Annotated in this window: 50 protein-coding genes and 1 pseudogene (1 of these 51 cut by a window edge); 24 read left to right on the top strand and 27 right to left on the bottom strand. The window is 70.7% G+C overall.

The annotated features are described in order from the left end of the window. The 5 genes from H4W80_RS30530 to H4W80_RS30550 form a co-directional block, all read left to right on the top strand. Positions 1-199 carry the 3' end of an outer membrane protein assembly factor BamB family protein gene (locus H4W80_RS30530; RefSeq protein WP_192788238.1) on the top strand. 2,276 nt of this gene lie to the left of the window's left edge, so only the last 199 of its 2,475 coding nucleotides appear in the window; its start codon lies beyond the left edge, outside the window; it ends in the stop codon at positions 197-199. A 71-nt stretch (positions 200-270) separates the two neighbouring features. Beyond that, entirely contained in the window at positions 271-1,464 is a 1,194-nt protein-coding gene (gene trpB, locus H4W80_RS30535; RefSeq protein WP_225963748.1) for a tryptophan synthase subunit beta, read from the top strand. Continuing rightward, positions 1,461-2,297 carry a tryptophan synthase subunit alpha gene (trpA, locus tag H4W80_RS30540; RefSeq protein WP_192788239.1) on the top strand — a complete coding sequence of 279 codons (837 nt, stop codon included), beginning with the start codon at positions 1,461-1,463 and terminating at the stop codon, positions 2,295-2,297. Before trpB ends, trpA begins: the two co-directional genes overlap by 4 nt. After that, complete coding sequence (locus H4W80_RS30545; RefSeq protein WP_185068861.1) at positions 2,255-3,010, top strand: GntR family transcriptional regulator; 756 nt, start codon at positions 2,255-2,257, stop codon at positions 3,008-3,010. Before trpA ends, H4W80_RS30545 begins: the two co-directional genes overlap by 43 nt. A gap of 124 nt (positions 3,011-3,134) precedes the next feature. Further along, positions 3,135-3,992: a hypothetical protein gene (locus H4W80_RS30550; protein ID WP_192788240.1), complete on the top strand. Its 858-nt coding sequence runs from the start codon at positions 3,135-3,137 to the stop codon at positions 3,990-3,992. A 10-nt stretch (positions 3,993-4,002) separates the two neighbouring features. Here H4W80_RS30550 and H4W80_RS30555 read toward each other — a convergent pair whose 3' ends face one another. From H4W80_RS30555 to H4W80_RS30570, 4 genes are all read right to left on the bottom strand, one after another. Further along, positions 4,003-5,382: a pyridoxal phosphate-dependent decarboxylase family protein gene (locus tag H4W80_RS30555; RefSeq protein ID WP_192788241.1), complete on the bottom strand. Its 1,380-nt coding sequence runs from the start codon at positions 5,380-5,382 to the stop codon at positions 4,003-4,005. Positions 5,383-5,424: 42 nt separating this feature from the next. Further along, positions 5,425-6,243: an AraC family transcriptional regulator gene (locus H4W80_RS30560; protein ID WP_192788242.1), complete on the bottom strand. Its 819-nt coding sequence runs from the start codon at positions 6,241-6,243 to the stop codon at positions 5,425-5,427. Between the two features lie 126 nt (positions 6,244-6,369). Then, the gene (locus H4W80_RS30565; protein ID WP_192788243.1) at positions 6,370-7,326 is read right to left on the bottom strand and encodes a slipin family protein; all 957 of its coding nucleotides are present in this window, start codon (positions 7,324-7,326) and stop codon (positions 6,370-6,372) included. Between the two features lie 16 nt (positions 7,327-7,342). Beyond that, the gene (locus H4W80_RS30570) at positions 7,343-8,344 is read right to left on the bottom strand and encodes a LacI family DNA-binding transcriptional regulator (protein ID WP_192788244.1); all 1,002 of its coding nucleotides are present in this window, start codon (positions 8,342-8,344) and stop codon (positions 7,343-7,345) included. A gap of 74 nt (positions 8,345-8,418) precedes the next feature. On the opposite strand from H4W80_RS30570, the gene H4W80_RS30575 reads away from it, so the two are divergent. From H4W80_RS30575 to H4W80_RS30595, 4 genes are all read left to right on the top strand, one after another. Further along, entirely contained in the window at positions 8,419-9,357 is a 939-nt protein-coding gene (locus H4W80_RS30575; protein ID WP_318787137.1) for a nucleoside hydrolase, read from the top strand. Beyond that, positions 9,354-10,271 carry an adenosine deaminase gene (add, locus tag H4W80_RS30580; RefSeq protein ID WP_192788246.1) on the top strand — a complete coding sequence of 306 codons (918 nt, stop codon included), beginning with the start codon at positions 9,354-9,356 and terminating at the stop codon, positions 10,269-10,271. Before H4W80_RS30575 ends, add begins: the two co-directional genes overlap by 4 nt. A gap of 120 nt (positions 10,272-10,391) precedes the next feature. Next, complete coding sequence (locus H4W80_RS30585; RefSeq protein WP_225963749.1) at positions 10,392-12,566, top strand: DUF6055 domain-containing protein; 2,175 nt, start codon at positions 10,392-10,394, stop codon at positions 12,564-12,566. A 22-nt stretch (positions 12,567-12,588) separates the two neighbouring features. Continuing rightward, positions 12,589-13,134, top strand: coding sequence for a GrpB family protein (locus H4W80_RS30595; protein ID WP_192788247.1), 546 nt, complete (start codon positions 12,589-12,591; stop codon positions 13,132-13,134). 1 nt (position 13,135) lies between these two features. Here the strand turns inward: H4W80_RS30595 and H4W80_RS30600 are convergent, their stop codons facing one another. The 3 genes from H4W80_RS30600 to H4W80_RS30610 form a co-directional block, all read right to left on the bottom strand. Then, entirely contained in the window at positions 13,136-14,479 is a 1,344-nt protein-coding gene (locus H4W80_RS30600) for an MFS transporter (protein WP_192788248.1), read from the bottom strand. Positions 14,480-14,552: 73 nt separating this feature from the next. Continuing rightward, positions 14,553-15,803 carry a serine hydrolase domain-containing protein gene (locus H4W80_RS30605; RefSeq protein WP_225963750.1) on the bottom strand — a complete coding sequence of 417 codons (1,251 nt, stop codon included), beginning with the start codon at positions 15,801-15,803 and terminating at the stop codon, positions 14,553-14,555. 179 nt (positions 15,804-15,982) lie between these two features. Next, complete coding sequence (locus H4W80_RS30610) at positions 15,983-16,156, bottom strand: hypothetical protein (RefSeq protein WP_192788250.1); 174 nt, start codon at positions 16,154-16,156, stop codon at positions 15,983-15,985. A 127-nt stretch (positions 16,157-16,283) separates the two neighbouring features. Here H4W80_RS30610 and H4W80_RS30615 point away from each other — a divergent pair, with 127 nt between their 5' ends. Then, on the top strand, positions 16,284-16,880 hold the full coding sequence (locus H4W80_RS30615; protein ID WP_192788251.1) for a restriction endonuclease: 597 nt from the start codon (positions 16,284-16,286) through the stop codon (positions 16,878-16,880). 60 nt (positions 16,881-16,940) lie between these two features. Here H4W80_RS30615 and H4W80_RS30620 read toward each other — a convergent pair whose 3' ends face one another. Then, complete coding sequence (locus tag H4W80_RS30620) at positions 16,941-18,773, bottom strand: ABC transporter ATP-binding protein (protein WP_192788252.1); 1,833 nt, start codon at positions 18,771-18,773, stop codon at positions 16,941-16,943. After that, positions 18,773-20,608 carry an ABC transporter ATP-binding protein gene (locus H4W80_RS30625; RefSeq protein ID WP_318787138.1) on the bottom strand — a complete coding sequence of 612 codons (1,836 nt, stop codon included), beginning with the start codon at positions 20,606-20,608 and terminating at the stop codon, positions 18,773-18,775. The genes H4W80_RS30620 and H4W80_RS30625 overlap by 1 nt, the downstream gene beginning before the upstream one ends. A gap of 174 nt (positions 20,609-20,782) precedes the next feature. Here H4W80_RS30625 and H4W80_RS30630 point away from each other — a divergent pair, with 174 nt between their 5' ends. After that, complete coding sequence (locus tag H4W80_RS30630; protein ID WP_225963751.1) at positions 20,783-21,670, top strand: alpha/beta fold hydrolase; 888 nt, start codon at positions 20,783-20,785, stop codon at positions 21,668-21,670. Positions 21,671-21,713: 43 nt separating this feature from the next. Next, positions 21,714-22,973: an MFS transporter gene (locus H4W80_RS30635; protein WP_192788253.1), complete on the top strand. Its 1,260-nt coding sequence runs from the start codon at positions 21,714-21,716 to the stop codon at positions 22,971-22,973. Positions 22,974-23,019: 46 nt separating this feature from the next. On the opposite strand, the gene H4W80_RS30640 is transcribed toward H4W80_RS30635, so the two are convergent. Beyond that, the gene (locus H4W80_RS30640) at positions 23,020-23,328 is read right to left on the bottom strand and encodes a hypothetical protein (RefSeq protein ID WP_192788254.1); all 309 of its coding nucleotides are present in this window, start codon (positions 23,326-23,328) and stop codon (positions 23,020-23,022) included. Positions 23,329-23,396: 68 nt separating this feature from the next. On the opposite strand from H4W80_RS30640, the gene H4W80_RS30645 reads away from it, so the two are divergent. After that, positions 23,397-23,960 carry a hypothetical protein gene (locus H4W80_RS30645; RefSeq protein ID WP_192788255.1) on the top strand — a complete coding sequence of 188 codons (564 nt, stop codon included), beginning with the start codon at positions 23,397-23,399 and terminating at the stop codon, positions 23,958-23,960. Here H4W80_RS30645 and H4W80_RS30650 read toward each other — a convergent pair. Next, positions 23,869-25,875 carry a hypothetical protein gene (locus H4W80_RS30650; protein WP_192788256.1) on the bottom strand — a complete coding sequence of 669 codons (2,007 nt, stop codon included), beginning with the start codon at positions 25,873-25,875 and terminating at the stop codon, positions 23,869-23,871. The two genes, H4W80_RS30645 and H4W80_RS30650, sit on opposite strands and share 92 nt — an antisense overlap. A gap of 307 nt (positions 25,876-26,182) precedes the next feature. Here H4W80_RS30650 and H4W80_RS30655 point away from each other — a divergent pair, with 307 nt between their 5' ends. Beyond that, complete coding sequence (locus H4W80_RS30655) at positions 26,183-27,745, top strand: ATP-binding protein (RefSeq protein ID WP_225963752.1); 1,563 nt, start codon at positions 26,183-26,185, stop codon at positions 27,743-27,745. A gap of 145 nt (positions 27,746-27,890) precedes the next feature. Here H4W80_RS30655 and H4W80_RS30660 read toward each other — a convergent pair whose 3' ends face one another. Continuing rightward, positions 27,891-29,132: an MFS transporter gene (locus tag H4W80_RS30660; RefSeq protein ID WP_192788257.1), complete on the bottom strand. Its 1,242-nt coding sequence runs from the start codon at positions 29,130-29,132 to the stop codon at positions 27,891-27,893. Between H4W80_RS30660 and H4W80_RS30665 the strand changes: the two genes are divergently transcribed. Beyond that, positions 29,131-29,562, top strand: coding sequence for an ASCH domain-containing protein (locus H4W80_RS30665; RefSeq protein ID WP_192788258.1), 432 nt, complete (start codon positions 29,131-29,133; stop codon positions 29,560-29,562). The two genes, H4W80_RS30660 and H4W80_RS30665, sit on opposite strands and share 2 nt — an antisense overlap. 229 nt (positions 29,563-29,791) lie before the next feature. Here H4W80_RS30665 and H4W80_RS63845 read toward each other — a convergent pair whose 3' ends face one another. Then, positions 29,792-30,703, bottom strand: a complete 912-nt coding sequence (locus H4W80_RS63845; protein ID WP_318787139.1) for an HNH endonuclease — start codon at positions 30,701-30,703, stop codon at positions 29,792-29,794. Between the two features lie 59 nt (positions 30,704-30,762). Then, positions 30,763-31,014: a GntR family transcriptional regulator gene (locus tag H4W80_RS30675; protein ID WP_192788259.1), complete on the bottom strand. Its 252-nt coding sequence runs from the start codon at positions 31,012-31,014 to the stop codon at positions 30,763-30,765. A gap of 164 nt (positions 31,015-31,178) precedes the next feature. Between H4W80_RS30675 and H4W80_RS30680 the strand changes: the two genes are divergently transcribed. From H4W80_RS30680 to H4W80_RS30690, 3 genes are all read left to right on the top strand, one after another. Then, positions 31,179-31,361, top strand: a complete 183-nt coding sequence (locus tag H4W80_RS30680; RefSeq protein WP_192788260.1) for a hypothetical protein — start codon at positions 31,179-31,181, stop codon at positions 31,359-31,361. Then, positions 31,358-31,648 carry a hypothetical protein gene (locus H4W80_RS30685; protein WP_192788261.1) on the top strand — a complete coding sequence of 97 codons (291 nt, stop codon included), beginning with the start codon at positions 31,358-31,360 and terminating at the stop codon, positions 31,646-31,648. Before H4W80_RS30680 ends, H4W80_RS30685 begins: the two co-directional genes overlap by 4 nt. Before the next feature lie 128 nt (positions 31,649-31,776). Then, positions 31,777-32,043, top strand: a complete 267-nt coding sequence (locus tag H4W80_RS30690) for a hypothetical protein (protein WP_192788262.1) — start codon at positions 31,777-31,779, stop codon at positions 32,041-32,043. Positions 32,044-32,151: 108 nt separating this feature from the next. Here the strand turns inward: H4W80_RS30690 and H4W80_RS30695 are convergent, their stop codons facing one another. Then, a complete protein-coding gene (locus H4W80_RS30695; protein WP_192788263.1) occupies positions 32,152-32,904 on the bottom strand; it encodes a DUF429 domain-containing protein in 753 nt (250 codons plus the stop codon). A gap of 13 nt (positions 32,905-32,917) precedes the next feature. After that, on the bottom strand, positions 32,918-33,565 hold the full coding sequence (locus tag H4W80_RS30700; RefSeq protein WP_192788264.1) for a TetR/AcrR family transcriptional regulator: 648 nt from the start codon (positions 33,563-33,565) through the stop codon (positions 32,918-32,920). Positions 33,566-33,681: 116 nt separating this feature from the next. On the opposite strand from H4W80_RS30700, the gene H4W80_RS30705 reads away from it, so the two are divergent. From H4W80_RS30705 to H4W80_RS30720, 4 genes and pseudogenes are all read left to right on the top strand, one after another. Beyond that, on the top strand, positions 33,682-34,185 hold the full coding sequence (locus H4W80_RS30705; protein ID WP_192793838.1) for a (2Fe-2S)-binding protein: 504 nt from the start codon (positions 33,682-33,684) through the stop codon (positions 34,183-34,185). Beyond that, positions 34,182-35,156, top strand: coding sequence for an FAD binding domain-containing protein (locus H4W80_RS30710; protein WP_192788265.1), 975 nt, complete (start codon positions 34,182-34,184; stop codon positions 35,154-35,156). Before H4W80_RS30705 ends, H4W80_RS30710 begins: the two co-directional genes overlap by 4 nt. A 25-nt stretch (positions 35,157-35,181) precedes the next feature. After that, the gene (locus H4W80_RS30715; RefSeq protein ID WP_192788266.1) at positions 35,182-37,416 is read left to right on the top strand and encodes a xanthine dehydrogenase family protein molybdopterin-binding subunit; all 2,235 of its coding nucleotides are present in this window, start codon (positions 35,182-35,184) and stop codon (positions 37,414-37,416) included. Positions 37,417-37,428: 12 nt separating this feature from the next. Then, a pseudogene (locus H4W80_RS30720) lies at positions 37,429-37,617 on the top strand (DUF1348 family protein); the annotation flags it as partial. Between the two features lie 43 nt (positions 37,618-37,660). Here H4W80_RS30720 and H4W80_RS30725 read toward each other — a convergent pair. From H4W80_RS30725 to H4W80_RS30770, 10 genes are all read right to left on the bottom strand, one after another. After that, positions 37,661-38,953 carry an ArsB/NhaD family transporter gene (locus H4W80_RS30725; RefSeq protein ID WP_192788268.1) on the bottom strand — a complete coding sequence of 431 codons (1,293 nt, stop codon included), beginning with the start codon at positions 38,951-38,953 and terminating at the stop codon, positions 37,661-37,663. 146 nt (positions 38,954-39,099) lie between these two features. Next, complete coding sequence (locus H4W80_RS30730) at positions 39,100-40,284, bottom strand: site-2 protease family protein (protein ID WP_192788269.1); 1,185 nt, start codon at positions 40,282-40,284, stop codon at positions 39,100-39,102. A gap of 70 nt (positions 40,285-40,354) precedes the next feature. Further along, entirely contained in the window at positions 40,355-41,230 is an 876-nt protein-coding gene (locus H4W80_RS30735) for a LysR family transcriptional regulator (RefSeq protein ID WP_192788270.1), read from the bottom strand. Continuing rightward, positions 41,227-41,934, bottom strand: coding sequence for a CTP synthase C-terminal region-related (seleno)protein (locus H4W80_RS30740; protein WP_192788271.1), 708 nt, complete (start codon positions 41,932-41,934; stop codon positions 41,227-41,229). The genes H4W80_RS30735 and H4W80_RS30740 overlap by 4 nt, the downstream gene beginning before the upstream one ends. Positions 41,935-41,988: 54 nt before the next feature. Next, complete coding sequence (locus tag H4W80_RS30745; protein ID WP_192788272.1) at positions 41,989-44,040, bottom strand: sensor histidine kinase; 2,052 nt, start codon at positions 44,038-44,040, stop codon at positions 41,989-41,991. 170 nt (positions 44,041-44,210) lie between these two features. Then, on the bottom strand, positions 44,211-48,122 hold the full coding sequence (locus H4W80_RS30750) for an Ig-like domain-containing protein (RefSeq protein ID WP_192788273.1): 3,912 nt from the start codon (positions 48,120-48,122) through the stop codon (positions 44,211-44,213). Between the two features lie 99 nt (positions 48,123-48,221). Then, positions 48,222-50,057, bottom strand: coding sequence for a glycoside hydrolase family 127 protein (locus tag H4W80_RS30755; RefSeq protein ID WP_192788274.1), 1,836 nt, complete (start codon positions 50,055-50,057; stop codon positions 48,222-48,224). Continuing rightward, on the bottom strand, positions 50,050-50,814 hold the full coding sequence (locus tag H4W80_RS30760) for a carbohydrate ABC transporter permease (protein ID WP_192788275.1): 765 nt from the start codon (positions 50,812-50,814) through the stop codon (positions 50,050-50,052). Before H4W80_RS30760 ends, H4W80_RS30755 begins: the two co-directional genes overlap by 8 nt. Continuing rightward, entirely contained in the window at positions 50,811-51,713 is a 903-nt protein-coding gene (locus tag H4W80_RS30765; RefSeq protein WP_225963754.1) for a carbohydrate ABC transporter permease, read from the bottom strand. Before H4W80_RS30765 ends, H4W80_RS30760 begins: the two co-directional genes overlap by 4 nt. Positions 51,714-51,721: 8 nt before the next feature. Continuing rightward, entirely contained in the window at positions 51,722-52,996 is a 1,275-nt protein-coding gene (locus H4W80_RS30770) for an ABC transporter substrate-binding protein (protein WP_192788277.1), read from the bottom strand. Between the two features lie 110 nt (positions 52,997-53,106). On the opposite strand from H4W80_RS30770, the gene H4W80_RS30775 reads away from it, so the two are divergent. Further along, positions 53,107-54,120 carry a LacI family DNA-binding transcriptional regulator gene (locus H4W80_RS30775; protein WP_192788278.1) on the top strand — a complete coding sequence of 338 codons (1,014 nt, stop codon included), beginning with the start codon at positions 53,107-53,109 and terminating at the stop codon, positions 54,118-54,120. 1 nt (position 54,121) lies between these two features. Here the strand turns inward: H4W80_RS30775 and H4W80_RS30780 are convergent, their stop codons facing one another. Then, positions 54,122-55,060: a beta-ketoacyl-ACP synthase III gene (locus H4W80_RS30780; protein WP_192788279.1), complete on the bottom strand. Its 939-nt coding sequence runs from the start codon at positions 55,058-55,060 to the stop codon at positions 54,122-54,124. A 45-nt stretch (positions 55,061-55,105) separates the two neighbouring features. Between H4W80_RS30780 and H4W80_RS30785 the strand changes: the two genes are divergently transcribed. Next, complete coding sequence (locus H4W80_RS30785; RefSeq protein ID WP_192788280.1) at positions 55,106-55,768, top strand: TetR/AcrR family transcriptional regulator; 663 nt, start codon at positions 55,106-55,108, stop codon at positions 55,766-55,768. The last annotated feature ends 10 nt before the right edge of the window (positions 55,769-55,778 follow it).

Below are 55,778 nucleotides of genomic sequence, written 5' to 3' on the forward strand. Positions count from 1 at the left end.
CGGCGCCAGGACCGCCCGGATCCCCGTCGAGCCGGATTCTCTCGTCTCCTGGTACGGCGAGAAGCGGCTCCTCGTCTGGCACGCTCTCACCTCCGAGGAACAGGCCCTCGCGGTCACCGACTTCTTCGGCCGGCCCCTCACCCACCTCGCCAGGGCCTACGGGCACGACGGGCTGACGCTCGCCGCCGGGGCGGCGTAGCGCTTCCACATAGTCTGTGCCACACTCAACTGTTATAGAACAGTCTCAAGAGTTATAGATGGGTGAGGCACATGGCGACAGGAGTCCTGGCGACGCGGCCAGGTGTGATGGAGGACCCCGGGGAGCGGGGCAGGTTCGGGGAGTACGGCGGGCTCTACGTGCCGGAGTCGCTGGTCGCGGCGTGCCGGGAGGTGGAGGCGGCCTTCCGGGAGGCCCGGACCGACCCGGCCTTCCGCGAGAGCCTGGCGGAGTCGCTGGCCCTGCACGTGGGGCGGCCCACGCCGCTGACCCCGGCGCGGCGGCTGTCGGCGGAGCTGGGCGTGACCCTGCTGCTCAAGCGGGAGGATCTCGCCCACACCGGCTCCCACAAGATCAATAACGTGCTGGGCCAGGCCCTGCTCGCGCTCCGGATGGGCCGCACCCGGCTGATCGCCGAGACCGGCGCGGGGCAGCACGGCGTGGCCGTCGCGACCGCCGCCGCGCTGCTGGGGCTGCCGGCGACCGTGTTCATGGGGGAACGGGACGTCGAGCGGCAGGGGCTGAACGTGTTCCGGATGCGCATGCTGGGCACCGAGGTCGTGCCGGTCGGCACCGGCAGCCGTACCCTCAAGGACGCCACCAGCGAGGCGATGCGCCACTGGGTGGCGGACACCGAGGAGGCGTACTACTGCGTCGGCTCGGTCATCGGGCCCAACCCGTACCCGTGGATGGTGCGCGAGTTCCAGCGGGTCATCGGCGACGAGGCGCGCGAGCAGTGCGCCGGGGCGCTCCCGGCCGCCGTGCCCGACTACGTCGTGGCCTGCGTGGGAGGCGGCTCCAACGCGGCGGGCACGTTCGCCGGGTTCGTCGGCACCTCCGCCCGGCTCATCGGGGTGGAGGCGGAGGGCGGCGCCGGGGCGGCCAGGGGCAGCCTCGGCGTGCTGCACGGCTTCCGCTCGCTGTTCCTCCAGGACGACCACGGGCAGATCACCGAGGCGCACTCCATCGCCGCCGGCCTGGACTACCCGGGGGTCGGGCCGGAGCACGCCCACCTGCGTGACCTCGGCCGGGCGCGTTATGTCACGGTCTCCGACGAGGAGGTGGTGGACGCGGCGGTGCGGCTGGCCCGCGCCGAGGGCATCGTGCCCGCGCTGGAGTCGGCGCACGCGGTCGCGTGGGTGATCCGCGCGGCGCGTACGGGCGAGCTGCCGCCCGGTGCGACGGTCCTGCTCACCCTGTCCGGCAGGGGCGACAAGGACATCTCCACCCTGAAGGAGCTGGTATGAGCACCGGCCTGCTCGAAAGCCCGCTGCGCGCCCGGCGCGACGGCGGCCACAAGCTGCTCATGCCGTACGTGACCGGCGGCATCACCCCCGGCTGGACCGGCTACCTGCGGGCGTTCGCCGCCGCCGGCGCGGACGCGATCGAGCTCGGCCTGCCGTTCTCCGACCCGACGCTCGACGGCGCCACCATCCAGGAGGCGTCGGACGCGGCGCTGGCCCGGGGCGCGACGGCCCACGGCATCCTGGCCGAGGTCGCCGAGCTGCGCCTGGACGTGCCGCTGGTCGCCAGCACCTACTACAACCTGGTGCTGCGCGACGGGCCCGCGGAGTTCTGCCGGGCGCTGCGCCGGGCGGGGGTCGCCGGGCTCATCGTGCCCGACCTGCCGCTGGACGAGGCCGGCGAGCTGGCGGACGCGGCCGCCGCCACCGGCGTCGACCTGGTGCTGCTCGCCTCCCCCGCGACGCCGCAGCGACGGCTGGACGAGATCGCGCGCCGCAGCCGGGGCTTCGTCTACGCCGTCTCGGTGATGGGCACCACCGGCGAGCGGGCCGCGCTCGCCGAGCCCGCCGCGGCCCTGACCGAACGGATCAAGCAGGGCAGCGACCGGCCGGTCTTGCTAGGATTTGGCATTTCCACGCCGGAACAGGCCGTGGAGGCCACCCGGCGCGCCGACGGCGTCGTCATCGGTACCGCGATCATGCGCCGGATCCTCGACGGGGCGGCGCCGGACGACGTCGGCGCCTACCTGACGGGCCTGCGGCGGGCCCTGGACCAGGAGTGTGACGAAACACGATGGCCCGCGACGCCGGACACGAGGCGAGGTACCGCGCCATAGCCGCCGACCTCGCCGCGAAGATCCGGTCGGGACATTACGCCCCCGGCGCGGCGCTGCCGCCCCAGCGCGAGCTGAGCGCCTCGTACGGGGTCACCCTGATGACGCTGCGCCAGGCGCTCCGGCAGCTCAGCGACGAAGGGCTGATCGTGCAGCAGGCCGGACGGGGCACGTTCGTGTCCCCGCCGCACCTGGCCTACCAGCTCGGCTCCCTGCAGAGCCTGGCCGACGACCTCAGGAAGCAGGGCCACGAGGTTCGCACGGTCGTGCTCGGGCGCTCCCTGCGCCGGGTCCCGGCCGGGGTCGCCACGCAGCTGCGCACCGCTCCCGGCGAGAGCGCGCTGCGGCTGGAACGGGTGCGCGAGTTCGCCGGCCGCCCCGCGATCCACCAGGTCTCCTGGATCCGGCGGCCGGCCGCCGAGCAGATCCGGGATCGGGACTTCACCGCCGTCTCCCTCTACGGCGCCCTCGCCGACTGCGGCGTGGCGGTGGCGCGCGCCTCGGAGAAGATCCGGCCCGGCCTGCTCGACCCGGCCGTCGCGGCGCACCTCGGGGAGCCGCCCGGCAGCCCGGTCTTCCTCAGCGAGCGGATCACGTACGCGCTCGACGCCACCGCGCTGGTGGCCGACCACGCCACCATCCTGGCCAGCATGATGGAGATCCGCACAGAACGGGCCGCCACCGGCCTGTCGCTCACCTGGGGCGCGAGCACCTGACCCCAGGTAGATCTTGGTCAATGTTTTCGATCTACGTCGGCGCAGGTCAGCGTGTCCGTCGCCGGGGAAGGCCGGTCGGCTGCGACGTTGGTGCTCCAGGTCTCACCCGGGTGTTGGAGCGCAAATGATCAATCTCGGCTTCGTCGGGCCCAGCCGTCCCGCCAACGACTACAAGCTCACCGACGTGATCGACGGTGACACCCCGAAGATCGAAATGTCGGTCCGCATGGTGTCCATCGACACCCCGGAGACCCACTTCGGGGGCACCCCGGTCACGGCCCAGGCCGCGCTCGAGCGCACCAAGACCCGCCTGCAGGACGGCACGTACGACGCCATCCCCGAGCACCTGCGCGAATATCTCATCTCGCGCATCACCCCGAACGCCGCCGATCACCACATGACCGCCGGCCAGCTGGCGGCCGAGGCGCACAAGACCATGGTGAAGACCCGCCTGACCCGCCCGGACGGCACCCAGCGCAAGCTGGCCGTCATCGCCACCGGCGAGCTCGTCGAGAACCACGGCCGCCTGCTGGCCTACACCGCGCCCTGGTTCGCCGGCGGGACGTCGGACCCGCTGCCGCCCCGCGACGACCCGCAGCGCCGCACCTTCAACCTCGACCTGCTGTCCCTCGGGTGGGCCGCCAGCTTCCTCATCTACCCCTCCATCCCGTCCACCTTCGACCTGAACCTGATGCTCGACGAGGCCGAGGTGGCCTGGGAGCAGAAGCGCGGCGCGTGGGCGCAGTTCGGCCCCGAGCTGCTGCTGGGTTACGAGTACCGGGCCTGCGTCAAGCTCGGCACCGAGGACCTGAAGAGTCCCGCGGAGGCCATCGCGAACGCCTACGAGCGCGTGTGCGTGGACCTGCGCACCCTGACCGAGGTCGGCCTGTACGGCTACCACCAGGTCCCGCCGCCGAACCGGCTGTGGATCTGGAAGACGGACCTGGAGCAGGCCCGCAAGGACCTGCCCATCAAGCACTAGTTCCTGACGCTCACGCCGCCGTGCGGATGATGCCCAGGGCCTCCTCGACGCGGTCGGCGTGGGTGCGGAAGCTGAGCACGCACAGGCGCAGGAAGAACTTCCCGGCGACGGTGGTGCTGCTCAGGAAGACGCGCTGGGTGTCGTTGACGTCCGCCAGGAGCCGCCGGTTGCGCTCGTCCGTGCCACGCAGCCGGAAGAGCACGACCGTCAGGTCCGGCCGCCACGGCACCTCGAAGCGCGGGTCCTGGGCGAGCCGGCGGTGGACGTGGCCGGCGAGGTCGAGCTTCTCGTCCAGCTCCCGCTCGAAGGCGCGCACGCCGTGCAGGTGCAGCGGCAGCCACAGCCGCAGGCCGCGGAACTCCCTGGTCAGCTCCACCCCGAGATGTCCGTAGTCGGGCAGGCCGTCCAGCTCCCGCAGGTCCTGCAGGTACCGGCCGTCGGCCGCGTGGGCGGCGTGGAGCACGGCCGGGTCGCGCACCAGCAGCAGGCCGGTGCCGTACGGGAGGAAGAGGCTCTTGTGCGGGTCCAACACGATCGAGTCGGCGGCCTCGATCCCGGCGAGCCGGGTCCGGCCGCGTTCGGTGAGCTGGAAGCCGCCGCCGTAGGCCGCGTCCACGTGGAACCAGAGCCCTTCACGGCGAGCCAGCTCGCCCAGCTCGGGCAGGGGGTCGACGGTGCCGGAGCTGGTGGTCCCGGCGGTGCCGGCCAGCAGGAACGGGTGCAGTCCCGCCGCACGGTCGTCGGCGATCATCCTGGCCGCCGCCGCGACGTCCATGCGCAGGTCCGCGGTGGCGGGCACGACGCGGATCCGCTCCGGGGGCAGGCCCGCGATGCGGGCGGCCTTGGCGACGCAGTAGTGCGTGTGCTCGCTCACGTACAACGTGCCGTCGCCCGGCCGGCCGTGCCGGGCCGCGAGCAGCGCCGACAACGTGGCCGGCGAGCCACCCGTCGTGACCAGCCCGCCCGCGCCCGCCGGCAGTCCGAAGCGGTCGCAGAACCAGGTCACCACCCCGTGCTCCATGGCGACCAGGGCGGGTGACATCTGGGCCACTCCGGTGAAGCGGTTGGCGGCCTGGGCGAGCAGCTCCGCCAGCGCCGCGGTGACCAGACCACCCGCCGGGAAGTAGGCCAGGTAGCCGGGCCCCGCCGTGTTCACGCCTTGCCCGGCCGCCTGGCGGAACGTCTCCAGGAGCGCGCCGAAGTCGCCGGGGCCGTCGGGGGGCGGCCGGAGCAGCGCGGGGGCCAGCCGGTCCACCTGCCCGTAGTCGCTCGCGGGCGCCGAGTCCAGCTCGGCGACCCAGTCGGCCAGGAAGTCCACCGCCTGGCGGCCCAGCCGGGCGACGGCGGATCGGTCGAGTTCGAGGGGAAGAGCACTTTCGTCGGTTGTCACGCGAGGCACCGTAAACCGGTGCCGAACATCATGGATTGGACGTTATTGCACTCCCCGCTGGTAAGCGCGGGGCGGGACGCCGACGAGGCTCCGGAAGTGCCGCGAAAGGTGCGACTGATCGCAGAACCCCACCGCCACGGCGGCCTCGGCCGGCGGCACGCCCTGCCGCAGCAGCTCGCGGGCCTTCGAGACGCGCAGCTGGGTCACGTACGCGTGCGGCGGCATGCCGTACGCGCGCCGGAACGAGCGCAACAGCGCGAACGCCGTGACCCCGGCCGTGGCGGCCAGCTCGTTCAGGCCGGGCGGGTTCGGCATGGTCGCGTGGAGCAGGTCGCGGATCTCGGCCATGCTCCTGTGCCCGGTCGAGCGGGCCGGGCGCCTCGGGCGGCGCGTGCCGTACGCGCCGAGCACGACGGTCAGCAACGCGTGCAGCTGGGAGTCGGCGGCCAGCGACGGGCCGGACTCCGCCGCGCGATGGGCGGCCGTCACCCGCCGGGCCACCCGCGCGTCGGGCACCATCCTCCGGTCGAACGACGGGATCCCGGCGGGCACGCCGAGCTCGTCCGCGACCTCCCGCATCTGCTCGACGCTCGGGTAGAGCACCCGGTACGTCCACCCGTCGGCGGTCGGGGACTCGCCGGTGTGGACGATGCCGGGCTCGATCAGCACGACGTCGTCGATGCCCGCGTACTCGACGCCGTCCGCGAAACGGATCTCCTCCAGGCCCGCCTCCAGCGTCCCGATCGCGTACGTCTCGTGGCTGTGCCGGGCGAACCGGCGCCGGACGAAACGTGCCCGCATCAGATCCAGGCCACCGAGGCCGCCGTAACGCCAATAGCTGGCGAACTCTCCGGATGCCATGACGTCCTCCCACCGATTCCGGCACTCCCGCACCGCCGCTCCTGCGACCTCATCAGTTCGCGGGCGCGCGTGAGCGCGCCGCGGCACGTCGATCCTGCCGTGGTCGCGGACGTCGCCGAGTGGCTCTCACCGGGTCAGCGGGAGATCACCTGGCTTCTGTCCGGGTTCAAGGGCCGGATCGCTCTCGCTCCGCTGCGCGGGCAGCTCGGGAACGGCCTCCTCCTCCGCGAGGGCGGGCCGCTCGGGCTGGACCCGTTCGGAGCCGACCGCGGCGGGCCCGGTCTGGACCCGTTCCGCGTCGGCCGTGGCGGGCCCGGCCGGTGCGGCGTTCTGCGTCGCCCGTTCGAAGAAGCGCAGCAGCTCGACCGGCAGCGGCATGATCAGCGTGGAGTTCTTCTCCGCGGCGACCTCCACCACGGTCTGCAGCAGGCGCAGCTGCAGCGCGCCCGGCGTCTGGGCCATGATGCCCGAGGCGTCGGCCAGCTTGCCCGCGGCCTGCAGCTCGCCGTCGGCGACGATCACCCGGGAGCGCCGCTCGCGCTCCGCCTCGGCCTGGCGGGCGATCGACCGCTTCATGGCCTCGGGCAGCTGCACGTCCTTGATCTCCACGCGGTCGATGTGGATGCCCCAGCCGAGCGCCGGGCTGTCGATCATGAGCGCGAGGCCCCGGTTCAGCTCCTCGCGGTTGGTCAGCAGATCGTCCAGCTCGCTCTTGCCGATGATGGACCGCAGCGAGGTCTGCGCCACCTGCTCGACGGCGAACAGGTAGTTCTGCACCTCGATCGCGGCCCGCATCGGGTCCTGCACCCGGAAGTAGGCGACGGCGTCGACCCGTACGGAGATGTTGTCCCTGGTGATGCCCTCCTGCGTGGGGATCGGCATCGTGACGATCTGGACGTTGACCTTCCGCATCCGGTCGACCCCGGGGATCAGGAACCTCAGGCCCGGCTGACGGATCTGCTGTTGTGCCCGGCCGAAGCGGAAGACGATGCCGCGTTCGACCTGGTTGACGACTCTCACCCCGGTGACCACCACCAAGAAGAGGAAGAAGGCGATGACTCCGAGCACGATGTTGATGTCCATGGACCTATCCCTTCTCTTACGAGACTAGGTCCAGATCTCCTCCCGCGCAGCCGCAGCTGCGCCGCGGGATCAGGGCGGCGCGGGCGGCGAGCGGGGCGGCCGCCTCGTCGAACAGCAGGGCGACGGCCTGCTCGGCCATGGCCTGGAGCGGTTGCTCGGTCACCGTGAGCGCCGGAGCGGTGTGGGCGCTCTCCGGGGTCCCGTCGAGGCTGATCACGGCCAGCCGGTCGGGGACGGCCAGGCCGCGGGCCCAGGCGCCGGACAGGACCCCGATGGCCTGCTCGTCCGTGGCGGTGACCAGGGCGCGCGGCAGGGTGCCGGCGGCGGCGAGGCCGCGGGTCAGGGCGTCCGCCGCGGCCCGCGAGTAGTCGCAGCGCAGGAGCGCCGCGCCGGGGTCGCCGGCGACGGCCGCCTGCCAGGCCGCCCGCCGCACGCCCACGGGCCCCTCGTCGTCGGGGCCGGCCAGGAAGGCGACGTGCCGGTGCCCGTGCCCGCGCAGGTGCGCGACCGCCTCCCGTACGGCGTCCTGGTTGTCGGCCGCCGCCACCGGCGCGCCCGGGGGCCCGTGGTGGACGTAGACGGCGGGTACGCCGGCCGCCTCCGCCACCTCGGCCACGTCGCCCACGGAGTCGGCCGAGACGATCACCAGCCCGTCGACCTGGGCGGCCAGGAAACGCTCGACGAGATGCCGCTGGCGCTGCGCCGAATAGCCGGCGTTGCCGACCAGCGTGAGCAGGTCGCGACCTTCGAGCGCCCGCTCGACGTGCCTGGCCAGGGCCCCGAAGTAGGGGTTGGACGCGTCGGCCAGCACCAGCCCGGCCACGCCCGTGGTGCGCGAGCGCAGCGCGCGGGCGATGCGGTTGGGCCGGTAGCCGAGCTCGGCCGCCGCGGCCAGGACCCGCTCGCGGGTGGCGGCGGCGACGGGACGGGGGCCGTTGTTCATCACATAGCTGACCACCGCCGTCGAGGTCCCCGCTCGGCGGGCCACGTCGGCCAGAGTGCTCGGACGTTTCCTCATGGCGGTTTACATTCTCGCATCTAATCGATTAGATATGCACTTGGCGGTTCTAAACGATTAGACAAGAGGTGACCGTGCTGCCCTTGATCGTCGACACCGACACCGGCTCGGATGACGCGGTGGCGCTGCTGCTGGCCGCCGCCAGCGGCCTGGGCGACGTACGCGCGGTGACGACGGTGGCGGGCAACGTGCCCCTGGCGACCGCCACCCGCAACGCGCTCATCTCCCTGCAGACGGCCGGCCGCCCGGACGTCCCCGTTCACGAGGGCTGCGAGAGCCCCATGACCCGCGCGCTGTCCACCGCCCAGCACGTCCACGGCCAGGACGGGATGGGCGACCTGGACCTCCCCGACCCCCTGGGGGCCGCCGAGCGGGAGCACGCCGTGGACGTCCTGCTGGCCGCGCCCCGCCGCCTCCCCGGCGAGCTGACGCTGGTCACGCTGGGGCCGCTCACCAACCTCGCCGCCGCCCTGCTCCGCGACCGCGACCTGCTCCGCCGGTACCGGCACGTGTACTGCATGGCCGGCGCCGCGGACCTGTGGGGCAACGTCTCGGCCACCGCCGAGTTCAACGTGTGGGTCGACCCCGAGGCCGCCCGCGTGGTGCTCCAGGCCGCCACACCGGACCAGGTGACCTGGATCGGCTGGGACGTCTCGCGCCGGGACGCCGTGATGACCCCGGCGGACCAGCTCCGGCTGGAGCGGATCGGCACCCCCATGGCCACCTTCGCCCACCGCGTCAACCGGACGGTCGCCGAGTGGGCCCGCGACGTCACCGGCCTGTCCGGCTACGACCTGCCCGACCCCGTCGCCATGGCCGTGGCGCTCCGGCCCGAGCTGGCCGTCGAGCGGGAGCGGGCGTACGTGGACGTCGCGCTCGGCGACGAGGCCCGCGGCCAGCTCATCATCGACCGCCGCCGCTCGGCCCCCGCACCCAACCTGACACTGGTGCGGCGGGTCGACGAGACCGCTTTCAAGCAACTGCTCTTCGACACCTGTGAGGGACCGCGATGAACCGGCGTTACGAGTTGCACTGCCACCTCGACGGATCGGTACGCCCGAGCACGATCGCCGATCTGGCCCGCCGCCAGGGCATCACCCTGGAGGCCCCCGTCGAGCAGCTGGTGACGGCGCCCGCCGGGTGCGGCAGCCTGGGCCGGTTCATCACGTACATCGAGGTGCCCCTCCAGGTGCTGCAGACGCCCGACGCGCTGAGCAGGGCCGCCCGCGAGCTGGTGGAGGACTGGAGCGCGGACGGCGTGGTCTACGGCGAGGCGCGCTTCGCCCCGCAGCAGCACGGGCGCCAGGGCATGACCATCGACGAGGCGGTCGAGGCCGTCGCCGAGGGGCTGGCGGCGGGCGAGGCGGCGACGGGCGTGCGTACCGGGCTGCTGCTGTGCTGCCTGCGGCATCAGACGCCGGAGCAGAGCCTGGCCGTCGCCGAGACGGCACTGCGGCACCGCGACAAGGTGGCCGGGCTCGACCTGGCCGGCGACGAGCTGCTGTACGCGGCCACGCCGCACCGGGCCGCGTTCGACCTCGCCCACGCGGCCGGTCTCCCCTGCACGGTGCACGCCGGCGAGGCGGCGGGCCCCGAGAGCATGTGGGAGGCGATCGACGTGCTCGGCGCCCGCCGGATCGGGCACGGCGTCCGCTGCACCGGCGACTCCGCGCTGCTCGAACGGCTGCGCCGCGACCGGATCGCCCTGGACATGTGCCCGATCAGCAACGTGCTGACCGGCGCCGTCCCCGGCATGTCCGAGCACCCCGCGATCCCGCTGCTGGAGGACGGGCTGGCGGTCACGATCAGCACCGACACGCGTACCACCGCCGCGACCACGCTGGAGCGGGAGTTCGCCGGGTGGACGGCCGAGCAGGAGAAGCGCGCCCAGGCGAACGCGGCGGAGGCGGCCTTTCGCCGGGACTGAAAGTTTCACCGGGTCTTGACAGTCTCTGTTGCGAACCTCAACACTCTATGCCGCCCAAAATATGTGACATAACGCACGCTGTTAGCGCTAACACAAAGAGCGGCTCACGGAGGTTTCCGAATGAGACGATTGCGGGCGGCGACGATCGCCCTCCTGATGCTTGTCACCGCGTTCCTCACGACCACCCCGGCGGCCACGGCGGCCACGGCGGCGACCTCAGCGGCGGCGAAGAGCGTCTTCATCCCGGCACGCTGGCAGAGCACGGGCGAGGTGCCGTGGGCCAGTGACCGTACGAAGGAATCCGCGAACTTCATCTTGTTATGGGGCGACCGATCGGGCACGAACCCCAAGGCCGCGCCCTCCCCGTACAACTTCGACCCCGACAACATGCTCAGCCAGCTCGAGAGCCTCTACTCCTTCTACGTGAACACCATGAAGTTCACGCCGGAGACCGGGCTGCTGGCGCAGTACAAGATCATCGTCATCGTCACCAGGACCTGGTCGAACGCGCCGCTCGACGCGTGGGCGACGGGCGGCTCGACCGACGGCAAGGTCGGCGTCATCAACATCGCCCCCGCCGCCGCGCTCCCCGGCTCCTGGGGGCTGGCGCACGAGCTGGGGCACGTGTTCCAGAACTACACGTTCCTCGGCAGGTCCGGCTACGGGTTCACGGACCCGAGCGCGGGCACGTTCTGGGAGACGAGCGCCGAGTTCATGGCCATGCAGGTCTACCCGAAGACGGCGGCGGGCGACCTGACGAGGTTCATCCGCACGGAGAACCTCGCCTACAGCAGCAGCCGGCACCACTACGGCAACTGGATGCTGCTGCAGTACATCAAGGACCGCGACGGCCTGGCCATGTTCAACCGGCTGTGGAACGAGGCCAGGAGCAACGAGCACCCGCTGGAGACCTACCGCCGGATCGCCGGCATCGACCAGGCCGAGCTCAACCGGCGGCTGGGTGAGTACGCCCAGCGCAACGTGACGTGGGACTACTCCAACCGCGCCGACTTCATGCCGTTCATCAACAGCCTGTATCCCTTCGTCACGGCCTACAACGGCGTCGAGGTGCAGGCGGTCAACGCCTCGGCCGGGCACTTCCGCATCTCCGACGCCATCGCCCCCTCCGACTACGGCTACAACAAGATCCGCCTCGTCCCGAGCAGCGACGGCGCGCTCATCCGGATGCGGTTCAGGGGTCACGTCAACTCCGCGGCCGGGTCGGGCTGGTCGTACGGGTTCGTCGCGGTGAAGAATGGCACGCCCCGCTACAGCCCGATCTACAGCTCCTCGAACGGCGAGGTGACCTTCCAGACCCAGGCGGGCGAGAAGGACGTCTACCTCGTGGTCGTCGGCGCCCCGAGCGCCGTGCACAAGTACGCCTTCCTCGACGGCTACCCGAAGAACTACCGCTACCCGTACCAGTTCCGGCTGCAGGGCGCCACGCCGTGGGGTTTCGAGCCTGGTCACGTGAAGCCGGCCGCGCCGGGCGGCGGCCACTGGCACTCCAACGGCGGCGGCTGGGTGGACAACCGCGCCAACGTGGCCGCCACCGCCTACGTCGGCCCCCGGGCCGCCGTGTACGGCAACAGCACGGTCAGCGGCAACGCCCGCATCGAGGACCTGGCCTGGGTCAACAGCGGCGCGACCGTCGGCGGCAGCGCCGTGGTGAAGAACAGCGCGCTGGTCCAGGGCGGCGCCAACCTCGGCGGCAGCGTGGTCGTCGGCGGCGACGCCGAGCCCGCGACGGCCTGCTCCTCGGGCACGTACCTGATGTTCAACCCCGACCGGCGCTGCGACGGCGGCGGTGGCGAGGCGGACGTCAACCCGTCCCACCCGATCTTCAGCGACGCCGACCTCGCCTTCGGCGGCGGGGGCGGCGACCCCACGCCCGTCAACCTGGCTTCGAGCGCGACGCCCTCGGCCTCCTACACCTCGCCCTGGGAGAGCGTCGCCGCCGTCAACGACGGCCTCGTGCCCAGCCCGCGCTGGGGCACCTGGCCGGAGACCGGCACCCAGTGGGCCGAGCTGACCTGGTCCTCGGCCCAGACGATCAAGTCGGCCGAGGTCTACTTCTTCGACGACGGGGGCGGCGTGCGCGTGCCCGCCTCGTGGAAGCTGCAGTACTGGAACGGCAGCGCGTACGCGGACGTGCCCGGGGCGAGCGCGTACGGGATCACGGCCGGGGCCTACAACCCGGTCACGTTCACCGCTGTCAGCACCACCAGGCTGCGGGTCGTGCTGCAGAGCGGCCAGGGCTCGGTCGGCCTCCTGGAGGTCCGCGCCTTCGGCTGATGGGACGCAGGATAATCGGCGCATGGCAGACCCCGTCGAGATAGCGGACCATGACCCGGCCTGGCAGGAGGAGTTCGCCAGGATCGGCGAGGCCCTGCGCCGGCGGCTCGGCGACGTGGCACCGCGGATCGATCACATCGGATCGACCGCGGTGCCCGGCCTGGCGGCCAAGCCGGTGATCGACGTCCAGGTGTCGGTGCGGTCGTTCGAGCCGCCGGAGGCGTTCAGGCCGCCGCTGGAGAGCCTCGGCCTGGTGTACCGGGCGGACAATCCCGACCTGACCAAGCGCTACTTCCGCGAGGCGTCGGGCGAGCGCCGCACGCACGTCCATGTACGCGTGCTGGGCAGCTTCTCCCAGCAGCTCTCCCTGCTCTTCCGCGACTACCTGCGCGCCCACCCCGAAAGCGCGGCCGAGTACGCGGCGGTCAAGCGGCGTCTCGCGGCCGAGTTCCGGCACGAGCGGCACCGATACGTCGAGGCGAAGCGGCCGTTCGTCTGGGACACGCTTCGCCAGGCCGACGGCTGGTCTCAGGTCACCGGCTGGGCGCCGGGGCCGAGCGACGCGTGACTCAAGGGCTGGTCTCGGTCTTGGTCGGTACGTCGTCGTACTCGACCGCGTAATCCTGCTTCGACCGGTCCTTCAAGGCGAACGCCGCAACCACGCTGATCAGCGCACATATCGCCATATAGACGGCTACGGCGAACGAGCTCTGGTACGTCGCGTACAACCAGACCGCGATCAGCGGCGCGGGCCCGCCCGCCGTCACCGAGGCCAGCTGGTAGCCGAGCGAGGCCCCGCTGTAGCGCAGCCGCCCGGTGAAGCTCTCGGCGATGAACGTGGCCTGCGGGCCGTACTGGATGTCGTGAATGGGCGCCGCCAGCACGATGGCCAGCAGGACCAGCGAGGGGACGCGGGTGTCCAGCAGCGGCCAGTAGACGAACGACCAGACCACCATGGCCGCGGCCCCGATGATGTACAGCTTGCGGCGGCCCACGAGGTCCGAGACGTATCCCCAGAAGGGCACGGTGAACAGCGACACGATCCCGGCGGCGATGACGTACGGGTAGATGTCACCCGCCTTGAACCCGAGGGTCTTGGTGGCGTACGTGAGGATGAAGACGGTGAAGATGTAGAACGGCGCCTGCTGCCCGGTCCGGAGCAGCGCGCTCAGCACGATCTCCCGCCAGTTCCTGACGATGACCTCGCGCACCGGGACGCGTTCGACCCGGTTCTCCTGGAGGACCTTGGTGAAGACCGGCGTCTCCAGGATGCCGAGCCTGATGTAGAGGCCGACGCCGGCCATCACGATGCTGAGCAGGAACGGGATGCGCCAGCCCCAGTCGGGGTCGAGCGGCTGGAACACCTCAAGGGCCAGGTAGCCGAGCACGAGCCCGACGGGCACCCCGAACTGCGGCCAGCTCCCCAGGAACCCGCGCCGCCCGCCGCGCGACTTCCCCCACTCGGTGGCCAGCAGCACGGACCCGCCCCACTCACCGCCGACGCTGATGCCCTGCAGCAGCCGCAGCACGGTCAGCAGGATGCCGCCCCAGATGCCGATCTGCTCGTACGTCGGCACCAGCCCGACCAGCGCGGTGGCGATACCCATGCTCAGGAGCGTGATGATGAGCGTGGCCTTGCGGCCGATCCGATCGCCGTAGTGCCCGAAGATCGCCGCCCCGATCGGACGGGCGGCGAATCCGCCGAAGTAGGTGCCGAGGGACAGGAGCAGGCCCGTGGTCGGGTCGCTCTTGGGGAAGAACAGCTCCGCGAAGATCGTGCTGGCGGCGAAGCCGTAGAGGAAGAAGTCGTACCATTCGATCGAGGTCCCCACGGCGGAGGCGATCACCGCCCGGACCAGTTGCCTTCTCGTCTGCTGCTGACCTGTCGCGTCGGGTCGCTGCTCCTCTGCCATCTACCGCTCCTCGGTAGGTCTTACCTTTCCCGCGACGTTACATGACGCAACATTGACGGTCACGATGCTGCTTTTAGAAGTATTTGGGGGCCAGGTCAGTGGTGGGCCACGTCTTCACGGTGCCGATCGCCGCACCGAGGATGGGGTCGATCGCGTCGAAGTCGAGCGTGCCCTCCTCCTCCCTGCGGTTGAAGATCGCGCAGTAGCTGACGCCGTTCTGCACCCGCGCGAGGAAGCTGTACGTGCCGGGCATGCTGCCGGTGTGCCAGGTGTTCAGCCCTCCGGCGTTGTTGTCGCGCACGTTCCAGCCGAGGCCGTACCAGGAGCCGCCGGCGGTCACGCCGGTCTCGGGCTTGGCGAATATCCGCGAGATCGACGTGGCGTTGAGCACGGGCCCGGCGGCGTTGAAGACGAAGCCCCACTTGACCAGGTCGACGGCCGAGGCGAGCCAGCCGCCGTTGGCGTCCTGGTTGGGCATGTTGAAACCGCCGTAGGGGTACGGCACGACGGCGCCCGACTGGTCCACGACGCTCTTGTGGGTGTACTTCGAGGCGTAGGTCACCTCGGTGGAGAAGGCCTCGGAGCGGAGGCTGCGGCCGAGGCGCGGCCGGGTGATCCCGGCGGGTGCGAGGAGCTTCTGCCGCACGTACGACTCGTAGCTCGTGCCGGAGACCTTCTCGATGATCCGCCCGGCCAGCATGTAGCCGTAGTTGCTGTAGGCGTACTTCGTGCCCGGGTCGAAGTCGAGCTTCCTCGCGGTGACGTACTTGATGATGTCGGCGTGGCTGATCGGCAGCGGCGCGTCCAGCGACGCGGAGATCGTGTAGTCGTTCCACAGCGGGTCGCCCGACACGCTCGAGTCCCAGCCGCCGAGGTGCTGGAGCAGGCGCCACAGGGTGACGTTCGCCAGCCGGGGGTCCGCCGTGGTGGACAGCCCCAGCACGGAGGCCACCTTGGCGCCCAGGGTCAGCTTGCCGTCCTGGACCAGCCGGACGATCGCGGCCGCCGTGATGTTCTTGCTGAGGCTGGCGACCCGGAACAGGGACGTCGGCTGCACCCGCACGATGGGGGCGCCCGGCTTGGAGTAGAAGCCGTAGCCGCGCGCGAGCAGGATCTTGCCGTTCTTGGCGACCGCGAGCTGGGCGCAGGAGATGTCCCGTTCCGTGATGAACGTCTTCATCGCCTTGTCGAACCCGGCCATCGCGCTCGGCACGACACCCGTGGTCAGCGGCTCGGCCACGGCGGCCGAAGCGGGACGTGCCCCCAGCGCGATCGCCGGCACGGCACCCGCGCCCGCCTGGAGAAGCCGTCGGCGGCTGAACATGGTCACATTTCCCCCAATTGTCACAAATGCCTCAAGACTAACCCTCGACGGACAGCCGCCGCTCCAGCGTGGTCCGCAGCGCCCAGGCAGCCTCCCGCAGTGCGGTCGCCAGGGCCCAGGCGGCGCTGCAGCACGGTCCGCAACGGCCGGGCAGCCACTACAGCGCTCGGTGGCGGTGCTCAGGCCGCCTCCGCGGCGCGGAAGGTCTTGAGCGCTTCCCGGCCGAAGTAGGAGCCGTAGCTGGTGGTGCTGTTGCGCAGCGCGTGGGTGGAGATCTGGGTGACGCACCGCTTCGTACCGGCCGACGGGGTGGGCACGAGGTCCACCTGCTCCTGCGCGGCGTACGACGTCACACTCCTGGGCCACTCTGTCGGTGCCGCGCTTCATACTCGCCATCAAGCACCGATCTTTCAGGAGGCGCCCATGGCGAGGGGATCCAGACGGGGCAACAAGCGGCGGAAGTCGAGCGATCTTCGAGTGATGGCACTGGTGGGAGCCGGTGTCGTGATCACTTTCGTGGCCTACTTCATCACCCGATATCCGGGATGGGCGATGGCCATCACCATCGTCCTGATCGCGGCCCTGAGCGGCGGGCTCTTCCTGCGGCACCGGGTCATCCAGGCCCGCCGCCTGCAGTTCCTGGCTGCCAACGCGGCCCTGGAGAAGGTCGACCTCATGACCGGGCCGCAGTTCGAGCAGCTGGTCGCCGAGCGCATGATCGCCCAGGGGTTCCGGCGGGTGCGGATCCGGGGCGGTGCCGGGGACGGCGGGGTGGACATCACGGCCGTCGCGCCCGACGGCACGCGATGCGCCGTCCAGTGCAAGCGCTACAACAAGAGCGTCGGCGCACCGGCGGTCCGCAACTTCCTCGGCGCCCTGGCCAACGCCTTCAACGGGCACACCGGCGTGCTCATCACCTCGGGGCGACTCACCCGCCCGGCGCGAGAGGAGGCGACCAACGCGCGCCAGAGGCTGCTGCTCGTCGACCGCGACCTGCTCGCCGATTGGCTGACCGGGCGGTTAGCGCTGCTGGCCAAGCCGGCACCGCTGGTCGAAGGCGACGAGCCGGCGACCTGAACAGCGGCGAGCGGAGCGATCAACCAGCTCGGGCGGCCCCCAAAGGACACACGCCCGAGGTCAGGCGGAGTCGCCGCTCGTCACGGAGACGAAGCCGGAGCCGGCGCGGTAGTTGGGTGACTGGTGGCGGAAGTAGGTGTTGTAGACCTCGCAGTAACGGCCCCCGCGAGCCAGCAGGGTCGCGTGGTCGCCCTCCTCCACGATCCGTCCGTGATCCAGCACGATGATGCGGTCCACGTGCTCGATCGTCGAGAGCCGGTGCGCGATGACGATCGAGGTGCGACCGGCCAGCACCAGGTCGAGGCCCTCCTGGATCTGGGCCTCGGTCAGCGGGTCGACGCTGGCGGTGGCCTCGTCCAGGACCACGATCGCCGGGTCCTGGATCAGCAGCCGGGCCAGCGCGACGAGCTGCCGCTGCCCCATCGACAGCGCCCGCCCGTGCTCGCCCACGTCCGTCTCCAGCCCGTGGGGCAGGGCCTCGATCCAGTCGCCGCCGCCCACCGCGGCCGCCGCGGCGCGTACCTCGTCGTCGCCCGCCTCCGGCCTCGGGTAGCGGATGTTGTCGGCGACCGTGCCGCTGAACAGGAACGGGGCCTGCGGCACCGCGCCGATCTGGCTGCGGTAGGCGCCCAGCTCAAGGGTGCGGATGTCGCGCCCGTCGATCAGCAGGCGGCCTTCCTGGAACTCGTAGAAGCGGGTGATCAGCTTGCTGAGCGTCGACTTCCCGGCGCCGGTGTGACCGACCAGCGCCACCGTCTCGCCGGCCTCGATGCGCAGGTCGAAGTCGCGCAGCACGGGGCTGGCGGCGTCGTAGCCGAAGGTGACGCCCTCGAACTCGATGCGCCCGGCCAGCCTGCCCGGCGGCTCGGCGGCGCTCTGCACCACCCGCGGCGGGGCGTCGATCAGGGCGAAGACGCGCTCGGACGCGGACAGCCCCTGCTGGAACTGCGACCAGAACGCGGCGATGGACGTCAGCGGGAACCAGAAGAGCGACACGCCCTGCAGGAACAGGTACCAGTCGCCCGCCGAGAGCCCGCCGTCGAGCACCTGCGCGCCGCCCAGCCGGACCAGGCCCACCGTCGCCAGCCCGGCCACCAGGAAGAGCACGGGGAAGATGGTGGAGAAGACGAACCCCTGCCGGAGCGTCACCTGGTAGCTCTGCCGGTTGATCGGCCGGAACTCGTCGTAGACCTGCTGCTCCTGGCGGAAGTTCTTGGCGACCGCGATGCCGCCCATGGTCTCCTGCAGGTTGGCGTTGACGCGGCTGAGCGAGCGCTGCGCCCTGCGCGTGCTGATCCTGGCCAGCCGCCGGAACATCAGCGCCAGGCCCACCACGATCGGCACCACCAGCAGCGTCAGCAGGGCCAGCTCGACGCTGCGCACGAAGAGCAGGACCGTGACGAAGCCGACCATCAGCACCTGGCTGATCAGGTCCATCGTCAGCGTGGAGACGGTGGCGAAGTCGTCGGTGTCGGACGTGACCCGGCTTACGATCTTGCCGGACGGGGTCTCGTCGTAGAACGACAGGTCGCGCTCCAGCACCGCGTCGAACGCGTCCTCGCGCAGCCGGAGCACCACGTCACCGGTGACCTGCGCGCTGTATTTCTGCCGGATGAAGTTGAACACCCACGAGAGCACCCCGGTGGCCAGGATGCCCGCCACCAACTGCCAGCCGACCGCGCCGATGGTGCCATCGGAGACCGCGTCGACGGCCAGGCTGCCCAGCGCCGGCACGGCCGCCTGGCTCGCGGACAGCAGCACGATCATGGTGGCGACCAGGACCATCGACCCCAGCTTGGGCCGGAAGTACGACATGATGCGGCGCAGCAGGGCACGGTCGCTGTAGGTGCGGTCGTAGTCCTCGGCGTCGAGGCCGTCCATGATGAAGCCCATCAGCGCACCCCGCCCTGCTCCGCGGCCAGCACCCCGTCCACGTCACCATCACCGTCCAGCTCGACCTCGTCGTAGTGCGCGAAGATCCGGCGGTAGAGCCGGCTGCGCGCGATCAGCTCGTCGTGGGTGCCGAAGTCGACCACTTCGCCGCGTCTGAGCAGCAGCACCTTGTCGGCCCAGCGGATCTGCGAGAGCCGGTGGGTGATCAGCAGCGTGGTGCGCCCTTCGAGGATGCGCCCGATGGCCTGCTGGATCCTGTCCTCGGTGGCGGAGTCGATGGCGCTGGTCGAGTCGTCGAGCACGAGGATCGCCGGATCGGTCAGCAGCGCCCGCGCGATGGCCAGCCGCTGCCGCTGCCCGCCGGAGAGCGTGACCCCGCGCTCCCCGATCACGGTCTCGTAGCCGTCGTCCAGCTCGGCGATGAACTCGGCGGCCTGGGCGTCCTCCGCCGCCCGCACCACGGCCTCCTGATCGGCCCGCTGCCCCAGGCTGAAGGCGATGTTCTCGGACACGGACCGCGAGAACAGCACGATGTCCTGCTCGATGGTGGAGATCTGGGACCGCAGCGAGTCGAGGTCCCAGTCGCGCACGTCCACGCCGTCGATGAGGATCCGCCCGGAGGTGACGTCGTGGATCCGCGGCACCAGCTTGGTCAGCGTGCTCTTGCCGGAGCCGGTCTCGCCGACGATCGCCACCGTCTCCCCCGGTTGCACGGTGAACGACACCCCGCGCACCGCCGGATCCTCGTCGTCCTCGTAACCGAACGTCACGTCCTCGAAGACGATCTCCCCGCTGATCGGCGCGGCGTGTCCCTCGGCCCGCTGCTCGATCTCGCTGTCGGAGGTGACGACGCTCAGGATCCGGCGAGAGGACACGATGCCGATCTGGATCAGGGAGAACGTGAAGATCGACATCTGCGTCGGGAACCCGAGCTGGCCCATGAGCCCCATGAACGCCACCAGCTCGCCGATGGTGATCGCCCCGATGCCCTGGAGGTAGAGGGCGTGCCACAGCGCCCCGGCCATGGCGAAGGAGAACAGCAGGGTGGGCAGGTAGCGGGCCTGGACCAGCCCGTTGCGTACGAAGAGGTCGCGGTAGAGCCGCGCGTCGGCCCGGAAGCGCCGCCGCTCCTGCGCCTCCTGCGCGGTCACCTTGATCACCTCGATGCCGCGCACGGCCTGGTTGAGCCCGGCGTTGAGGTCGCCGAACTGCTCGCGCATGCGCGTGGCCACCGGGTTGAGCTGCCGCATGTAGTGCCAGAGCGCGATCGCGAACACGACGGCGAACAGCCCGGGGGCCAGCAGCAGCCGCGGATCGATCGCCGCGATGAAGAAGAGGGGCACCAGCCCGGTGAGCCCCGAGTCCACGATCAGGTCGACCCCGGGCGTGATCATGATGGAGAGCTGCCGGATGTCGTTGGCGGCCCTGGCCATCAGATCGCCGACCCGCTGCCGGTTGTGGAAGGTCTGGCTCTTGCCGAGCAGGCTCACGTAGAGCTCGTCGCGCGCGTCCCGCTCAAGGCGCTTGGCCAGCACCTCGCTCGACAGCCTGGCCACGAGGTCGAACAGCCCCCGCGCCAGCACGATCGCCAGCAGCGCGAGCGCGATGAAGCCGAGCGCGTCGAGCGGCTCGCCCCGCTGCCCCAGCACGGCGTCGAAGGCGTCGCCGGTGAACTGCGGCACCATGGCGTTGAGCACCACCATGACCAGCGACCCGCCGAGGAACCCGAGCAGGTGCACCGGATGCCGGCGAAGGTGGGACCAGAGCCAGCGCACCGGGCCGCGCCGGTTGTAGCTCGGGCCGGAGACAGAGAACTCCGAACTGCTGGTGGTCACTGGCAGGCCCTCCCCCGGGCACGAGCACGTGCGTCTCGAACCTGCTTTCTATCACCGGGCGCCGACAGTTTCCCAGCTGATTTTCACCGGGCCCGGCCGGCGTGCGGACGGCCCCAAATGAAAGGTCCGATATCCGCCGTCGTCCCGCCTCCCGATCGGGCCAAGATGAGCGCCATGATCGAACATCCCCCTGGTCAGGCGTACGAGATCCGCGCCGGCCGGCACGTCTGGGTCGAGCGGCACGGGGACGGCGACGCCGTCGTGCTGCTCGCCGGGCTGGGCCCCGCGGGGTCGCATGTGATCTTCCACCCGCACTTCGACGCCCTGGCGGCGGACCACAGCGTGATCTACGTCGACCTGTTCGGCCGCGGCCGTTCCGGCCGCCCTCAGGACCTCTCCGAGATCACCTTCGCCGACGACGTCGCCGACGTGGCCGCGCTGCTCGGACAACTGGGCCCCGCCCACCTGTACGGCTTCTCGTACGGCGGGCTGATCGCGCAGGCGATCGCCCTGGACCACCCCGCCGTGGCGCGTACCGTCACCTTGGCCAACACCCTGCACAGCCCCGAGATGTGGCAGCTCAATCACGCCAACATCAACCGCGAGCTGGCCACCCAGCTCCCCGAGGTGTGGGAGCGGATCCAGGAGCTGCGGCTGGACGGGCTGCGCTCCACGGACGAGCCGCTCAGGCGCGAGTTCGCCAAGGCGGCGGCCCTGGTCCGCTTCTACGACCCGGCCAACGCCGCCCTGCTGGCCGACGAGCCCGGCGCCAGGAACCAGGAGCTTTATCCGATCTTCTGCGGCGACGCCGTCGATTTCGTGATCGGGGGTGAGGTGGCCCGGATCCCGGACTTCCGGCCCCGGCTCAAGGAGATCGGCGTTCCCCTGATGGTGCTGGCCGGCCGGTACGACCGGGCGCTGCACCCGGCGCTGCAGCGCGACTTCCGGCGCTTCGCGCCCCAGGCCCGGTTCCACATGCTGGAGCGCAGCGGCTCGTTCGGCCACGTCGAGGAGACGGAGACCGTCCACTCGCTGCTGCGGGACTTCTGGCGGCAGGCATGACCGCCATCACGGAGACGGCCCACCGCGACTTCGGACGGCAGGCATGACCGCCGTCACGCAGACGGCCGGGCGTGCGGCCCGCCGGGATTTCGGGCTGCTGTGGGCCGGGCAGTCGTTGTCGCTGTTCGGGGACCAGTTCATGACGCTGGCGCTGCCGCTGCTCGCGGTGACGGTGCTGGGCGCGACTCCGGCGCAGGCCGCGTTGCTGCCGTTCGCCATGTTCCTGCCTTTTCTGCCGCTGGGTCTGCCGGCCGGCGCCATCGTGGACCGGTTGCCCCGCCGTACCGTCATGCTCGTCTGCGACGGCGTGCAGGTGATCTCGTTCGGCGCGATCTGGGTCACGGCGGTCACCGGCGTGCTGAGTTTCCCCCTGCTGTTCGCGCTGGTGCTGGTGAGCGGTTGCGCGGTGGTGTTCTTCCAGGTCGCCTACACCTCGTACCTGCCCGGGCTCTTCCCCGACCCGGGCGAGCTGCACACCGGCAACACCCGCCTGGCACTGTCGGAGTCGTCCGCCAAGGCGGTCGGGCCGATGGCCGCGGGGCCGCTCATCGGGCTGCTCGGCGTGGCCGGCGCGCTCCTGGCCAACACCCTCAGCTTCGCCGCCTCGCTCGTGACGCTGGTCGCGATCCGGCACCGCGAGGCGCCGCCCGCCGTCACCGTGCGGGAGCGGGGCTGGGTACGGCGGGACGTCGCGGCCGGGCTCAAATTCGCGCTCGGGCATCCGGTTCTGGAGCCGGTCATCGCCTGCGGCACCGTTTACGTGCTGTTCCTGTCCATGGTCGAGACCAGCCTGGTCCTGTACTGCCGCAACGTCCTGAGCCTGTCGCCACAGTGGATCGGGATCGTGGTGGGCGCCGCCGCGGCCGGCTACCCGATCGGCAACCTCGCCTCGGCCTTCCTCATCAGGCGTCTGGGCAGCCCGCGCGCGCTCATGCTCGCCGCCACCGTTTCAGTGCTGGGCATCGTGGCCATGCCCGCGCTGGGGGCGGCGCACGGCAGCCTGGGAGCCGCCGGCCTGGTCATCGGCAGCATCGTGCACTGCGTGGGCGAGGGCGCGTTCAGCCCCATCTCGCTGACCCTCCGCCAGACCCAGACCCCGCCCGAGCTCCTCGGCCGGGTCTCCGCCGTACAGCGGTTCCAGCTGTGGGGCGCGGTCGCGCTCGGCGCCCTGCTCGCCTCCGTGGCCACCGCGCTCGCCGGGCTGGAGACGACGGTGTGGATCGGCGCGCTCGGCACGATCCTGTGCCTGCCCGCCCTGCTGCGCCGCGGCATCCGCACCGCCGTGCTCGCCCGTGCCGTCTGATCAGGCCCGGACGGGGCCACGGGCCTGGCCCGTGGCCCCGTGTCGATCAGCAGCCGCCCCGGTTGTACACCCTGAACACGTTGCTCCACCTGCCGACGTACCTCGACTCACCCGCCGGCACGCAGAAGTAGGTGTTTCCGCCCAGCAGGTAGGTCACGAAGATGTTCTCGCCGGCGCCGGTGCAGTTCTTGTACATGGCCGCGTCGCCGTCCCGGTACATGCCGCAGGCGGCTGCCAGGTGGCTGCGCTCGCTGACGGCGGTGGCCGCCGGGGTGGCGGTGACAAGCGTGGCGCTGACGGCCGCGAGGACGGTCAGGAAGGTGACGGGGGACGAGTTCTTGATTTTGACTGGCATGGTGTGGACTCCTGTTCTGGTTCTGTGACCGCCCTGGATCGCTGGGCGTCAGGCTCAGGAAAGCCAGCGTGGTCAGGTGTCCAACAGAGGCCCGGACACACCCGTCCAGGCTCGGACAGCACTCCGCCGTCGAGATCTTTCCCGCGTTCGAGCGGGTGGTGGTCGGGTACGGGCTGTCGGTCCCGTCCGACCCGCAGGTGATGCACAGGGCCGCGGACGGCTGGAGCGCCTTCGGAGACGGCGTCCACGCCGCGGGCGCGACGGCGAAGGCGCAGCACGACAGCGTGTCCGCGGCCAGTTGGCAGGCGCCGGCACGGGAGCTCTACGGGCAGCAGGTCGCCGGCTACGCCATGGGGTCGGACACCGCGGCCGGCTCCGCCCACGACCTCTCGTGGCTGCTCAGGGTGCTGGCCAACCTCTTCGCCCTCGGATCGATGTCCAGCCGGCTCACCCCGCCCCGCGCGGTGCACTCGACCGCGACGAGACCGTCGGCGGCCGTCGCCCGCCCGACCGCCGCCGCGACCCCTTTTGACCCTGAGGTCAGCGCCTGCGCTTCTTGCCGTGACCGGAACGGCGGCCGCGCGCCCCCGGCCGGGGCCCCTGCACGAAACGGAGCGTGCGGGAACGGGTGAGCAACGGCTCGGCCACCAGCCTGCGTAGCTCGTCCATGCCGACCGTGGCGGGATGGCCGGATCGCGTCACCGCCTCGATGATCTGTGGCGCCTCCCTGCCCGCCATCTGGCCGAGCTGTGTCACGACCTCCTCCGGGCCGGCCACCTCCAGCAGGTTGAGCAGGCCTTCGGTCATGAGCAGGAGTTGCTCGGAGGAGGAGAGATCGTCGGGGCCCACGGCTCCGGCGTCGTGCAGCAGGGTGATGGCGATGGGCGCGAGCACGCGGTCCCCGCGCAGGCCCGCGAGGAGCGACCGGCCGCCGGGATGGGTTTCCACCAGGGTGGTGAGCATGGCGGACGCGCGGGTGCGGAACGGGCAGGCCCGTATGGCATCCAGCAAAGGCTCGGCGTCCCCGCCGTGTGCGGCGAGCCAGCCCCCCAGCTCGGTCGCGGCCTCCTCCGGCGGGTAGTGCTCCGCGAGCACGCCGAGCAGCTCGCCCGGCGCGGCCTGCGCCAGCTCGCCCACCAGCGGTGCGTCCCGGCCCTCGGCGAGCATCCGCTCGCGCACACCCCGCATGCCGAGCGGTGTCAGGCTCACGAGCAGACCCGGCTCGGCGAGGATGGCACGCAGCCGGGTCCGGGCGTCGAGCGGCAAGGGCTGTTCTTCGTCGTCATCACCCAGGTCGCTGAGGTAGAGGGCCTCGGCGACGCCGTGGCTCAGCTCCACCGCGCCGAACTCGGCCAGGGCCTCCAGCGCCGCGACCAGGTCGTCGTCGACCTTCCGCCGCCACAGGTCATGCGTCCGATCGCCCGGCATCAGGTATTCGCGGCAGGCCAGCCAGACCGTCTCCTGGAGGCGGGCCACGGGGACCTGGCCCGGGAGGCCGTACACGCTGTTCAGTACGTCCGCCATCACCTCGTCGAAAACCTCCGCCAGCGGCGACTGGACGTCCCACCCCGAGGCGGAGGCGCCGATCGCCGGGCCGAGGTCGAAGAAGACCTCGAAGGCCCGTGACCACAGGCGTTCCGGATCGCGCAGCAGGGGTGCGGCCTTGGCCACCCGCAGGAGGCGGCCTTTGCTCACGCGGACCAGGCGGGCGGCCTTCGCCCATTCGACGACGAGGTGCAGCTTGGGCATGTGCGTGGCGCTGCGAACCTTGAGGTCCTGCTCGCCGGTGCCGAGAAGCTCGGCCAGCTCGCGGGCGTCGGCCACGCGAAGGTTTCCGGCACCGGTCAGCGGCCGGCCCTCCGCTCCGGCCCAGTCGGCCAGTGCCGCCAGCCTCCGCACGGTCTCGCTCCGCGCCGCGGCGGCGGCGATCTCCGGCGCGGGCGGCAGGACGATGGGCGGCTGCGGGAACGCCCGTTCCTCGTCGGGCCCCAACCCGACGAAACGGGCCTCCACCACCTTGTCGAGCACGTCCGCGTCGTACGCCACCCGCCCCGCGTCGACATCGCGCTGGAACTTCGTCAGAGCCTTGTGGTCGCCCGGGTCGACACCGTTGTCGATGGCCACCTGCGCCCAGAACCTCGCCAGCCCTTGGCGGTACGGGTCCGCCAAAGCCGCTGGATAGTCCTTCACGGCCTCGGCCACGGCTTTCTCCAGCTCGGCCGTCGTGGCGCCGCGCGGGTCGCGGATGCCGGTCGCGTCGAGGTAACGCAGCAGCGTGATCAGGCTTTGCGGGGCGGCCTCGAGGTCCTCCCGGGGGGCGGCGACGTACCGGGGGATCCACTCCAGCAGGAACCGCCGCACCTGTGCGCCATCCCAGAAGGCCAGCCGTCCGTCCCTGCTGCGATGGCGGGAGTCCAGGGCCGCCGTCAGCACCAAACCGTCGGCGGCCAGGCCGCGGTCGCCGGCCCAGTCCAGGCAGCGGCGGATCAGCAGATCCTTGGCCGCCTCGAACTCCTCTTCCTGGTCCGGCTCGAAAAAGGTCCGCATGACTCCCCACCGTGGTTCCGGTTGCCCCGGGCTCGAAGCCGCGCGGGCCGATGACTCCCCATGATGAACCATCGACGGAACGTACGCGCCCTGCGTGGAACGCGGTTGCCGTGAACACGTCGCGGAAAACCCGGCGCACGCCGTCCCATCTGTCTGCCATCAGACGCTGATGCGCCCGGAGCAGCATCGCCCGCCACCGTCAAAGCGGCGTCATCGTCCAGCACGGCGCATGAGGGCGGGCAGCGTGAGATTCGGCTCGTGCGTCAAGCCGATCGAATCTGTCACCGTTCGATGGCACACTGTGACGGTGGCCAAAGTCAGGTACTTCAACACCACCGGACCGTGCGACCCCCGGCTCCACTACGTGCTGCCGTCGCAGCCCCGGCTGCCGCAGGCGCGCGAGTTGATCGACCTGGATCGCTTCTTCGTGCTCCACGCTCCGCGTCAGTCGGGCAAGACAACCATGCTGCATTCCCTGGAGCATGAGCTCACCAAGGAAGGCGCCGCCGTGGCGGTGATGATGTCCTGCGAGACGGCGTCCGTGGCGGGCGACGACTACGAGGCCGCCGAGCGGATCCTGCTGGACGAGCTCCGTTGGAGCAACAACTCAGCGCCCACCGCCTGGCCTGACGCCGCTCCGGGTGCGCGGCTGGGCGCCGCTCTCAAGGCGTGGGCGGCCCAGTGCGAGCTCCCGCTCGTGTTGCTCATCGACGAGATCGACGCGCTGTACGGGGAGAGCCTGATCGCGGTCCTGCGGCAACTACGCATCGGCCACAACAATCGTCCCAGAGGTGTTCCGTTCCCCAACTCCGTGGTGTTGTGCGGGCTGAGGGACGTACGGGACTACAAGATCGCCTCAGGCGGCGACCCCACCCGGCTCGGCGCGATCAGCCCCTTCAACATCGCGGTCAGGTCGCTTCGCCTGGGCGACTTCACCCCGGAGGACGTCAGGGAGCTGTACGGCCAGCACACCGCGGAGACCGGGCAGGAGTTCACCAAGGAAGCCATCACCGCGGCCTTCGAATTCACCCGCGGACAACCGTGGCTGATCAACGCGCTGGGTTGGGAGATCACCTGGGGCATGCGGGTCCCCCCAGAGGAGCCGATCACTGCCGGGCACATGGAGGAGGCCAAGGAGCGACTGATCCGCGACCGCGCCACCCACCTGGATTCTCTTGTCGCCAAGCTGCACGAACCCCGGGTCAAGCGAGTGCTCGAACCGGTGCTCGCAAGCACGCCGGTCGACCTCGACGGGACCTTCGAGGACGACTTCTCCTACGTGCGTGATCTCGGCCTGGCGGCCCGGGGGCGCGTGCTCGAAATCGCCAACCCCATCTACCGCGAGGTCATCCTGCGCGTGCTGGGTAGCGGCGCGGAAGCCATCATCCGGGAGGATTCGCGGTCTTTCGTCTTCCCCGACGGCCGTCTGGACCTGCTCAAGCTGCTGCGTGAGTTCACCGCCTTCTGGAAGCAGCACGGCGAGACCCTGGTCCGTGGCGCCGCCTACCACGAGGCCGCATGCCAGATCATCCTCATGGCCTACCTGCACCGGATCGTCAACGGCGGCGGCTTCCTCGACAGGGAGTACGCGGCGGGCACCGGACGGCTGGATGTCTACCTGCGCTGGCCGTACGGCGAGCGGCAGGTGCAGCGCGAGGCCATGGAGCTCAAGGTCTGGCGGCCCGGCCAGCGGGATCCGCTGGCCGAGGGGCTCACGCAGCTCGACCGCTATCTGGACCGGCTTGATCTCGACACCGGCTACCTGGTGATCTTCGATCGCCGTCCTGAAGCATCACCGATGGAGGAGCGCGTCCGCTTCGACCAGGACCGCACCCCGGCGGGGCGACAGGTCACCGTTCTACGGGCGTGAAGGGCGGCCCCGTCCCGAGCCCACTGCAGATCGGATTTCTGCGATGTCATCCCTTGCTCGGGCGGATCTGACGGATGCGCAATGGACGACGCTGAAGCCATTGCGGTGGCCGTCAGACGCAATCCGGATTCGGTAAGTCGAGCGACTACCGGAGCGCGGCGCGGTCGTCTTCGGTCTGCACGGCTGATGACGCAGGTGCTTCGGCGACCCTGACGGCCCGTCGCCAGAGCACCAGCGCACAGACCGTGGACAGGAGCGCGAAAGCGCCGAGGCTGGCGAAACCGGCCCCCGCGCTGGTGTGATCGGTAACGGTGGCCACGAGCAGCATGACGACGACGGTCGCGGCGAGCCCGCCGCCGTTGGCGAGGCCGAATACCCGGCCCACCTCCGCGAGATCGGCCCGGGCCATCAGCAGGTTCCGCGAGGAGATCCTCGCCTGACCGAAGACGAACGCGCCCATGGGTACGAGCACGGCCAGCCCAGCGACGCCCAGTTGCCCCTGAGCGACCATGAGCAGGCTGCACGCGAAGAAACCCACCCCGGCGATGCGCAGATCGGAGTACCGCTGGGCGAACAGCCGGTATCCGGCGGCGGCAGCGAGGAAGCCGAGGCTGCCCAGGGCGTCGATGGCCCCGAAGGTGCCCGCGCCGCGATTGAGCTCGACCAGGACATACATCGGCAGGAGGGCGTTGAAGACGGTGACCACGACGCTGCCCTGCGCGTACAGCAGGATCAGGCTGCCCATCGGAAGCGGAGGACGGCCCGGGCCCGCGACCTCGACCGGCTCGGGGGCGAGCCCGCCGACAGCTCCCGTACGGCCGATGGCGGTCACGCACAGGGCCGAGACGGCGAAGGTGGCCGCGTTGAAGACGAGCAAGGGGACGGCGCCGAAGACCTGGACGGCGATCCCGCCGACGGTGGCGGACAACAACATCCCGGCCTGCGTGGCCATCTCATAGCGGCCGTTGAACCGCCGCAGAACATCACCACCGGGAACCCGCTCCTTGATCAGCGCCGCACTCGCCGGCACGAAGATCGCGCCGACCAGGGCGAGCGCGAAGTTCGCGGCGTAGATGCCGACCTCGGCCGCACCGCCCGCGGCCAGCCACAGCGGCAGGCCGAGCGCGACGACCGCGCTCACCATGTCACAGGCGACCCACAAGGCGCGGCGCTCCAGGCGGTCCGCGAGTCGTCCCAGATACGGGGACAGAACGGCCTGCGGCAGCGCGACGGCGATGAACAACCAGCCCACGGCCATCATGGTCTGCTGCTCCCTGGCCAGCAGCAGCGCGCCGGTGATGAGCTGGACGTTGTTGCCGAGCGCGGTGGTGAAGGCCGCGGCGATGAGCAGCCGCATGGTCGTGCGATGGGGGATCTGAACGGGCATGCGCACATTCTCCGCATCTTCACTGACATCAAATGTCAGTGATAATGCGACCGGGGATCCCGTAACGACCGCACTCCCCCGCGAGATGAACCTCTACCGCCGCTACTTCGACCTTGTCGCCAACGGCTCAAAGACCATCGAGGTTCGCGTCCAATACCCCAACCTGCGCAACCTCAAGGCCGGCGACCATATCCGGTTCGTCTGCGGCCACGACGACGCCCTCACCCGCGTCAAACGCGTCACCCGCTACACCAGCTTCGAGGAGATGCTCGATACCGAGGGCCCTGAAAAGGTCAACCCGACCTGCCCCCGCGACCGGCAACTCGCCGACATCCGCCGCATCTACGGACCCGAGAAGGAAGCCCTCGGTGTCCTGGCCATCGAGATCGAACTCGTCTCCGAACCCACACGCTGTGAGGTGCCGCGGTGATTCCGGACAGCCGTCTTATGGTCGTAGCCTATGCGGCCATTTGAGTTGAGAAGAACTCGTTTGAGCACCTCCAGAGGCAGCCGGTAGCCGAGCGCCGAGTGCGTCCGGTTCGACCAGGACCGCACCCCGGCGGGGCGGCAGGTCACCGTTCTGCGGGCGTGAAGAGCAGCCTGCGACCGTAAGTGGCCTTTGAGACTCGGAGCTGACCCCGTTCTCGGCTCATTGCCGCTCACCCAGCACGGAAACGCTCGTAGCGCTCCTCAAGAAGGCCGGAATTCGGGCGATCGGCACGTCGCTGAGGAAGGGTGAGCCTGAGGTTGTGCATCGCCTGGAGCCCGTGCTTGAGCATCGGCCCGTCGATCTCTTCGAGAATGTCAGTGCGCACCTCGATGACGTAGTCGGGCCGGACACCGAGAATGTTCTCGTCGTAAGCCGCATGGTGGATCTTGCAGAGGGAAACCCCGTTGGACACGGCAGGGACACCTCGCGTGTCGCGGTCAGGAATGATGTGTGCGGCATCGAGGAGTGATCGGTGCCGCAGGCGACACATTGCGCAGGCGCTCTCGTATGCCTGGATTACCCGCTGGCGAAACACCGGCTGATGTAGCCGTTGCTTGGTAATCCTCTGGGAGTAGCGGCGTTCGATCTCGCTGGTCACGGTGTCGACCGACAGGTGCCGCTGAGCCTCGTCCAGCGCAACCGCGACCTGAGACTGTTCGGGCTCGACAGCGACGATCCAGACGGGAAAGAAGGGCAGATACAGACCCTGCTTGATGCCGAAGAACCACATCAGTGGCACTCTGTGCTCGAAGGCAACTCGCAACCCAACATTGGTGTAATGCTTAGGATTGCCCTGGAATTTGTATCGCAGTAATCCGTCATTGCCCACGGCATCCTCGTACGGCGCTCGTGCACCGTCGGAGGTATAGGTGGTCAGGATCGACAGTGCAGCGGCCATGCCCTGGGGCTTGCGGATACCCAATTGGTTGTCGATCAACGGGAACGCGTGGCCCTCAAACTGGAACCCAAGAAGTTCGCTACGCGAAACGACCGGATCTTCGGGCGTGCATCGCAGACGGAGCCATGCCATGGCCGCAGCCCGTACCCGGCTGTCCAAGTCGTCGTGCGGTGATGTGATCACATTCGAGTTTCTACACCTAAGAGTAGTGCACTGCTAGATGCTCGCACCGACGCTTGCGCCTAGCTCTCGGATGCCGTTGCGTCGCTGGGCCGGCTGACGAAAGTGCCCTTGCCGAGGACTGAATAGAGTGTGCCGTCCGCGAGCAGGGCGTTCAGCGCCCGTCGGGCTGTCCCTTTGGACACGCCCAACTCCACTGCCAACCGCGGCTCGCCAGGGACCGGCATGCCGGGCCGGTACTCCCCTTCTGCGATCCTGCGCCGGATCTCATTTACCACGGCTTGCCAGCGCAACTCATCGGGATTGAAGTCCATGCAGGCAACGCTAGGAACCCATAGGTGCCCTTTCAGTCTCAGGGGTACCCATGGGTACCCCTAGGTAGGACTAGGAAGGTTGAGATAGCATTCGAGAAGCGACGGGCCCGCTCAGCGATGCAAGCGCTGGGCGGGCCCTTGATCGGACACGGGAGGTCCGACCCATGGGTGACTCAATCACAGACTTGCGGTTCACGCCCCTGCTGGCGACAGACGTCCAGGCCGTGCTGGAGAGACACGGCTATCGGCTGCCTTCCGAAGGCGACCACGTAAACGAGCTCGTCATTGCTCGCGTCGGCATCGCCCTCAAGAACCTCGTCGAGGTCTTCGAGGGGAGGACCCGATGACCCGGCGAGACGAGATCGCCGACTTCCACGGGCCGCACGTCCACCTGCCCAAGCCAGACCGCATCAAGCTCACCTGGAACGAACCAGCCAACCGAGCCCCGCGCATCCGCGTGGTCTCGCACACCTGCGAGTGCAAGATCACGACGTACGAGCTGTGCAGCGCCGCCGGCCAGGGTTTCATCCGCCGTACAAACCGGAAGAACGGCACCGTCCGCGAAACCGCCTGGACGTTGACCGCAGCCGCCAGACACACCTTCGATCAGATCCTCCAGGGCGACGCCCGATGAGAGCAGCGCGGGCGACGCCGGCGGGGGCGTCTCCGTTCCTCACCTCTGCCAAGCGTCCGCCGTTCCGTCAACCTGACCTCGCTCCCGCACGCTGCCGGGCACCAAGGGGCGCAAAGGAGTCAGAGGACATGAGGACCTTCACCGTGACCATCGCCGGCACGGAACGGTTCGACGGAGAGGCGCCTTACACCTGGGTCGTGGAGGCCACCGACGTGACGAGCGCGATGAACAAGGCCCTGGCTTACCACGCACTCTCACAAGACCAGCAACTGTGTGATCTGGAAATCGACCCTCTTCGCACCTTCGAGGGCTCTCCCCCAGAAAACTGCGCCTACCACTGGAACGACCTACGACCCACCGCTCCCGAAGCGGACGGCGCCCGCGGACAAGACTGATTCGTGGTAGTAGCGGGCGCTCAAGCACAGAACCGAGGTACACGCTCGCTCGGGAGACGAACCTCTACCGCCGTTACTTCGACTTGGTCACCGCCGGCTGCCAGGTGTTCACCCGTCTGCGACGAGGCGGGCCAGGGGTGTGGTGGGGAGGGCGATCCAGCCCTCCGTGGTCGCCGGGCCCGCCTGCTCCCCCGTCGGTACGGTGACCAGGCCGAGGGCGGCGGCGCGGGCGGCGAGGGCCGAGATGACGGCGTCGGTGGCGTGGTCCGAGGCGCGGCAGAGGGGCTCGTGTTCGCCCAGGTCCAGCCAGGGCGCGGCCTCCTGGAGCCGGTCCACGAGGTGGCCCAGCTCGGCCAGGTTGGCGGTGCGCTTGTAGCCGCGGTGCGGCAGGCCCCACTGCTTCAGGCAGGCCGCGGGGTAGACCTCCACGACGGGTCCGGCGCCGCTCCGGTCGACCGGGTGGTCTCGGCGGGCGAGCTCGGCCAGGAGGGCGGCGCAGCGCATGGTGGCGTGGGCGATGCGGTCGGCCGACACGCTCAGCGGGGTCAGGCCGGTCTGCTGGTGTACGACCTGGTCGGTGACCCGAAGCGCCAGGTCGCGGCGCCAGGCCCGGCCCGCCAGGCCCGGCGGCACCTGGACGTGACCGGTGCGGTGGGCGGTTACGAAGTCGACGAACCGGTCCGGCCAGCCGAGCGGGCAGTCGATCCCCGCCTTGTCCGCGTCCATGATCGCCTCGACGATCAGGGCGTCGTCCGCCCCGGCCACCACCCTGACGAGCCGCGCGCGTCCGGCCGACCAGTCGAGCCAGGCCACCGCGGTTCGCACCGCCTCCGCGGCGAGATCGACGCCGGCCGTCACCATCCGGGGACTCAGCTCAGTCGTCTCTGAGCGCGGGCAGGCCGGCGAGGAGGGCTCTGAGGGCGCGGGTGAGGGTGGGGAGGAAGTCGGGGCAGGTCGCGGCGATGTCAGGGTCCTGGGCGTAGAGTTCGGCGAGCGTCGGTGAGGGGTTCGCGACGGGGTAGAGGACGCCGGCCAGGGCGGTGGCGGCCGCGACCAGCTCCACTCCCTCGTCCGCCGTCAAGCCGGTCACCCGGGCGACCTGCTCGCCCAGGTCGGCGATGACGGCATGGATGGCGCGTTTGAACGTGCGGGCCGCCTCGACGGAGACGTTGTGTTCCAGGGTTGTCGCGGTCTGGCTGAGGAGGTCGCACAGGAGCGGCCGGTCCGCGAGTGTCTCCGCGAGGACCGCGGCGACGTCGCAAGGTGGCGCGCCGAGGCGGGTGGTGACGGTCGCCGCCCACTGGTGCCACTCCTCGGCGGCCAGGATGAGGTAGATCTCCTCGCGAGTCCCGAAATATCGCATGATGTTGGACTTCGCCAGCCCGACGGCCTCCGCGACCGCCCCCAGGCTGACGTTGCGGACCCCCGAGGCCACGGCGAGATCGCGGGCGGCCGCGAGGATCTCCTCGCGCCGCTGCTGCTTGTGCTCCGGCCGCCTGGCCCGGACGAATGCCCGCTTCATGTCGCGCTCCAGCATAGGTGACCGGACTTTAGAGGACGACGTTCTCTTGTTAAGGAAACACCGTTCTGTTAGCGTCGGCATCCTACGGAGGGGAGAAACGTGTGACCGAGCTACAAATGCGGGTGAACGGCGTCACCCGGACCCTCGACATCGAGCCGTGGGTCAGCCTGCTCGACGCGCTGCGCGACCACCTCGGCCTGACCGGGCCGAAGAAGGGCTGCGACCAGGGCGCGTGCGGCGCGTGCACGGTTCTCGCGGACGGGGTGCGGATCAACGCCTGTCTGGCCCTGGCCGTGCAGTACGCGGACAAGGAGATCACCACGATCGAGGGGATCGCCAAGGGCGAGGCGGGCACGCACCCGATGCAGGAGGCGTTCGTGCGCCATGACGGGTTCCAGTGCGGTTATTGCACCTCGGGCCAGATCTGCTCGGCCGTCGGCATGTTGACCGAGTACGCCGCCGGCACGCCCAGCGCCGTCACCCCCGCAAAAGCTGCAGAGCGCATCGAGCTGAGCGACGACGAGATCAGGGAGCGCATGAGCGGGAATCTGTGCCGGTGCGGCGCCTACAACGGCATCCTCGACGCCATCAAGGACGTCGCCGCGCAGGAGGCGCCATGAAGCCCTTCGCGTACGTCAAGCCGCTCGACATCGACGAGGCCCTGCGAGCGGCCGGCCCCGCCGTCAAGTTCCTGGGCGGGGGCACGAACCTGGTCGACCTCATGCGCGAGGGCATCGAACGTCCCGAGACGCTGGTCGACCTCACCGGCCTGCCGCTCGACGAGGTGGACGAGCTGCCCGGGGGCGGCCTGCGGATCGGCGCGCTGGTACGCAACAGCGCGCTCGCCGCCGACCGCCGCGTCCGCGCCCGCTACCCGGTCCTGTCGCAGGCCGTGCTCGCCGGCGCCTCCCCCCAGCTGCGCAACATGGCCACCGTCGGCGGCAACCTGCTGCAACGTACTCGCTGCAACTACTTCTACGACCAGGCCCACGCCTGCAACAAGCGCGAGCCGGGAAGCGGCTGCGCCGCGCTCGGCGGGTTCAACCGCGGGCACGCGGTCCTGGGCGTGAGCGAGAGCTGCATCGCCACGCATCCGTCCGACATGTGCGTGGCGCTGGCCGCCCTGGACGCCACCGTCGAGGTGCGCAGCGTGCGCGGCACCCGGCGGATCCCCTTGGCGGACTTCCACCTGCTGCCGGGCGACACGCCGCAGGCCGAGAACGCGCTGGCCGGCGACGAGCTGGTCACGGCGGTCGAGCTGCCGCCCGCGCCGGTCGCGGCCAACTCCCGTTACCGCAAGGTGCGGGACCGCGCGTCGTACGCGTTCGCCCTGGTCTCGGTGGCGGCGGCGCTGGAGGTGCGGGAGGGGACCGTGACGGCGGCCCGCCTGGCGCTGGGCGGCGTCGCGACCAAGCCGTGGCGGGCCCACGAGGCGGAACGGGTCCTGGTCGGCGGCCCGGCGACCGAGGAGGCGTTCGGCCGGGCGGCCGCCGCCGAGCTGGCGCCCGCGACGGCCCGGCCGGGCAACGCGTTCAAGGTGGACCTGGCCAGGGCCACGATCGTGGCCACGTTGAGGGAGCTGCACCAGTGAGCATCCAGACGCTGAGGGAGCCGGTATGAGCATCAAGTACGTCGGCCGGCCCGTCGACCGGCTCGACGGCCGGGACAAGATCACCGGCCGGGCCCGTTTCGCGGCGGAGCACGACTATCCGGACCTCGCCCACGCCGCCCTCGTGCACTCCACCGTCGCCCGGGGCCGCATCACCGCCATCCACGCCGACGCGGCCCGCGCGGCGAAGGGCGTGATCGAGGTCCTCACGCACGAGAACGCCCCCGCCATGAAGCCCCCGCCCTCCCGGAGCCTGCTGAACCTCAGCTCGATGGTCATCGGGACGTCGGTCAACTACCTGGCCACGGACGAGGTGCACTGGAACGGCCAGCCCGTGGCGGTCGTGGTGGCCGAATCGCCCGAGGCCGCGCGGCACGCGGCGGGCCTGGTGCGGATCACGTACGAGGAGCTGCCCGCCGTGGTGGACTTCGCGGCCGAGGAGCCGAACGCCACCCCGCAGAAGGGCAACGCGCTGATGCCGGCGGCGGCGAACAAGGGGGACGCGGAGGCGGCGCTGGCGGCCGCGGCGGTCTCGGTGGACCTGCGCTTCACCACGCCGCCGCACAACCACAACGCGATCGAGCCGCACGCGACGACCGCCGTGTGGGACGGCGACCGCCTGACCCTGCACGAGAGCACGCAGACCATCACGTGGCTGCGCAGCCATCTCGCGCAGCGGTTCGGCGTTCCCGAGGGGAACATCCGCGTGCTGTCCCCTTACGTGGGCGGCGGGTTCGGCGGCAAGGGCTCGGTGTGGGCGGGCACGCTGCTCGCCGTGCTGGCCGCCCGGGCGACCAGGCGCCCGGTACGGCTGGCGCTCACCCGGGCGGGCGTCTACCACACGGTCGGCGGCCGGACCCCGAGCACCCAGCGGGTCGCCCTGGGCGCGGACTCCGACGGGAAGCTGACCGCGCTGATCCACACCAGCGTCGCCAGGACGGGCCGGGTCGGCGGCGGCGGCGAGCAGATCACCTCGGCCTCCCGGCACCTGTACGACTCCCCGAACATCCGCCTGCGCCAGAGCCTCGTCCAGCTCGACCTGCTCTCCAACACGTTCATGCGGGCCCCGGGCGAGTCCATCGGCACCTACGCCCTGGAATCGGCCATGGACGAGCTGGCCTGCGAGCTGGGCATGGATCCGATCGAGCTGCGGATGCTCAACGAGCCGGCGCGTAATCCGATGGACGGCAAACGGTTCGCGCACCGCATGTTGCGCGAGGCGTACGAGGTGGGGGCGGAGCGGTTCGGGTGGCGCGAGCGCGATCCGCGGCCCGGCTCGATGCGCGACGGGCGGTGGCTGGTCGGCATGGGGGTGGCGTCGGCGTACCACCCGGCTTTCCAGCTCCCGGCGAGCGTCACCGTGCGGCTGGGCGCGGACGGCGGGGTCGTGGTGCGGTGCGGCCTGCACGAGATCGGCGTGGGCGCGGCGACCGTGCAGGCGCAGATCGCCGCGGACGAGCTGGGGGTGCCGCTGGAGTCGGTACGCGTCGAGGTCGGCGACTCCGACCTCCCCGCGGGCCCGATGGCGGGCGGTTCCGGGCAGACGGCGAGCGCGGCGGCCAGCGTGCTGGAGGCCTGCCGCAAGCTGCGGCGTTCCGCGCTCGACCTGGCGCGCAAGTCGCCGGACTCCCCGCTGCGCGGCGTGCGCGATCCGCAGGCCCGCGACGGCGGGCTCTACCAGGGGTCCAGAGGCGAGACATATGCGGCGATCCTCGCCCGGGCGGGTCGCGACCACCTGGAGGTGGCGGCCGGCGGCGGCATGCTGAGGTTCATGGCGAAGACCGTACGCGACCGCAGCCGGTGGGTGAAGGCCGCGTCCGGGGCGCACTTCTGCGAGGTGCGGGTGGACCGCGACACGGGCGAGGTACGGGTCTCGCGCTGGACGGGCGTGTTCGACGTCGGCACCGTGATCAACGCCAAGACGGTGGCCAGCCAGCTGCGCGGTGGCATCGTGATGGGCATCGGCCTGGCGCTGTCGGAGGAGACGCTGATCGATCCGCGCACCGGGCGGGTCGTCAACGCGAGCCTGGCCGACTACCACGTGCCCGTGCACGCCGACGTCCCGCGCATCGACATCCACTGCCTGGACGAGCCGGACCCGACGATGCCGCTGGGGCTGGTCGGGGTGGGCGAGGTCGGCATCACGGGCGTGGGCGCGGCCGTGGCGAACGCCGTGCGCCACGCCACCGGCAAGCGCGTCACGGACCTGCCGATCACGCTCGATAAGCTGCTGCCTCTCTGAAGCCGTGCCGAGTGGCGCAACCGCGACGAGTTCGTGACCGGGCGCGACGAGATCAGGGACTTCCCGCGCCGCAAGTGGGAACGGGAGCTGGACTACTCCCTGCGCAAGGAGCTGTGGGGCGTGCTGGGCGACCGCATCGCGGTCCGGTTCCAGTACGAGTGCCGCGACGCCTCCGGGCAGTGGTGGCGCAGCTACGGCAACGTGGACGTGCTGCCGGTCAGATGAGTCAGATGAGCCAGATGAGTCAGATGAGGTAGCGCAGCCACAGGTACGGCACCGACAGCGCGACGGTCACGAACGTGACGACCAGCCCGTACTTGGTGAACTGCCAGAAGCTGATCCGGGTGCCGTTGCGGGCGGCGATGCCGATGACGACGACGTTGGCCGCCGCCCCCACGGCCGTGGCGTTGCCGCCCAGGTCGGCCCCCAGGGCCAGCGCCCACCACAGCACCTGGGCGGGGCCGCTGCCCCCGTTGGCCTGGACGAGGTCGGCCACGATGGGGCTCATGGTGGCGACGTACGGGATGTTGTCCACGACGGCGGACAGCCCGGCCGACACCCACAGCAGCAGCATCGTGGTCAGGCCGAGCCGGCCGCCGGTGGCCTCGGCGGCGGCCTTCGAGATCTGGCCGATCACCCCGGTCTCCACCAGCGCCCCCACCATGACGAACAGCCCCGCGAAGAACACCAGCGTCGGCCACTCGACCTCGCGGATGGCCTCCTCGGTCGTCACCCTGGTGGCCGCCACCAGCACCCCCGCGCCCAGCAGCGCCACGACCGACGGCGCGTAGTGCAGCACGGGATGCAGCACGAACGCGGCCATCACCAGGGCCAGCACGGCGAGCGCCTGCCACAGGAGCCTGCGGTCGGCGATGGCCTCCCGCTCGTTCAGCGACATGATCTCCGCGACCCGCTCGGGGTCGTAGGTGAACGACGCCCTGAACAACCACCGGCACAGCCCGACGAACACCACCACCAGCACGACGATCAGCGGCGCCATGTGCGCGAGGAAGTCGTTGAACGTCAGGCCGCCGCGGCTGCCGATGATGATGTTCGGCGGGTCGCCGACGAGCGTGGACGCGCCGCCGATGTTGGACGCCATGGCCTCGGCGATCAGGTACGGCGCCACCGGCAACGCCAGCCGCTCGCACACCAGGAACGTCACGGGGGCGATCAGCAGCACGGTGGTGACGTTGTCCAGCAGCGCGGAGGCCGAGGCGGTGATCACGATCAGCAGTGCCATGAGCCGGAACGGCTGCCCCCGAGCCCGCTTGGCCGACCAGATCGCCAAATATTCGAATATTCCGGTCTGTTTCAGGACACCGACGATGACCATCATGCCGAGCAGCAGGAAGATCACGTTCCAGTCGATCCCGGTGTGCTCGTCGAAGAACGCCGCGCTCCCGTCGGTGGCGTGGATCAGCAGCATGACCCCCGCCCCGCCGAGCGCCGCCGCCACCCGGTGCACCTTCTCCGTGGCGATCAGCGTGTACGCGAAGAGGAAGGCGGCCACCGCCAGCCACGCGGTGACGGTCATGGCGACTCGATGAGCATGAGGGCGAACTCCGGGAACGACGACACGACCGCCGACCAGACTTCCCGGCACACCATCAAGAACATATCAAAACGCGTCAGACATACCGATGCCGCGCGCTGCTGGATGCTGCTGCCCTGGACGAGGATCTACGCGGCGTCGCGGTGGTGGCCATGGTAGGGCGGGGCGAGATCGGCGCCGCGCGGCCCCGACAGCGTGGCGCGCAGGTCCGCCATCTGGATGGTCCGGCTGATGTCGGTGGGCGTCAGCAGGCCGACCAGCCGCCCGTCCGGGTCGAGCACGACCGCGCGCCCGTCGGCGCACCCCTCCATCCTGGGCAGCAGGTCGGTCAGCGGCTCCTCGGGCCGGGCCCGCGGCACCTCCTCCGGCGGGCAGGCGATGTCGGCGAGCCGGGTCGTGCCCCGGCGCTCCGGCTCGACCCGGCGGATCCGGTTGAGCGTCACCAGGCCGGCGAAGGTCCCGTCCGGGGCGACCAGCGGGTACGTGGACAGCCGGTGCCGCATCACGACCCGCTCGATGAGCCCGGAGACGGTCTCGTCCGGCGAGGCGACCACGGGGTGCCCCGACATCGCCTCCGCGACGCGGATCCCGTGCAGGACGGTGCCGAGCCGGGTCTGCTGCTCCTCGGCGCTGGCGGCGTTCACCAGGAAGAGGCCGATCAGCGCCAGCCACAGCCCGTCGAAGCTGCGCCCGGTGACCACCTGAAGGAAGCCGACCGCGATGAGCACGTATCCGAACCAGCGTCCGGCCCGGGCCGCGGCGATCGCCGCCCGCGCCCGGTCGTGCCAGCGCGCCCACAAGATCGCCCGCAGCACCCGCCCGCCGTCCAGCGGGGCGGCCGGGACCAGGTTGAAGATGGCGAGGAGCACGTTCACCCCGGCCAGGTACGCGAACATGCCGCCCGCCAGCGCCGCCCCGGAGACCACGAAGGCGATCACCCCGAACACCACGCCGGCCAGCAGGCTCGTCGCGGGCCCCACCACGGCGATCTTCAGATCCGCGCCCGGCGAGCGGGGCTCGCCGCGTAGCTCCGCGACCCCGCCCAGCAGCCAGAGCGTGATCCGCGACACCTCGACGCCCTCGTGCCGGGCCATGATCGCGTGCGCCAGCTCGTGCGCGAGCAGCGAGGCCATGAACAGCACCGCCGCCACCACCCCGGCCAGCACGTACGCGGCCCGCGGGTAGCCGGGGAAGACCGCGGGGAACCGTCCGAAGCCCAGCCCGAACACCAGGATCGCGACGATCACCAGCACGCTGATGTTGAGCCCCACCCGCACGCCCCCGATGCGGCCCAGAGGGATGGATGAACGCATCTCGCCTCCCTGCGGCCTGATTTGTTCGCTCAACCGCCCCCTGCCCGCAAAAGCGCAGCTCAAGCCCTGTTCAGGAAGTGCCGAGCACCCCCGCCAGCTCGGCGAACGCGGTGGCCGCGGGGAGCGGGTCGGCCGGGAGGGCCAGCAGGATGGTGCGCTCGGAGGCCGGTTCGAGGGGGACCGCGTGGACGCCCGGGTGGTGGGCGGGCAGCGACAGCTCGGGAACGACGGTCACGCCGAGCCCCTCGGCGACCATGGCGAGGATGCTGCCGGTGTCGCGGACCCGGTAGTGACAGCGCAGGCTCGCCCCCGCCGCCCGCGCCAGGGCCGTGATCAGCGGCTCGCAGCCGCCCGTCGACATGATGAACGGGTGCCTGGCCAGCTCGGCGACCGGCACGGAAGCGCGTTCGGCCAGCGCGTGACCGCCGGGCAGGACGGCGAGCATCCGGTCGGTGGCCAGCGGGCGCGTGACCAGCCCCGCCACGTCGGCGGGCACGGCGCCGGCCGTGAGGGTGCCGACGTCGGCGGCGCCGGTCCTGAGCCAGTCGAGCACCTCCCCGTCCGACCCCTCGATCACGGTGAGCCGCACGCGCGGGTGCGCCTCGCCATAAAGCCGCAGGATGCGCGGCAGCAGGCGCGCGTTGGCGCTGGGGATGACGCCCACGCGCAGGCTGCCGGTGTCCGCCCCGCGCGCCGCGGCCACCTCCTGCTCCAGCGCTTCGAGCTGGGTGAGGATGAGCGTGGCGCGGCGGCGGACGGCCCGCCCGGCGGCGGTCAGGCTCACCCCGTGGCTCCCCCTGACGAGCAGGGACAGGCCCAGCTCGCTCTCCAGGCCGCGCAGGGCGTGGCTGACCGCGGACTGCGTGGTGTTCAGCTCCTCGGCCGCGCGGGTCATGTTGCCGGTACGCGCGACCGCCAGCAGGATCCTGAGCTGCGTGAACGTCATAGCGCCGCGCGCAGCAACCCCACGACCAGCGGGTGCGGCCGTCCGGGCATCGATCTCGTCTGCGGCACGAAGAGCGTGGCCAGGTAGAACGGGTGGCCGGGCAGCTCCAGCACCCGGGCCTCGCCGCTGTCGTCCCTGCCCGTCGCGCGGCCCGTCACGCGCAGGCCGCCCTCGTGCAGGGTGCTCTGGTGGGCCGGGTTGAGGCCGAAATTGCAGTAGTACTGCTCCTTCACCTCGCATTCCCCGTACAGGGCCGCCACCGTGGAGCCGGGCGTGAGCGTGACCGGCATGGTCCGGCCCGCGAGGGAGCAGGTCAGCTCGGAGACGAACAGGTCGGACGCGTACGGGTCGTACTCGGCGTGCTGCGCGTCCTCGAACCCGAGCACGTGGCGGGCGTACTCGATCACCATGTGCTGGCTGCCGCCGCACGTCCCCAGGGTGGGCACGCTGTGCTCGCGGCCGTGCCGGAGCGCGGCCAGCGCGCCGCGCAGGCTGCGGTACGGGCTCCCCGGGGCGCACCACAGCACGTCGGCGGCCCGCACGCCGGACAGGTCCGATTCGAGCGGCTCGGTGGCCAGCCAGCGGACCTCGACCTCGACGCCCAGGTGATCGGCCGCGTGGCCCAGGGCGTCGTCGGTGGCCACGTGCGGGACGAACGTCTGGTCGCGGTCGCCGACGACCGCGACCCTCAGCGAGGACTTCATGCGCCCACTATGCGGGGGCGAAGGCATGAGCACCAATACTGAGCTGCGCGAACGTCATGAGTGAACGCTCATGTCAGCCGGTGGCGCGGTCAGGAGCGGCAGCATGACCTCCACGCGCGTCCCGGCCCCGGGCTCGCCGCCGACCACGCAGATCCCGCCCAGCTCCGCCGCCCGCTCGCGCATCGAGCCGAGCCCCACGCCCGCGCGATGCTCCTCTGGCAGCCCCTTGCCGTCGTCGGCGATCAGCACGCGCAGCACCGACCGCTCCCGCTGCAGGACGATCCGGCAGCTGGACGCCTGGGCGTGCCGCCGGACGTTGGTGAGCGCCTCCTGGATGATCCGGTAGACCGCCACCTCGACGGCCGCGGGCAGCTCCGACAGGTCGCCCTGCACCTCGACCTCCGCCGGCGGCGGCGACTGCCCGGCCAGGTCGCCGATCGCGCGGACCAGGCCGAGGTCGTCGAGGGCGGGCGGGCGCAGGCCGTACACGAGCTCGCGGATGTCGCCCGTGACCGCGCCCATGCCCGTGTGCAGCTCGCGCAGCAGCTCGTCGGCGGCCTCCGGGGACTTCTTGAGGCTGAGCCTGGCCATGTTGATGGTCATCGCCATGGCGGAGAGCGTCTGGCCGAGCCCGTCGTGCAGGTCGCGGCGCAGGCGGCGGCGCTCCTCCTCCCTGGTGGTCAGGATGCGCTCCCTGGAACGTTGCAGGTCCGCCGCCATCCGCACCGCGTGCGCCACGTCCGCGGCGTACGGGGTGAGCGTGGCCAGCACTCGCTCGTTGTGCGCGGCGGGGAAGCGGCGCGGGCCCGGCGGGCCGACGAGCAGGCGGCCGACCCGCTCCCCGTGCCAGATCAGCGGCACCTCGCGGGAGTCCGGGCCCACCCGGCCGTTCTCCACGTAGCGGGGCTCGCCGTCGGCCACCTCCACGGCCACGCCCTCGACCGCCAGGCCGTCGCGCAGCACGCTCACCACCGAGGTCAGCGCCTTGGCCGGGTCGCCGCGCCGGACCGCCTGGGTCAGGCGCTCGGCCAGCAGGCCGGGGTCGCCGACGGCGCCGTACAGGAGGCGGTCCACGGCCCGCTGCAGCGCCCGCCGCAGCGGCTGGAAAAAGGCGCCCGCGAACAGCGCGGCGGCGATCCCGGCCACCTGGCCGTACCCGGAGACGAGCAGGCCGGACAGCGCGCCCGCGCCGAAGTAGACGGCGCTGACCACGGCCACCACGCCGGCGGCCACGAACGCCCGGCTGATCACCGTGTCGATGCCGTAGAGCCGGTAGCGCATCACCGAGAACGCCATCGCGACCGGGATCAGCGCCGCCCAGCCGAACGCGATCCACGCGAACCCGGGCAGGAACGCGGCCACGACCAGGAACACGATGTAGCCGGCGAACGCCAGGAGCGGCCAGCCGATCTGCCGCCTGGTGACGGAGTCCGCGTGCCGCAGGCGCACCGTCAGCGACAGCGCCGACAGCGTCATGGCGACGTAGATGCCCGTCCAGGCGATCGCCGAGACCGTCGCCGTGTACGGGGCCAGCGCGGGGATCTGCAGCGGGTTCGGGATGACCTGGGGGTACGGGTAGCTGCCAGGGGGCGGCGGCACGCGGAAGACGGCGCGCAGGAAGTCGGCCGTGATGGAGGCCGCGCCCAGCGCCAGGGCGAGGCGCCAGCGCGGCGAGGGCAGGCGGCCGTCGGGCGAGTACAGCGGCAGCACCATCGTGAGGGTCACGCCGCACACCGCCCAGCCGAGCTGGGCCGGCAGCCGCAGGTAACCCGCGAGGAGGAGGTCGCCGCCCGCGGCGGCGTGGAACATCATCGCCTGCGCGAAGTCGCTGACGGCGGCGGCCAGGCCGCCCGCGCACATCAGCCAGGCAAGGTTGAGCCGGGGCCGGTGGAAGATGAGGAACGCGCCGACCGCCGGGAACGTCAGCGCGGCGGCCGTCTGCGGGGACACCGTCCGCTCGGGCGTCCACGCGTCGGGCAGCCCGGCCCAGACCAGCAGCGCGACCACGGTGAGCGCCGGCGACACCACCGCCATGGTCACGGAGGCGACTCTCGCCCCCCGTGCCGGCTTCTCGTCATCGGCGACCTCGGCGAATCCCCCAGCCATCCCGCGCTCCGCCTCTCCGATCCCCGGCACGCCTCCCGTAGAAGAGGATTATGACCCCTTAATCGGGATGAATCCGTACGCCGTTTCCGGGACGTTATCCGCGGGGCCCTGCCCTGACCCGCGATCGCCGCTGAGCCAGGGCAGGGAGCATCGGTGCTACCCCATCGGTGTCACCCCACGGTGACCGTGGCCTTGGCGGCGACGGTCGTGCCCGCCACCTGACCGTTCACCGTGAACGTGCCCGGCTGGGCGTACTTGTCAGGGCTGATCGCCTCCCAGGTGACCTCGGCCGAGCTGTCCTTCGAGCCGTCGTTGTACGTCGCCACGACGGTCCTGGGCAGCGAGGGAGCGACCCCGGCCCGGGTGGCGACGGCCTCCTCGGCGATCGAGGTGATCGTCACCGCCGAGGTCGTGCGGACGTACACGGTGGCCTGGGCGGGCTGGCGCACGCCCTCGGCCAGGCCGGCGACCGTGAAGCTGGTGCCGCCGGTCTTGACCTGGTCGGCCGTCACCTGCTGCCAGGTGACGGCGGCCGAGCTGCGGGTGCCGTCCGCGTAGAGGGTCTCCACCGTGGCGGGCAGCTTGGGCAGCGTGCCGGCCAGGGTGGGGACGTGGACGGGGCGCACGGAGTCCGGCGGGACCTCGTACACCTTGACCTCCAGCAGGCCGACCGACGCCCCGCCGGCCTGGAGCTGGACGCGCAGCTTCGAGGTCGTCACGGTGTCGAACGCGACCGTGTTGTAGGCGTCGGCCGCCTTCGGGTAGGAGGCGACGCCGGTGACGTCCTCGAACGAGTCTCCGTCCCAGTACTGGATCTTCCACGAGGCGGGGACGCGCACGCCGCCGCCGTCGTCGAAGAAGTACACGTCGCTCTTGTTCACCCGCACCGCCGACGGCCATTCGAGCTGCACCCACTGCGTGTCCTGCTGCGGCCAGGTGCCCCAGCGCGGGTTGGCGCCGTCGTTGGAGCGCGGCGGGTCGATGCCGTCGTTGATCGCGGTGACCTTCTCCCACGGCGAGGTGTAGGAGGCCGTGGGCGTGGCCTTGGGCGCCACGTTCGCCTGCGCGGACTGGGGCGTCACGGTCACGGTCACGGTCGTGGAGCCGCTCTTCTCGCCGTCCGTGGCCGTGAGCTTCAGCCGGTACGCGCCCGCCTCGGAGAACGAGACCACCGTGTCGGTGCCCGTCGGGTTGGTGAAGAACGCCTCACCCGGCCCGTCGACCTTGGCCCACTGGGTCGTGAGCCTGCCCGACGGCAACCCGTCGTCCTTGACCACCGCGTCGAGCCTGGCCTGGCCCGGGCGGCTGAACGTGAGGTCGGGCACGACCACCACGGACGGCGCCTTGTTGGCGACCGGGCCGGCGCCGGCGCCCGTCAGGTACGCCTGCACCTCCTTCAGCCCCGTCGCGTAGCCGGGCTGGTGCGTGACCAGCACCCGCAGCTTCTGCGTCGTGACGGCCGGGAAGCGGACCGCGTTGAGGTTGGCCCGCGGGTTGGCCGGCTTCCTGGCCTGGCCCGGCACGTCCTTCCAGGTGTCGCCGTCCTGGTACTGCACCGTGTAGAAGGCGGGCTCGCGGTAGCCGCCCGCCTTGCGGTCGTTGTAGAAGTACAGCTTGACCTGATCGACCTTCTGGGCCGAGCCGAGGTCCGCCGCCAGCCAGTCCTGGGCGTTGCCGGAGCCCTTGCTGCCCCAGTACGGCTCGTTGATCGTGAAGCCGTCCACCGCGCCGGCCGGGTCGCCGTGGGAGGCGGTGGCGGACCTGACCAGGTTGGGGCGGGTGGAGCGCAGGTCCACGCCGGCCTTCTGGAACAGGTCCTCGACCCGGTCGCCCTTCAGCTCGACCTGGGCGGGGGCCTTCATCGAGGCGGCCTTCTCGGCGTGCACCACCTGACCACCCTCGACCCTGCCCGTGGCCGGGTCCCAGACGGCGTGCGCCAGCCCCGACAGGGTGACCTTGCGCTTGCCGTCGATCAGGATCGAGTACCCCTCGGGCACCCCGGCGTAGTGCCTGGTGCCGTCGCCCGGCTTGTCCCAGACGATGGTCAGGTCACTGCCCCGGTAGTTGATCCCGTTGACGCTGAAGTGGTCCCAGCCGATGTCCACCGGCCAGAGCTCGACCTTGCCGTCCGAGCGCGGGCGCAGGCCCATGGCGTCCTCGATGACGGTCCAGTTGCTGCTGCCCAGGATCGTGTGGTGGATCCAGGAGCGGTAGCCGATGGTCTTGGTCGAGGGGTTCCAGTCGGCCCAGAACTCGTTGGCGTCGGGGTAGCGGGTGTCGCCGCCGACGTACTGCGACCAGGCGTTCCAGTACAGAAGCTGCTTGTACTGGTCGGCGGTGATGTACGGCGAGCTGTACTGCCGCAGCGCCTTGGAGAACAGCGCGAAGTTCCGGGTGGAGTTGATCTGCGAGAAGTTGTTGGAGCCGGGGTTGCCGGCGGCCGCGGCCTCCTTCTTGTCCTTCTGGTTGGCGGTGTACGCCGGGAAGATCGGATATTCCGCCGGGTCGGTCCACAGGCGCAGCGCCTCCCGGTACTTCGGGTCGTCCGTCGGCACGAGCCCGGTGGCGTACGGGATGTAGTTGTTGGACTCCTTCCACGGGATCAGGTTGCCCGTCTGGAGGTCGCGGTGCTTGAACAGCTTGTTCTGCTCGTCCCAGAGCAGCGTGAGGATGCCGTTCCTGACCTTGTCGGCCACGCCGCGCATCTCGGCCGCCTTTGCCGCGTCGCCCGCCAGCTCGTACGCCTGCGCCGCCGCCATCGCGTTGGCGTAGACGTAGGCGCCTTCGAGCCGCTCGTTGGCCCGGTCGTAGTAGTGGAACGACACCGCGTCGGCGTCGTTCCCGGTCATGGCCTCCCAGTCGTACTCGATGACGCCGTTCTTGTTGGAGTCGTAGGCGTTGAGCTGGCCGTACACGTCCTTCTCGGCGTAGCGGGCCAGGTTGCGCAGGATCGACGGCTGGCCGCCGTGGAGCTGGTAGCTCTCCAGGGCCGCGGCCGAGATGTACTGCGTGTAGCTGTTCGACCAGTTCTCGGGGTCGCCCGGGTTGTCGGTGTACTTGGAGTTGCGCGAGACCTCGCCCGCCGACACCCACGGCCCGTACGAGTAGATCGGGTCGCGCAGGTACTTCAGGTCCTGCACGAACATCGGCACGGTCAGCACGATCGCGTTGTTGTAGCCCAGCGCCCCCTCGACCGACGTGGGGAACTGGAAGTCGTTCCCGGGGATGTCGGCGTCGAGGAAGTTGAAGCGCATGAGCCACCAGCGGTAGTACACGAACTTCTTGATGTTCTCGTCGGGCACGTCGATGTAGGGGAGGTTCTCGGCCCACCAGGCGTTGTAGTCCTGGAGCTGGCGGCGCAGCGCCTTCTCGGGCGAGCGGCCCTTGTAGCCGTCGTACTCCGCCCGCGAGCCGGGCAGCTCGTCGGTGACGAAGCCCATCTGCACCTTGGTCCGCACGGTCTTGCCCGGCTCGACCGTCAGCGAGCCCTTGAGCGTGCCGTCCGAGACCTTCAGCCCGTCGCCGCTGAGCCGGGGGAAGATCGTGGTCAGCCTGTTCTTGGCCCAGACGGTCCCGGTCAGCTCGCGGTCGCCCTCGGGCGTCTTCGTGTAGGGAGAGGTCACGGTGATCGGCACGGAGCGCGCCGCGGACCCGGTGTTGGTGATCTCCAGCGTCGTCACGGCCACGTTCTCGTGGGTGATGAACTTCTTCACCCCGACCGACAGGCCGTCACCCGTGTACTGCCCGGTCCAGTGGCTGGGCATCTGCAGGCGCTTGGAGACGTCCTCGGTGAGCCGGCCGCCCAGCGAGACCTCGTACGCGCCGCGGTTGTCGATGCTCTCCCAATACGCCACGAACCCACCGAAGCCGATGACCGAGGGATCGTGCTCCTTCATGAACAGCGCCCGCCCGCGCGTCATCAACCACGGGCCCGCCGGATCGTCGCCGGGGCGGGCCAGCATGCGGTCGATCCAGTACGAGTCGCCGCCCTTCTCCTTGTTGTAGATCTCCTCCATCATCTTGCGGGGGTGGTACGCCACGGGTTCGGCGGGCACCGGGTCTGCGCCCGTGAACACCGGCATCCCCAGGTCGTCCTGGGCGGCGTACGAAGGTGACGCGGCAAGCGAAGCTGTGAGCGTTAACACAGCCAGGCACACCAACGGTTTACGCACTTGCCTCTCCTAGATCGGTAGCCAGACACGCATGGTCGCGGGGCCGCGGTTGCCCCACCGGTGGTAGGGCACGAGCCGGAGCCTGACGTCGGGGCCGCTCCCCTGGCCGCCGGAGGCGGGCGCGTACGGCCAGCCGTTGCCGTCCCCGGCGCCCAGCGTCGCCTCCACCTCCAGCTCCACCACGCCGTCCGCCTCGTGGTGCTCCACGGGCGGCTGGACCCGCGCGGTCAGGTCGCCCAGCGCCGGCTCGTCGGCCACCGACTCGGCGCAGTAGACCAGCGGCCCCCGCTCCACCGCCGCGCTCCCCCGCAGCGCGTCGATCCGCCGGTCGGGGAACGTCCACCTGGGCGCCATCGGCAGCTCCAGCCGGATCTCGTCACCGGCCCGCCACGGCCCATCGACGTAGGCGTAACCGGGATCGACCGGGCGCACCGCCGGGCTCTCCGCCAGCGGCGCCTCCGGCGAGGACACCGGGACATGGGCGAGCGTGGCGTCCGTGGCCCACGCGGGGACGCGCAGCCCGATCCGGCCCTCGCCGCCCTCCAGCACCCGCACGCTCACCGAGCCGGTCCACGGGTAGCCGGTCTCCACGCGTACCGCCAGGCCGCCGTGCCGGATCTCCGACGGGGTGTGGTGGTGGATCTGGATCCCGTCCGCGGTGGTCGTGGCCACGTACGCGGCCAGCGAGGCCATCGTGCGGGCGATGTTGTTCGGGCAGCAGGACACGTCGAACCAGGGCGAGCGCAGCCCGCCCTCCGCGGCGTGGTTGACCCCCTCCAGCGGCACCGCCGGCACCCGCACCTGCAGCGGGTTGGCGTAGAAGAACGACTTGCCGTCCAGCGCCACGCCCGTGGCGAGCATGTTGTACAGGGTGCGCTCGGCGAGGTCGGCGTAGCGGGCGTCGCCCGTGGCCAGCAGCAGCCGGTGCGCCAGCATGACGGAGGCGATGCTCGCGCAGGTCTCGTTGTAGGCCCGGTCCGGCGGCAGCTCGTAGTCCTCGCCGTACGACTCGTCGGCATGCCTCGAGCCCATGCCGCCGGTCAGGTGGGTACGCCGGGCCACCGTGCGCTCCCACTGGGACTCGATCGCCTTCAGCAGCTCCTGGTCGCCGGTCTCGATCGCCACGTCCACCACGCCGGAGGCGAGATAGAGCGCGCGCACCGCGTGCCCGCGGAACACCTGGGCCTGCCTGACCGGGATGTCGTCCTGGTAGTAGGCGCGGCCGAAGGGGATGTCGGCGAGCGCGGGCAGGCCGCGGCGCTCGACGAAGCGGCGGGCCATCTCCAGGTAGCGCTCGGTGCCGGTCGCGCGGTAGAGCTCGACCAGGCCCATCTCGATCACCGGGTGGCCGCAGGTCCGGGTGCCCTCCATGAAGCGGCGGCACACGTGGTCGGCGGCCTTGATCGCGACCTGGGTGAGCCGGTCCTCGCCGTGCATGCGCAGCCGGGCGACCCCGGCCTGGATCAGGTGCCCGTAGCAGTAGAGCTCGTGGCCCCACTCGAAGTCGGTGTAGCGGCTGCCGGACCAGCGGGTGTTGATGTATCCGTCGCCCTCCTGGGCCTGGGCCACGGTCTCGGCCAGCGCGGGCAGGGCCGGGTGGTCGGCCCAGGCCATGGCCTCCAGCAGCTTGTAGATCTCGGAGTCGCTGAACTCCCGCCCCCGGCGGGGCCGCTCGCCCCGGAAGTTGCCGATCCAGCCTTCCCGCTCTTCCCATTCCTGGCAGTGGGCGATCGTGACCTCGCGGTTGAGCGCGGCCCGGTCGCCCCAGAAGCCGGGGAGCAGCCGTACCGCGTCGAGGCCGAGGGGGGACAGGGCGCCCGATGAGGGCAGGACAGGGTTAGCCACGCAGAGCTCCTGACATGAATCCGCGCACGTAGTGGCGCTGCAGCACGATGAAGAGGATGAGACAGGGGAAGGCCATGACCATGACGCCGGCCTGGAGCATGCCGTAGTCGATGGCGCCGAACGTCTGCTGCGTCATGCTGACCACGGCCACCGGCAGCGTGAACGACGCGCCGTCGTTGAGCAGGATGAGCGGGGCGAAGAAGTCGTTCCACGACGCCAGGAAGGCGAACAGGCCCACCGTGATCAGCGCGGGCCGCACGGCGTGCAGCAGGATCCTGGCGAACGCCCTGAACGTGCCGCAGCCGTCCACCAGCGCGGCCTCCTCCAGCTCGCGCGGCAGCGCCTCGAACGCGTTGCGCATCATGAACAGCGCGAACGGCAGCTGGAACATGACGAACACCAGCGAGAGCCCGACCAGGGAGTTCTGCAGGCCGAGATAGCCGAGCAGCACGTAGAGCGGGATCAGGATCGTCGCGTACGGCACCATGAGGATCGCCAGCGTGGCCAGGAACAGCAGGTTCTTGCCGGGGAAGTCGAAGCGGGCGAAGCCGTAGCCGCCGAGCGCGGAGACGACCAGCGTGCCCGCCACCGTCATCACCGACACCAGCACGCTGTTGGTCGCGTACGTGCCGAGCCCCTCGCCGAAGCGGGCCATCTCCAGGTAGTTGGACGGCTCCTCGAACGAGGCGTAACCGCTCCACACCAGCGGGAACAGGAAGAGCACCGCCAGGGCGGACAGCGTGAGGTAACGGCTCATCGCAGCCTCCGCATCATCAGCGTGTTGAGCCCGACGAGGGCGACCAGCAGGACGACCGAGAGCGCCGCCGCGCCGCCGAGGTCGAAGCGGAAGAACGCGTCGCGGTAGACGACCATGACCATCGAGACCGTGCTGTTGTCGGGGCCGCCGTTGGTGAAGACGAAGAACTGGTCGAAGGCCAGCAGCGAGCCGGTGACGCTGAGGATCAGCATCAGCGCCAGCGTCGGGCGCAGCAGCGGGAGCGTGATCTTGGTGAAGACCTGCCAGCGGTTCGCGCCGTCGCTCCTCGCGGCCTCGTACACCTCGGTCGGGATGGCCTGCAGGCCGGTCAGCAGGATGAGCATGTTGAAGCCGGCGAAACGCCACAGCACCAGCGTGATCGTGGAGAACAGCGCCATGTTCGGCGTGCCGATCCACTTGACCGGCTCGCTGGTGATGTGCAGCGCCTGGAGCAGGGGGTCGATGGGGCCGAAGTCGTTGTTCAGCATCCCGTAGAACAGCAGCCCGGCGGCGGCGAAGCCCACGGCGCCGGGCAGGAAGAACGCGGTCCTGAAGAAGCCGATGCCCGGCTTGCGGTCCTGCACCAGCATGGCGAGCCCGAGCGCCACGGCCGACAGCAGGACGGTCGTGATCGCCGTGTACTTGAGCGTGAAGAGGACCGCGTCCACGAAGAGCGGGTTGTCGCCGATCTTGAGGTAGTTGTCGGGGGCGTTGAACGTGGCCTGGCCGAGCAGGGGCCAGCGGTTCAGCGACATCCAGCCGACCAGCACCAGGGGCGCGATGAAGAGCACGCCCACGATGACGGCCGTCGGAGCCGTGTACAGCCAGCCCTGTACCTTCCTGCTCCGCCACCGGGCGGAGGGCGCGGAGTGCGCCGCCCGCCGTCCGGTTCGGTTCATCGTCAGAGTCATTGTTGGAGTGACTTCGTGATCTCGGCGTTGAGCTGCGGGAGCTTCGAGGCGTCACCGAACACGGCCTCGCGCGCGTAGCGCAGCCAGGGACCCTGCGGGTCGTTGAAGGTCTGGCCGAAGCGCAGCGCGTACGGCGTCTGGCCCTTGGCCACCAGCGAGTTGATCATCACCACGCGCGGGTCCTCCGCGGAGTACTTGTTGCCGGCCAGGTCGGTACGCGCCAGCACGTCCTTGTTCTTGGCCATGACCTCGACCTGGGCCTCGTCGCCGACCGTCCAGGACAGGAAGTCCCAGGCCGCGTCCGGGTTCTTGGACGTGGCGGAGATGCCGACGGAGTCGCCGCCCACGAACGTGGACTCGCCGCCGTCGGGGCCGGCGATCGGGGCGACGCCGATCTTCATGTCCTTGGGCATGAGGCCGAGCGTGGTGGAGGGCATCGGCATGACGCCGATCTCACCCTTGGGGAAGAAACCGGTCCAGGTCGGGCCCTGCTCCTCCTTGGCGGTCGGCCCGGTGACCTTCTTGTCGTACAGGTCGCGCCAGATCTTGAACACGTCGGTCATCGCGGCCTGGTCGTTGAGCGACTGGGTGCCCTCGGCGTTCATGACCTGGCCGCCGGAGGCCCAGACGGAGGGCCAGAACGTGAAGACGTAACAGCCGCCGCAGTTGCCGCCGAAGAAAGTACCGTGGACCTTGCCGTCTTTGCCGAGCTTCTCCTGGATCGTGGTCGCCTGCTGGGCGAACTCCTTCAGCGACTTCGGCCCCTGCTCCGGGTCGAGCCCGGCCTTCTGGTAGAGGTCCTTGTTCCAGAACCAGACCGACAGGTCGAGCGTGTGCGGGAGCGTGTACATCTTGCCGTCGAGCGTGCCGAGCTTCATGTGCGAGGGGGCCAGGCCGTCCTTGAACGGCAGCTTCGCGACCCTGTCCGTGATGTCCATGAACAGACCCTGAGAGGTGTAGTTCGGGACGAAGATGACGTCGGCCGCGAACACGTCGGGGAGCTGCTTGGCACCGGCCGCCGCGGCGATGCGCGGCTGGTAGTTGTCGGTCGGGATGACGGTGAGCTTGACCTGAATGTTCTTGTGACTGCTGTTGTAGGCCTTGACCAGCCGCTCGCTCTGCGTCTGGGTGGCCGCACGGGTCCACATGGTGATCGTCACGGGACTCTCCGCCGACGGCGTGCTGCCCCCACCACCACCGCCGCTGCCGCAGGCCGCCGCTGTGAGCGCTAACACACCGAGGAGGGAGATCCCGGCCAGCCTTCGTCTCATGTTGTGCTCCTGGACTTAAAGGTTTTCGGAAACGTAGAAGAAACAAGAGTCCATGTCAATGGGTGCTAGGGTTCTACGCAGTTCACAGGTGACGAAAAGGGTTTCGAAACATGGCGAGTAAGCGGGCGACCATCTCCGATGTGGCCTCGCTGGCGGGGGTCTCGATCGCCACGGCGTCCAAAGCACTCAACGGGCGCCAGGACGTGCGGGCCGCGACGCGCGAGCGGGTGCTCGCCGCCGCGGCGGAGCTCTCCTTCCAGCCGAACGCCCTGGCCAGGGGGCTGATCTCAGGGCAGACGCGCACGGTCGGCCTGCTGACCTCCGACAGCGTCGGCCGGTTCGGCATCCCGGTGCTCCTCGGGGCGGAGGACGCGTTCGGGGCCGGCGAGATGGCCGTGCTGCTCTGCGACGCGCGCGGCGACGCGATCAGGGAGCAGCACCACGTGCGGGCGCTGCTGTCGCGCCGGGTGGACGGGCTGATCGTGGTGGGCGAGAGCACGAGCCCGCGGCCGTCGGTGAGCAAGGATCTGCCGGTGCCGGTCGTGTACGCCTACGGCCCCTCGGAGGACCCGTCGGACGTGTCCTTCGTGCCGGACGACGTCGGCGCGGCCGCCATGGCCGTCAACCACCTGCTGGCGATGGGCCGGCGCAGGATCGCCCACATCACGGGGCCCACGCACTACAAGGCGTCACGCGACCGCGAGGAGGGCCTGCGCCAGGCGCTCGCGCAGGCGGGGCTGCCGCAGGCGGGGCAGACGCTGTCGGGCCCGTGGTCGCAGCGGTGGGGGCGGCACGCGGCCGAGATGCTGCTGATGGCCGAGCCGGAGGTCGACGCGGTGTTCTGCGGCAGCGACCAGATCGCGGCCGGCTTCGTGGAGACGGCCAGGGAACGCGGGCGGCGGGTGCCGGAGGACATCGCGGTGGTCGGCTACGACAACTGGGAGGTGCTGTCCACGGAGACCCGGCCCGCCCTGACCACCGTGGACATGAACCTGGAGCAGCTCGGGCGCACGGCGGCCCAGCACCTGTTCGCCGCCATCGACGGGAAGGCGACGCCCGGGGTGCACAAGATGCCCTGCCAGCTCGTGATCCGCGACTCCACCTCCCCGCCGGGCCTGTCCTGACTCAGGGGCAGCGCACGATCATGCCCGCGTACGACAGGTTCCCCCCGAACCCGAACAGCAGCATCGGCGCCCCGCGCCGGACCTCACCGCGCTCCAGCAGCTTGGACAGCGCCAGCGGCACGCTGGCGGCCGAGGTGTTGCCCGACTCCACCACGTCGCGCGCCACGATCGCGTTGACCGCGCCCAGCTTGGCCGCGACGGGCTCGATGATGCGCAGGTTCGCCTGGTGGAAGACCACCGCCGCCAGGTCCTCCGGCCGTACGCCGCCGCGCTCGCACGCCTTCCTGGCGATGTCGGGGAGCTGGGTGGTGGCCCAGCGGTAGACGGTCTGGCCGTCCTGGGAGAAGCGGGTCGGGGTGCCCTCGATGCGTACGGCGGTGCCCAGCTCCGGCGCGGAGCCCCACACCACGGGGCCGATCTCGGCCTCCGGGGCCGCGCTGATCACGGCCGCCCCCGCGCCGTCGCCGGTCAGCACGCACGTGGTCCGGTCGGTCCAGTCGGTGACGGCCGTCATCTTGTCCGCCCCCACGACCAGGGCGTTCGTGGCCGCGCCGGCGCGGATGGCGTGGTCGGCCACGGCCAGGGCGTGGGTGAAGCCGGAGCACGACACGCCGATGTCCATCAATCCCGCGCTTGGTACGCCGAGCCGGGCGGCGACGCGGGAGGCGACGTTCGGGGCGCGCTCGGTCTGGGTGCAGGTGGCGATCAGGAGGAGGTCGATGTCGGCGGCGTCCAGGCCGCTCGCCGCCAGGGCCTTGGCGGCGGCGTGCCGGGCGAGGTCGGTCACGGTCTCGTCGGGTTCGGCCACGTGCCGGGTACGGATGCCGACGCGCTTGGTTATCCACTCGTCGTTGGTGTCCACCATGGCCGCCAGCTCATCATTTGTCATGATTTTTGCTGGTTGATAGTGACCTGTGGCGACAAGTCGTGATCCGTTCATGAGCGGACTATAGCAACCGAACGTTCGGACGCTAAAGTACCGGACATGAGCCCGCGCAAGTCCGTCGCCGAAGCCCTCAGCACCCGTGCGGCCATCCTGGAGCGCTCGGTCGCCATCGCCTCCGCGGAGGGGCTCGAAGGGCTGACCATCGGCCGCCTCGCCGGCGAGCTGGGCATGAGCAAGTCAGGCGTGCTCGGGCACTTCGGCTCCAAGGAGACGCTGCAGCTCGCCGTCCTCGACCGGGCCGGAGAGATCTTCCGCGCCGAGGTCTGGGAGCCCGCCCGCCCCGCCGCCCCCGGGCTGGCCCGGCTGCGGGTGCTGTGCGAGGCGTGGATCTCGTACCTGGAGCGCGGGGTCTTCCCCGGCGGGTGCTTCTTCGTGGCCGCGGCCCACGAGTTCGACGGCCGGCCCGGGCCGGTGCGGGACGCGGTGGAGGCCAGGTTCGACGCCTGGCGCGGCCGGCTGCGCAAGGAGGCCGGACGCGCGGTGGACGCGGGCGAGCTGCCCGGGGGGACGGATCCGGATCAGGTCGCGTTCGAGCTGCTCGGCGCGGTCATGGCCCTGAACCACGCCCTCCAGCTCCACCACGACCCGCGGGCGCCGGAGCTCGCCCGCCGCACCGTACAAGCCCGCCTCGGCCGCCCTGCCGCTGTGACCGGTCAGGTCCACCGCGATCCTCCGGAGCCGACCACCGCCCCGGAGCGCTGACAGCGACCGT

It is taken from the genome of Nonomuraea angiospora, assembly GCF_014873145.1.
GTDB lineage: Bacteria > Actinomycetota > Actinomycetes > Streptosporangiales > Streptosporangiaceae > Nonomuraea > Nonomuraea angiospora.

Bases quoted from the DNA above. Each gene is read 5' to 3' on its own strand.
- trpB (WP_225963748.1), top strand. From the start codon at position 271: ATGGCGACAGGAGTCCTGGCGACGCGGCCAGGTGTGATGGAGGACCCC.
- trpA (WP_192788239.1), top strand. From the start codon at position 1,461: ATGAGCACCGGCCTGCTCGAAAGCCCGCTGCGCGCCCGGCGCGACGGC.
- H4W80_RS30545 (WP_185068861.1), top strand. From the start codon at position 2,255: ATGGCCCGCGACGCCGGACACGAGGCGAGGTACCGCGCCATAGCCGCC.
- H4W80_RS30550 (WP_192788240.1), top strand. From the start codon at position 3,135: ATGATCAATCTCGGCTTCGTCGGGCCCAGCCGTCCCGCCAACGACTAC.
- H4W80_RS30560 (WP_192788242.1), bottom strand. From the start codon at position 6,243: ATGGCATCCGGAGAGTTCGCCAGCTATTGGCGTTACGGCGGCCTCGGT.
- H4W80_RS30565 (WP_192788243.1), bottom strand. From the start codon at position 7,326: ATGGACATCAACATCGTGCTCGGAGTCATCGCCTTCTTCCTCTTCTTG.
- H4W80_RS30570 (WP_192788244.1), bottom strand. From the start codon at position 8,344: ATGAGGAAACGTCCGAGCACTCTGGCCGACGTGGCCCGCCGAGCGGGG.
- add (WP_192788246.1), top strand. From the start codon at position 9,354: ATGAACCGGCGTTACGAGTTGCACTGCCACCTCGACGGATCGGTACGC.
- H4W80_RS30585 (WP_225963749.1), top strand. From the start codon at position 10,392: ATGAGACGATTGCGGGCGGCGACGATCGCCCTCCTGATGCTTGTCACC.
- H4W80_RS30595 (WP_192788247.1), top strand. From the start codon at position 12,589: ATGGCAGACCCCGTCGAGATAGCGGACCATGACCCGGCCTGGCAGGAG.
- H4W80_RS30600 (WP_192788248.1), bottom strand. From the start codon at position 14,479: ATGGCAGAGGAGCAGCGACCCGACGCGACAGGTCAGCAGCAGACGAGA.
- H4W80_RS30605 (WP_225963750.1), bottom strand. From the start codon at position 15,803: ATGTTCAGCCGCCGACGGCTTCTCCAGGCGGGCGCGGGTGCCGTGCCG.
- H4W80_RS30615 (WP_192788251.1), top strand. From the start codon at position 16,284: ATGGCACTGGTGGGAGCCGGTGTCGTGATCACTTTCGTGGCCTACTTC.
- H4W80_RS30620 (WP_192788252.1), bottom strand. From the start codon at position 18,773: ATGGGCTTCATCATGGACGGCCTCGACGCCGAGGACTACGACCGCACC.
- H4W80_RS30630 (WP_225963751.1), top strand. From the start codon at position 20,783: ATGATCGAACATCCCCCTGGTCAGGCGTACGAGATCCGCGCCGGCCGG.
- H4W80_RS30635 (WP_192788253.1), top strand. From the start codon at position 21,714: ATGACCGCCGTCACGCAGACGGCCGGGCGTGCGGCCCGCCGGGATTTC.
- H4W80_RS30640 (WP_192788254.1), bottom strand. From the start codon at position 23,328: ATGCCAGTCAAAATCAAGAACTCGTCCCCCGTCACCTTCCTGACCGTC.
- H4W80_RS30650 (WP_192788256.1), bottom strand. From the start codon at position 25,875: ATGCGGACCTTTTTCGAGCCGGACCAGGAAGAGGAGTTCGAGGCGGCC.
- H4W80_RS30665 (WP_192788258.1), top strand. From the start codon at position 29,131: ATGCGCACATTCTCCGCATCTTCACTGACATCAAATGTCAGTGATAAT.
- H4W80_RS30660 (WP_192788257.1), bottom strand. From the start codon at position 29,132: ATGCCCGTTCAGATCCCCCATCGCACGACCATGCGGCTGCTCATCGCC.
- H4W80_RS30675 (WP_192788259.1), bottom strand. From the start codon at position 31,014: ATGGACTTCAATCCCGATGAGTTGCGCTGGCAAGCCGTGGTAAATGAG.
- H4W80_RS30680 (WP_192788260.1), top strand. From the start codon at position 31,179: ATGGGTGACTCAATCACAGACTTGCGGTTCACGCCCCTGCTGGCGACA.
- H4W80_RS30685 (WP_192788261.1), top strand. From the start codon at position 31,358: ATGACCCGGCGAGACGAGATCGCCGACTTCCACGGGCCGCACGTCCAC.
- H4W80_RS30690 (WP_192788262.1), top strand. From the start codon at position 31,777: ATGAGGACCTTCACCGTGACCATCGCCGGCACGGAACGGTTCGACGGA.
- H4W80_RS30695 (WP_192788263.1), bottom strand. From the start codon at position 32,904: ATGGTGACGGCCGGCGTCGATCTCGCCGCGGAGGCGGTGCGAACCGCG.
- H4W80_RS30700 (WP_192788264.1), bottom strand. From the start codon at position 33,565: ATGAAGCGGGCATTCGTCCGGGCCAGGCGGCCGGAGCACAAGCAGCAG.
- H4W80_RS30705 (WP_192793838.1), top strand. From the start codon at position 33,682: ATGCGGGTGAACGGCGTCACCCGGACCCTCGACATCGAGCCGTGGGTC.
- H4W80_RS30710 (WP_192788265.1), top strand. From the start codon at position 34,182: ATGAAGCCCTTCGCGTACGTCAAGCCGCTCGACATCGACGAGGCCCTG.
- H4W80_RS30715 (WP_192788266.1), top strand. From the start codon at position 35,182: ATGAGCATCAAGTACGTCGGCCGGCCCGTCGACCGGCTCGACGGCCGG.
- H4W80_RS30725 (WP_192788268.1), bottom strand. From the start codon at position 38,953: ATGACCGTCACCGCGTGGCTGGCGGTGGCCGCCTTCCTCTTCGCGTAC.
- H4W80_RS30730 (WP_192788269.1), bottom strand. From the start codon at position 40,284: ATGCGTTCATCCATCCCTCTGGGCCGCATCGGGGGCGTGCGGGTGGGG.
- H4W80_RS30735 (WP_192788270.1), bottom strand. From the start codon at position 41,230: ATGACGTTCACGCAGCTCAGGATCCTGCTGGCGGTCGCGCGTACCGGC.
- H4W80_RS30740 (WP_192788271.1), bottom strand. From the start codon at position 41,934: ATGAAGTCCTCGCTGAGGGTCGCGGTCGTCGGCGACCGCGACCAGACG.
- H4W80_RS30745 (WP_192788272.1), bottom strand. From the start codon at position 44,040: ATGGCTGGGGGATTCGCCGAGGTCGCCGATGACGAGAAGCCGGCACGG.
- H4W80_RS30750 (WP_192788273.1), bottom strand. From the start codon at position 48,122: ATGCCGGTGTTCACGGGCGCAGACCCGGTGCCCGCCGAACCCGTGGCG.
- H4W80_RS30760 (WP_192788275.1), bottom strand. From the start codon at position 50,814: ATGAGCCGTTACCTCACGCTGTCCGCCCTGGCGGTGCTCTTCCTGTTC.
- H4W80_RS30765 (WP_225963754.1), bottom strand. From the start codon at position 51,713: ATGAACCGAACCGGACGGCGGGCGGCGCACTCCGCGCCCTCCGCCCGG.
- H4W80_RS30770 (WP_192788277.1), bottom strand. From the start codon at position 52,996: ATGAGACGAAGGCTGGCCGGGATCTCCCTCCTCGGTGTGTTAGCGCTC.
- H4W80_RS30775 (WP_192788278.1), top strand. From the start codon at position 53,107: ATGGCGAGTAAGCGGGCGACCATCTCCGATGTGGCCTCGCTGGCGGGG.
- H4W80_RS30780 (WP_192788279.1), bottom strand. From the start codon at position 55,060: ATGAACGGATCACGACTTGTCGCCACAGGTCACTATCAACCAGCAAAA.
- H4W80_RS30785 (WP_192788280.1), top strand. From the start codon at position 55,106: ATGAGCCCGCGCAAGTCCGTCGCCGAAGCCCTCAGCACCCGTGCGGCC.